Source organism: Microbulbifer sp. ABH2_005 (assembly GCF_056160005.1).
Genome location: NZ_JBSWWI010000001.1, coordinates 519041 through 576711, shown reverse-complemented (window position 1 = coordinate 576711; position 57671 = coordinate 519041). Strand labels below are relative to the sequence as shown.

Sequence of the window (57671 nt, the reverse complement as noted above, 5' to 3'; positions counted from 1 at the left end):
TAAAAGGATTTACACAGGGCAAGCATGCTGAAGGCGTAGCGGCAAAATCCGTAACCGGAATTGGAACCCCGAAACTACAAGACGACCCGAAGCCGCCTACCCCTGTATGCGGTTTTTTTGTGCCCTGAGACCTCACCTATTCTCACCTTTTTTATGGTGGGTTGTTTGGAGGGCCTTTTGCCTGCCGTTCCCTTGTAGCGGTAGTTCCAACCCATCCAGCCCGCCGCCCATTTGAGATTGGAACCTCCCGAGCAGCTGCTCACTTATACAAGGAGCCCAAGCCATGGAAACCCAAGCCCCAGCTGTATCTACCCCTCAAGCCGATAACTTTCTTGGCCGTTCAATCGATATCGCAAACCTCAGCCTGGAATCGCTAAACAAGCTGCGCACCCTCTTCCAGAGCATCAGCCAGATATCCGAGGACAAAACCACCAGCCAAGAGCTGGCAGTTATTGGGGCTCACCTTGCCGATGAATGGGCAAACCTAATCGACTGTGAGCGGGAAGACCTGGAGCGCGTGGAGAGAAAGCAGTAAGTACGGGAGTACATAGGTCCAAAATATTAAGCAATTTTAGATCAAATCGGGAGCCGGTAGAGTGAACAAGAATGTAGAAAAGTTGGTCCACCTCAACGAGGTAACTACATTTATATACAGCTAAGTATGACTTAATAAGAGTGGCAATTAGGGGTTGTTAAAACGATCGTACAAAAAATTTCAATTTGCCGGCACTTTCATGTGACTAATATCTCAATTTAATGATAGATTTTTAATGTATCAAAAATATTCGTCGATTAGAATAATGCTTAGCAAGTACTCAAAGGATTTATTCCAAATGCTAGAGCGTCTGTTTGCTTCCCGCCGACACCCCTATATACCACATCGCAATGAACGGGAGAAGATTTCCATTGATCTCTCAGGAAACCGCGTGGAATTTTTTCTCCCTCCTCACACTTGTCACGATAGCTTTGCAGAATTCAAATTGAACTATCCTGAAAAAATCAATATTTTTGACGATAGTGATTATAATGATGATAGTGATTGCGAAGACATGGAGCGTGAAGGTGTTGCCAGGCAGGGCTTAATGGAACGAAGCTGGGAAATTATTGGACCTATCTGGCGCAGCCGCCCCATTGGAACTATTGATTTTAAACTAATCTTAAATCGTCACGACACCCTACCCTACAGTATGAGCTGCTTAAACCCTAAGCACTTTGAACAGGTTGTTATGCGCTGTCTATATTACTGGGGCCCTGGCAACCCTAACGATCATGTACAAAAAGCTCCTGTTAATTGGAAACTCTATAAATTAGGTGAGACTACAGCAATCTTTCTTGAGAGGCATCGCCTTAACCCTCCAGAAGTTCTAAAAAAAAAACCCCATCATGAAACCTACTTTACCAGTAGTTTCTTTATTCCCCTGGATAGAGCCCACTATCTAACGCTCAATTTTAGGTATCTAGGCTATGCCCCAGTTAAACACTGCTTAGTTGCTATGAATAGTATTCGCGATGCAGTTTGTAATAGCGTTAGCTTACAGCTTGGTATAGACACAAAAAAACAACTTGCTGAAGTACAACGACACCGACCCAACGACAAAGCTAGTACTAAACGTGAACTTGAGCCCTGGGTTTATCCAGAGTGGCACAGAGGTGGTGAGTTTGATGAAGATATAATTATTACCAAGCCCGGTAGCCCACCGCCAGCTTGGTTGGATTAATTTTTACATTAAGCAAGGACAAGCTATGAAAAACAATACACTTCGTTGGATTGCCGTTGTCAACAGCGGTGAAAGTCCTAATATTAACCGCAATGTATTCGTATCTTCACAATTGTACGACACTTGGATGACAATTAAGAATGAGTATATTGGCAACTACTATAAAACCAATTTAATAAGAGCTATCTATAGTTTAGCAACGACCCCCGGAGGTAGAAGTCTAAGTACTAAAAACTTAGAGATAGACGGAGCAAAAATTAATTACCTGATTACTCCGCAAGGTGATGTTCGCATTCACTTCCTTGCTGTCACCAGCGACAATACCTTAGATAACACAGATCAAAGCTCGGGACTTTACCGGGTGAGAATGGATAGAATAACGCAAGAATGGACAACTGACTCTAGGCGATTGCGATTGATGGATTACAATCACCGTTGGAATAATGCCCATTACGCTGCAGTTAGTGGTTCGTTTGATGATAAGGAAGAGGCAGGCCGATTACTTATTAAACATATAGTGCCTGCCTACAAAGCCGCCCTAAACCCCAAAGATCTAAATATAGGGAATAAACACTACTCTCTATTTTGGCAAAACCGTGATCATTCGACCAAATCCAATAGTAGAAAACTTGCTGCACTTATCCAACAGGCACAGGCAAATAATGCCACCATCAACTGGCTAGTACACGGCGAAGGCGCTGGCACATTTGCTCAAGCTCTACAACACCTGATTGAGCAGCCAAACGTTTCTAGATTGGTTGCTATGCAAAATACCCTGGAGAATCAAAGCGTTTTCTTTTCTAATCCCCGGGGGAAAAACACAAAAGAGGAAAAACTCAAAGAGCTATGTGAAACTGCGGGTATACGCTGGTTAGGATCAAAACATAATAGAATGGATTTAAAAAACTCCGATGCAAGACAAGCTGCGATAGATGGAGCTATGGTAGTTGGATCTAAATTTACTGTTGGCGGTGGTATAACAGGTGGCCTTCTTGCAGCTACCGGATTCGATAAAGTGGAGAAAGCGATAGCCTCTGTACACAAAACTGTTGATCTTCTTTCACCAAACTTAGCAGCGAACATAGCAATTATTAGTGGATTTGGTCTTTTGGGCTATATAGTGGGGAAGGACGCCAAAAAGCACACCAGCTCCTATATCCGAAATGTGTTCGGTGTTAAAGAAAACACCTGGGGCAATGGACATAAACACTGGGCTGGATAAATTTTCTTGTCTTCGGATAATAAGTTCAATTGGAAAGGGAGAGCTTAGTCGGCAAATTCGGCATCTCTCCCAACCAAGCGATTGGCCTTATCATGCTACCACCAACTAAGTGAGAAAGAACAAAACCAGATTTACAACCTGAGAAGGCTGATCACTGCTGGAGGCAATTGCGGGGCTGCTAAAGGAACTCCCATCGGCAAAAAATAGAGAACTGTATATTATAATAGATAACAGGGGTTCAGCTTGAGTATGCTCGCAGAACTAAGGTATTGGTAAGCGTAATAAACGCGGAAATTGAGCGATATTCCAAGTTAATGAATATATGTTTCCCCCGGATAGAATTAGGCCAAATTATTAGTTATAGCTGAGTGTGAACGAGATAGAACATATAAAGACAAAAATCAGACATCCACAAGTAATTAGTATCTGCGAGCGCTTCCATAAAACCATTTTACAAGAATTCCACTAACCTTCATTGTATCGCAAGATCTATAGATGAGCCTCAAGGGAATCTGGTCAAATGGCTCACATAGCACAATAATAATCGCCTCAATCAGTGCAAAAAAAATCTGGAAGGAAAAGCTCGTAAACTGAACCTGACCTATCAGAGCACTTTCTGAAAAGCCGGTAACTGTCAAATCAAGTCTGAATTATTACACCTTAGAGACCTAGCCCCTGCTCAGTGAAGCGTGGAGCCATTACAACAAAGAAGTCTAATCGAAATGGCAGTAAAGCCTCTCAACTAAGCCCTAATATAAAATTGAGCTGTGTAAATAGAGGTGCCGGGGAAGCCCTGTCACTTTACTCTCCAATGCTCCAACCTTGTAGCATCAGCTAGGCAACCGCTCCTGTACTCTCTGTTGAGAAATCTGATATTTCGCTTAGCGTGAACCCTCCTATTCTTTTCGCCACCAAACGCTTCGGCAACATAGTATTTAGCAAGTTGATTTATGTTAATCTGACCATCAAGTTTTCCTCGGTATATACTTAAAGTCAATTTCAGAGAATAGTGAATGTTGTTCAGACAGCCCTATCATTTTACTCATTGCATTTTAGCTTAAACTGAAGACTCGACACGATGCTACCTGGCCTGTTACGAAAGATGACGGCTTGCCCTCAAGCATTGCTTTTAATGAGATAAAGTTAAAAGATGTTCCGATATTCAGTACGAAAGAATTTTATATCTGTATCTATTGTACCAATAATTTTAAAAGCGTTGTTGAGTCTGTAAAGCTTTATGGGCTGTTGTTTAGTCCCAGCTAACACCCGACTAGAGCTACCCCTCCTCGCTTTAGCATAGACAGCTTATCTGCTTTGACGCTGGGCCCTGAGAATGCCTGAGGTACATCAGCGGCCGCCCCCAACTCCCATCCCTTTTATGGGCTCAAAAACAACCTCCATGCAATGAGGTTCTTTCCTGACTTACCATTACAACAAAGTTAACTAGTCCACCCTGAAAAGCCGCTAAGATTATTGATAACAAGGATGTGCGGCTTAGCCATTTCGACCATTTTCGCTCTTTTAAGTCAAACTCCCGGTCGAAATGTTCATGGATGATTATGCTCACGGATACCGATCTGCAACAACAAAACAGCTTTTTTTGGCACCGACCTCCTTGATCAACTTTATTTGTCAGATTCACTGTTACTGCTCTCAAAACAAATTCTCTGGGCAGGTTTTAAGTACACTTTTGGACGCTGCTATTCTGGCAGGATCGGTCGCCACAGCTTCCTTCCTCGTCTTTCCTTTGGCCTACCAAGCCTCAAATAACTGGAAAATTTGAGTGATGGAAATGTTGTATTTGAATAGAAACTCTCCCTACCATCAAGACTTCTATGGCTTAAAATATTTCCAGAATAAAGTTTCCTGCCACCCCATAAAATGGGTGTATTTTTGCACCCGTATTGGTGAGCTCGGTATTGAAAACATTTTCTAAGTATCGATATAATTCGATACCAATCCTATTGAAGCTAAAGCCGTAAATATCGACACTACAGTACAAGATAAAATTATTTATTACTTCACCAACAGATGGTAAGCTCGCGATAAAAATTTTTAACTGCTTTAATAGAATCGCCAAACATAACAGCACCCAGTGGCACCAAACCTATACCAAGATAGAAAAGAAATACGACTTAATCTTTGCTTTATCGCCATTTCATTAGCGGCTTAAGGTCAAAAAGCAGAAAAATTTTTGCGTTCAATACACCGGCATTCTTTTGTTGACCTCGTCATGAAAATTAACTGAGGGGCTTTTAGATATCTTTCAAGATGATTTCGCACTGTGTGAGCGTGTACTGAAAAAATAGAAAAATGATAGAAAAAAAATATATAGCTTGCATAAATCACAAGTGTATTGTGTTGCCAGCGATTAGGATCATAAGCCGCATAATTATGGCAGCCAAGTCCCTTTTGTCTTTATAGCGAATGGCGGCATTAATCTAATCACTAGAAAACATTCACGATAGCAAGACCTCAGGTGAAGTGATTGACATGGGTAGCGAAGTTAGAGAGCCCAAGATTGAAGAGGCCATATGTGATCGAGGCAATCAGGAAAAGAGGGTGGCAGAAGGTAAGAAAATAATTTTACCCAAGCCTGCGTAAAAAAGAGATAATCCCTGTTAGCGAGAAAAGAAGAGGAAAAGGAAAAGTGTTTGATTCGCGTGGTAATTAAGCAGTTAGTCGAACATCTAAAATTTGACCTTCTACTGTCAAGAAACTTCTTGAAAGGCACCAAAGAGATGCGATCAACCTTTTCATGCCCGCATACACCTGGAAAGTAAGAAAATGAATATTAAGGTACTGGATGCTTTTTATTTCGCCCTAAAAAGGCACTTTCACCAATTTTTTTAGCCCTCTAAGCCACACATGCTAACAATATGGCTCTTTTGCACACACCTAAAAGCTGAAGTTTGCAAGAATTATCTCATAAGCCCACGCTGCCCGGTAGTGGAGGTGGGTATTTGTTTTTTGTCAGGGTCGACTACTTAAATAGGAGGTTTACTATGCGTGTAAAACCGATTCTGCAGTATCTGACAGCGACCGCCTTGGTTACATTACTGCAACCCGCGGCAGCAGACCCAGGGGAACAAGCTTCAGGGTCTCGTTCTCTGCAGTTGAGCGTGTCCCGCGAAGACGCATCTCAGTCCGAGCGCAACAGGCAAGCCTGGCCGGAGGTGATCAGATATCGTCCGGATGAAGAAGTGCGTATTATTATTGAACTACACGGGCCCTCTGCTGCGGAGCAGGCTGGCTTGCGTGCATCCGGCGCTATCGGTACACGGCGGGATATGCACGCTTTCGTCGCCCGACAGCAGGAGTTGAGCCTGCGCCAACGGCAAATGGTCGCCAAACTTCAACAGCGCAAACTAATCGCGAGCCACAGCCACCGCTTTACTCGTGCAGTCAACGCCATCAGCGCAACCGCCAGAGTGGATCAGCTGCCCGCTATCGCCGCCATGCCGGAGGTGCGCGCGGTAACCCGGGACCGGCAGGTGCGCGCTTTTCAGGCCGGCAGTCCACAGCAGGTACGCGCACCCGAGGTGTGGGCAATGCGCGATGCGCAGGACAGGGCCATCAAAGGACAAGGGACCAGCATCGCCATTATCGATTCCGGTATCGATTACACCCACGAAGACCTGGGCGGCTGCTTGGGCAGCGGCTGCCGCGTGGTCGGTGGCTACGATTTCGTGAACGATGATAGTGACCCCATGGACGACCACTTCCACGGCACCATGGTGGCTGGCGTGGCCGCGGCGGTAGCGCCCGCTGCCAAGCTCTACGCCTACAAGGCGCTGAACAGCTATGGCTTTGGCAGCGAGAGCGACATCATCGCCGCCATCGAGTCCGCGTTGGACCCGGACGGAAATCCGCAAACGGACGATGCGGTGGACGTGATTAATTTGAGCCTGGGCAGTGAGGGTGGAAACAACTCGGTTCTATCGGTCGCCGCCAACAATGCCATGCGCGCCGGTGTCGTAGTGGTCGCCGCCGCCGGCAATGACGGCCCCTCTCTCAATTCCATTGGCAGTCCCGGTTCCGCGGAGGAAATAGTCACCGTGGGCGCGGTGGATGGGGCGGGCCACCTGGCAGACTTCAGTTCCCGGGGCATGTTCGGTACCAGCCTGGACCTGAGCAGCAACAGCGTCAAGCCGGAGATAGTCGCGCCTGGTGTGGCTGTCTCTAGTGCCAACCTGGGCGGCGGCCTCCGCACTGAATCCGGCACTTCTTTTGCCGCGCCCCATGTGGCAGGCGCCGCGGCACTACTGCGCCAGTTACACCCGGAACTGACCAGCACCGAGATCAAGGCGCTGCTGGTCAACCGGGCAGCGCAAGTAGACGGCAAACTCGCTGAGGTAGGCAACGGGCAGCTAGATGCCTTCGCGGCTGCGAGCGCTCGTTTTCTAGTCAGCCCGCCAACTCTCTATGCGGGTCACTTCGGACAGGGCGCTCACAGTCAGAGAACCCTGCAGGTGACGGTTAAAAACCTGAGCGCTCCTGCCGAATTCACAGTTGCGAACGGGGGTAATTTCCCCGCCGGCGCCGACTTGGATCTTTCCGCCGACCAATTCGATTTGGAAGCGGGTGCGAGCAAAGCCGAGCTCGTTGAACTGAATGTCGATCACGGTCAGGTGCCCTACCACGAACCGCTGGAAGTCGCCTACGATTCAACGCTTGAATATTTCTCCGGCGATGAGCGGGTGCGCCTGCCTGTGGCCTTCCACCGCGCGGAGGTGCTGGCCATGCGTGAATCCGAGGCGCCGAGGGAATTCTGGTCCTATTCAGCATTTCTATTCAATGAGAGCTGGTCTGCCTGGGAGCAGCTCTCCAATTTCGAAAGTACTGAGCCTGTCCTACACATGGCAGTGCGTGACGAACCTATCAATATTCTGTTCAGTACGGATGTCTCTGCTGATGGAGAGCATTATGACGTCTGGCACGCGTTCGAGAATCGACGTACGTCCGATGGTGAATTGGTGGTGCCTGCAAGAGTTCGGGGGGCTGGTATTCCCCCTCTGCAAACAGAAAGCGGCGAGGCGCTCCTATTTATGGATCAGGCACTTGAGCTGACCCATCCCGAAATGCCCGGGTCGGGCTTGAGCCTGAATTACAGTGGGGATGTACCGATGAGAACCCTACGCAATCTATCTGACAACTTCCATGTTAACTATATGGGCCTGGCGGAAGAAGGGAGCGCGCACCCGCAGGACCGCAAGCTGTATACGGTTAAGCACGGACAACAGGGCATGTCCGAAGATCTGCACTTCGATCTCAGAAACCCCGGCAGCGTGCAGTTGCTGATCGGCAACCCGCTCTGGAATCAGGAGGGCTATGCCGTAGGTTATGGGCTCCCTAGGTATAAGGTCATTACAAACTGGTGGACTATACCGAGCGAGTTAACCCACAAATCATCACTAGTCACCCTGCACGGAAATGAGGAGAGTATCTCAGCTTGGCCCACATTTTTGAATTTGCATGTACCCCTAGGGGAAGATTGGGCCACGGAGACCCATAGCAACGATATTTCCATTGGCCGTACTGCCTACCGCAAGCTACGGCGTAGCAATGAGGACTTTACTACCCCCGAAGTAATACTTGAACGGTCCAGTGGAATCATGGTCATGGGCCAGGGGCCCAGATATTTTACCGGGGGTCTGCGCAACGACGGCGGTAATCACCGCTTGCTCCCCAGCAATAATGGCAACATTTCTTCGAGCTGGATAATGGACAGCTGGGGCAACGGCTACAGACCGGAGTCCAGATACCGTGCCTTGTGCCTGCCCGATGCTAGTGAGTTGAGCAGCGACGACTTTATTCCAGAGTACTTGTTCTTCGCCGACAGCGAGTGCACCTCGGTGCAGATGGATGTCGAGTACACAACGACTCTCGGTGAAGATGAATATACCTCCAGTGCCCGGGTGCAACTCAACAATCTGGACGGTGCTACCGCGCCGCGCATCGCCATGCTGGAACTCCTGGACGACGGCGTGATTTCGCACTATGCGCGCCGCAACGCCAAACTGTATTTGTCGCTCGAAAGCCAGTTGCCACTCGACTCTGTGACCACCGAGCTGGCGCTGGACGGGGGTGACTGGTTGCCGCTGGAAACCGCACCAGAAGAAGGTCGCTACCTTACCCTGCTGCCCGAAGTGTCGGAATCCGCCGTTGCCGACCTGCGCATTGTCGCCACAGACAGTGCCGGCAACAGTATGCAAAACACGATTCGCGGCGCCTTCGTGCTGGGCTTGAATGCGGCAACGGTAGTGGATACCGATAATGATGGCGCTGTAGACAGCGAAGATGCCCAGCCCTTTAACCCCCGCTTCCAGCAGGCATCGAGTTCAGGTGTGAAGTTCAATTCGGGTACTGCAGATGATCGCGAGGCGAGTCCCGGCGAGAAGGATGTGGTAGTGCAGCTGTTTAGCCTGGAGACAGACGTGGGTTCGGAACTCAACACCCTGACCTTGCAGGCATCCGGCAATGGGGACGACGGACTGGATATCGCCCAGGCAAAACTCTATCTTGACAATAACAGCGATGGAAACCTGGATGAGGGCGACACCATACTTGCCAGCAGTGGGTTTCAAGCAGATGACGGCGAGCTGACTTTCCAACTCGACATGCCGGGACCGCTGGCGCTGGAGCCCGGTGAGAGCCATTTCATCGTCACATACGATTTTGTGCAATGAAGGAGCACAAACTAATGAACGGGAAAAACTTCATACTTAAATCTGCGGTCTCTGCTCTGCTGTTAATAGCTCTCAGTGCTTGTAGCGGCGGGGGCGGCAGTTCGGATAGTTCCAGCAGCACCGGCGGTTCCGGTAGCACCGGTGGTTCTGGCAGCACCGGCGGTTCCGGCAGCACCGGCGGTTCCGTATCCAAAACCTTCTCCAGCTGTGTTACCGCCGTGGATATTCGCCGAAAAGACAGCGGTGATTCCCTGCCGGTATCCGGATTGCCTGCTGAGGGTGGTGAAATTACGATGAGTGAATGAATTGCTTTTGGGTATAGTAAGTCAAAAGCCCTTTTTGCCATCCACAAGCAAACGCCAACTTTAGCGCTCCACTTTGGGTTCTGTCGCAAACTTTGAGACAGAACCCAACAATAATCACCCTAAGAGCCGCCCTTGGGCTTTGCACAAAAATATCTTCAGTTGCTTAGAGTTTCACAATCTTTTCCTCATAGGTGGGGCAACCCTCAGCTATTAAACTCCCTTCCCCCTTTCTAGGTAGCGGTCTTCCGCTGGTATTCCCCCCTCCTCACCGGTAGATAGAACCCCACAACCAAAGGATTATTATTTCGTCAAATTCGAGTAAAAGTCTTATCAAAGAAGGAGCTTGTCCTAGTTTTGATGTGTGGGATCAATCAACCTGGAAGAAGCAGGACCTGAAAAACAGTGGGATAATAAAATTGATAATGCCTAAAATCTGATTACGAGACCACCTTACAATATGCGGCTACTTTTATAGTCGTTGTGGTAGCTACAATAACTGACAAAAAACTGCTCAAATCACCTCCTATAAGCACTGAAGACAAATCCCAAAATCGCCTTTAGTTCGGAATAATTTTATAGGAAAAAATATTGACCCTTAAAATGGCGATGAAAGGAACGCATACGAGCTCACCGCTAAAGGTGTAGCTATTCACTACACTCAAACCCGGCAAATTAACCGACTGAAAATATTGTACTCATCAACAGTGATATTTCTTCCGCTGACAAAGAGATAAAGCTTGAAGTAGATCTTGACAGTTGTATGGAGAAGCTAATAAATATATTCATCGGCTATCCCAAAAAAGCAGGCTTTAATCAACACTGGAATGCAGAATCCAACAGGATAAACGGCGTTTAAAGTTTATTCACCATCGAGATCCAATGCCAACTATTACTGGCATTTCGTCTATCCGTTTATCTAGCGTTACTATTCTCAGCGAGTCAATAAAACTGGCCAACAGTTTCCCACCATCACTGAACTAAAATTATCAATAATTCTTCTATCTATTTTTTCTTCATAGACAGAACAGATAATAAATCTCGGCTTCTTACCAGCTCCCAACTTTGACTCCTCATAAAAACAGAAGGAAAAGTATTGAATAACCTCATCGCCGTCTACATCTTCATAAGACACAGTAAGAGAATCCCAAGAAGGCGAAGATATACCCTTAAGAAATTCTTTTTGGGCACGCACATTATGGTCCTGATAAGCAACTGTCAAACCTACAAGCTGGTTGCTGGACACTTGGAAAGACAATTTCGTATCACCAAATGTTTCTGGTAGAGAATACATAAAATCTGCTTTATCCGCTTTTAACACCTCAGGAATTCCTGCCTGCGCAAGCATAGAAAAAGAGGCTAGCAGCAATATTAAAATTCCACTTTTCATCATCCACCTTTCAGCTCTTCAGATAACACCGCCCCACCACATCAAAGACGCAAGAAATTCTAGCAAGTTAAAAATATAAAACACATCAACCAACTAAAAACCCTACAGACCAATACACCAATCATCTGCAGACACAATCCCAGACAAGCAATAAAATATAGGCGCCCAAATTATCTTATTGAATTTTATTAAGTTTTCTTCAGCGTTAAAGCTGCGTAGAATCGAGTGATATTTATCAAGACTGTGGGTAGATATTAAGCCGGCTTCTGCAAGCCAACAGCCCAAGATAAAACAAGAACACTAAGAGTTTTCTAAAAGACCTATTTCCCAAAGGAGAACGGTAGCGTGACGTAAGACTAAGTAAAAGGCGCTGACCCAAGGTGCGGCAACACCCGGGGTCAGCTAACCAAATTGATAGCATAATTATCAAAATGGCTCCATGCATGGTACGCTAGAAGCCCGCTCGCCTTCAATAAAAGGTTGCACATTCAGCAGCCTGAGGCGATTCCCCAAGCACAGGGAATCTAGCGCCCGCCTTTTCTTCTTTTACGCCTACCGTTCTCGCGCCCCTCCTCGTATTTCCGGCTGTTATTTCCCAATCTTCCCACCGAGGGAAATCCACCCCTGGTTTGAATATCAGAGGGAAAAGCATATGTTGATTTTAAAGCGACGGATTGGCGAGAACCTGAGAACTGGAGCAAATATCACAGTCACCATATTGGAAGTTAAGGGGAATCAGGTGATGGTGGGGATAAATGCCCCCAAGTCTGTGCCTGTTCACCGTGAAGAGATTTATAGACGTATCCAAAAGGAACAGAAGGTGGGTAATGGAAATCGATAAGAAGTGGAGTCTTACAGCAAGTGTGGCCCTCGATCAGTTTAAATAGCTCTGTAAGGCTGCAATCATGACTCTAGCAAAGACCAGAAACCTTCCAAAGTTTTACCCCGACTCGCAAGCACGCCGTTAAACAGCTCTCGGCCGAATGTGCAGTGTAGCCATAAAAAATTCAAATGGAACAAAGCCCGGGCAGATAGCCCTACTGTGGCTTTGGTGATTTTTTCTCTGCTAAAATTGTTTGACTTTCATGAATGCCCAGAAACTCAAAATTTTTGGCCTCAAAATTTTACTCCGACCCCATTTTTTCAGCCGATGGAGGAAGGCCCCACCCGCAACGAGGTGCTATTCATGCGCTTCAAACTGCTGGAGACTTTCGAAGATCAGGACAAAGACACGGTGATCCGGGTGATCGATGTCATTATCACCCAGCGCCAAGTGGAACATGCCATGTGGCCCCTGGAGCGATAATCATCAACGGTATCCCAACGACAAAGCCCCTACATTTGTCGGGGCTTTGGTGTTTTTTCTCGATGCAAAATTAAAGACCTGACCCCAGCACCTTGCTTTATTGGTGGGTGTTCAGAAACGGCCCCACTATTTTTCCTCCAGAAGTTTTCTACGCAAAAGCCTAGATGTGAGAGCAGGCCAATCAATCACTTGATACATCACCTGAGTTTTACACTTATACTATTCGAGGGAAGGACACACTTCAAATACTCTTCGATGCAATTCAAGACCTTCTGGCAAAAGCACATTCGGAGAGTCATAAATAACGTTTGAGACCTTCTCTCCTTTGACTTGCTCAAACTCTAAAACCGCGGCACTATCATCTGTATTGATTTCTGAAAGCTCTTCCACATAACCATTCATCTAATATGACCTATTTGTTTTTACTTCTAATATGCTCCACAAGGGATTTATTATAAATTCTAATATATTGTTTTATTTTTTCAGCAAGGACTCGATGCTCTTTAGACTCATATGCATCTGTTAGCCCAACCATAATTCTAATTCCATACTGGCAAATTTCGTTTTCAAGCAACAGCTCCTCAAATGGGATTTTAATTCCACCGTAAGTACCATATGCCAACAACCTATAATCTCCAAGCTTCGCTCTTTTTATTGCATCGGACTCAGGAGCATCAACAACCAAAGGCAACAATTCTCCTTTCAGTATTCCATATGTACTTGAAACAAAAGTATCACTTTCCGAACAATCAGGCTTAGCGCTTGCCGATAAACTAATCAAATAAATTAATAAAAAAACAAAAATCTTCATCAGTAATATTTCCTGTAATAGGCTTTATCTCCTTGGATATTTCTCATAAGCCTGTCTGTAAACCTAACAATTGGCGTATTCTGAACGCTCACATCACCAATTTCTAGATAAGGCATAAACGGATGTATATCGTGCTTTCCTAATAAAGCATGCCCCATCTCATGCCCAAGTATTCGGGTTGTCGAGGCTGTAAATGGTTTTGCAGATCCGGTACTCCAGTCAAATAATGTTGGTTTCGATTCCAGATCAACAGCCAAAACTCTTCCCTTGAGATATGCAGCGTTAACACCATCATCATTTAATATGATTTTAAGGGGTTTCCCAGGATCAAGACTGCCGAACAATTCTGCACCCTCATTTCCTCCGCTCTCAAATATTAACTTTAAGTCGCTTTTTACTGTATTCAACTGGCCATCACTTACAGTTGCCCCTTCGCCAGCACCATGAACAATAATTTTCCCATCATATAACAACCGTCCTTCACCAACGGGCCCATCCAAAACATATGAATTTCCAGTGTCATCTTTAAGCCCTCCAGTCCTTCGAGCACCTTCACTCATCAAAGCAGCGAATGCCGCAGTCGCCGCCCCATTAGCAAACTTACCCCCCGTTGCTTCGGAAACAGTTCCACTGATTACCATCTTGACCAGAGTTCGGCCAATGATTTGTCCGGAGCTACCACCAACAGCGCCTAGTTCGCTACCACCGACTAGTCCACCAATACCTGAACTCACAAAGCCGTGACCGAACTTCCCACCTTGTAGAGCGGTTGTGATTCCACCTAGGGTCGCAAAACCTAATGTTTCTATATTAAACCCAAAAGCTATATTCCCACCAATATAGGTCATTGCTGCTGCAGAAACTCCTGCTATGAAAGCATCACTAAAATCCGCCCCATTCAGTGATGCTTGAACAAAGGCCGCTACGCCAGCCACAACAGAGAGAACAATAATATCGGTTGTTATAAAGGCTGCAGTAAACCCAACAGCAAGTAACGGAATAAAATGCCCGCTGGGATCGGTGTAGCGCAAGGGATTATTCAGTACATAGCTATACCGATTATAACTCTGCGAGAATGCTGGAAACTGAAGGATCGAGTCCGCCTGTAAAAAACGCCCCAATTTTGCATCGTAGATGCGCCCATTCATATGAATCAGGCCCACCTGATCTAGCATTTCATGCCCGGTATAGCCGCGGGTGGTGATACGGGTATCGAATTCGCTCAGTTCTGCATTGAGCAGGGCTTCCCAGCTCAGAGCATTGCGGCGTTGGCCCCAGGCGTCAAAGCTGTAAATGGCTTGACCATCGTTGGCGATCCGCCCATGGCTATCGGTGACCACATCCAGCGAGCCCAAATGGTCTTTGTGCAGGTACTGGGTGATGCGGAATTGAGTCTCACTATCGTCATTACTAGTCGATAAGGTAATCAAGGCACCGCCAGGCAGGTAGCGCTTGATCTCGGTAGTACCGGCTTTGGTAATCTTCTCAACATTGCCGATAAAACGGGTTTCGGTGACTGCACCATTTTTGTCAGTATCAATACGCAGATAGCGCATACGATCCGGTCCGTATTTGAATTCGGTCTTATGGTCATCCTTTTTAATTTCAATAGGCTTATCAAAGGTGGAGTACTCAAGGGTTCTTCCACTACTGTCTTCGACCATATTGCCATTGTGATCATACTGGTAGCTAACCGTATTACCCTCTTCATCGGTAGTCTCACAGACGGCATGGGGACCATAGCCTGTATCGCACTGGCTGCCGTAGCGATACTCTCCCACATCCGACTTGTAGGTGATATTGCCAAGGTCGTCATAATTTGTGATCTGTGCTTCGCTCCCAGTAACCTGGGCACTAGTCATACGATTTAATTCGTCATAGACGAAATCTTCGTGCAGGTTTTTATCACCACTGTGTTCTTCACGGTTTTTGAGATTTCCAAGATTATCCCATTCATATCTGAGATCCTGGATATCGCCGATACCCAACACACTGGCCATTTTCCCTAACAGGCGGCCAGTCGCGGGGTCGTAGTCTTTTACCGTGGTGACACCATTGCCACTGAGGTGTTCGGTGACATTGCCGCGGGCATCCATCTTAAGCACGGTGTAGAACCGTTCCGCACTAGCAAGGTTGCGCTGTTCCGCATCAACAACCTGATGAAGGTAACCATATTGGTTGTAGTGATGGCGAATAGCACTACTTTCCCAGTTGCCGCTACCACCGGCATCGAAAATCTGAAAAGGTCGCGAGAATTGGTCGTAAGTGGTTTTTTCGTAGTGATCATCACCGCTCTCTACAGAGAAGCTTGTCAGCGTTTCGCTAGGGCGGCCGTATGCATCATAGCTATACAGTTGGCTGTAGCTGTCACTATTGCCGGTTTCAACTTCCTCAACTCGAATGAGAGCAGTCGGGGGAACACCGCCCTCATTTGTGGCGGAGTCATTATTAAAATACCAAACTGTGGTTTTTACCGACGTATTATTACGATCGAAATCAGTGCGCGATTGCAGCCGGCCGAGTTGGTCATAAGTATTTTCAACAACTTGGCCATTGGCATCCGTTTGCCGTATTAATTCACCATAGCCATTGTAATCATATTGCCAAATACCTTTATCTGGGTCGGACATACTTTCTTTGTGGCCGAACAGGTCGTAGGTCATTTTAGTTATCAGGTTGCGGCTGCCGTCCCCTCTATTCGTCACCTGCAGTAACTGGCCTTCTGCGTCGTGGGTAAATTCAAGGATATTATTGGCATTGTCTTGAACGTGTACTTTCTCACCAAGGACGTTATTGGTTTCTACCTGGCGCTGCCCCTTGGGGTTGCTGGAGGTGATAGTAGTTCCTTGATACTCCACCGTGAGGTCCCAACGTGTACCTCCACTGTTACTGATACCCGGAAGGTCGGTGCCAATCACACGACCGAGGCGGTCGTAATTGTAAGTGGTCCAGTAGCTAGTACCGCCTGCACTGTAGGGCTCGGACTGGTGTTTTACCCTGCCCACATTGTCGTACTCTATATCGACATAATTCCAGCTGCCATCAAAGGCACGGCTGGCTTTGCGTATCTCTCTGGCTAGACGATCAAAGCAGATTAATGTTTCGCTGCCACCGCCACTATAGTTATGCTGCTGGATACTGGCCCCATCGGGGCAAAGGACTCCGGCTGGAGCAAGAAGGCTACTGCTCTGTGCACCTGTAGCACTGTAGCTATGCACTTGGCGACCAAAGACATCATAAGTAATTTGGCTAACCACACCGGCACTATCGATGACTTCCGTAGGCTGGCCCACTGCATTGCGCTGGCGTACCTGACTGAGCGTCTGATCGTAGCCATTCACCTCTTCATCAATAAAGCGGCCGCTATCGTCATAAAGCCAGCGTTGAATACGGGGTGGTTCGTTAGCGGTGGATTGCTCGGCAAAAATTTTGTTGCCAAAACTGTCGTATTCATACCGAGTTACAAGTTGTTTTAAGTCACCGGGCTCCAGGGTTTCTTGCTGAAGCAAACCTGCCTCATAACCACTTTCATAGTAAGTGAAGGCACTCTTACGTGTTGCTTGGTAAGATTGCCCAGCCTCGGTGCGACTATGGGTTACTGTCGCGCTGCTTAAACGTCCAAGCTCCGCATAACCATTGAAGTTGTGTTGCGAATTCTGGAAGCTGACGTGGCCACCCCCATAATCATTTATGGTCTCGATGCTAAAGCGATCTCCACCCGGTGCAGTAGTGACTGCGAGAATACGGGTGGGGTTACCATGCTCATCCTGCTCAGTGATGGTGGTAATCGTTTTCAGCAAATCGCCTTGAGTTTGCCCATCGCCAACAAAGTCATATGACTTTTCCACGCTGGTAGAGAGAAAGGGCTTTAGAGGCCCCAACTGAGCTGTGCCGCTAGGTGCTGTATCAGGGAAGTAGGACTGCCACCCCTGCAACGCCCAGGTGCTGTCGGACTCACTTAATAACTTGTCCTCAGCTGTATGGGTTTCTGTACGCCATGGGTAACCCAGGAAGGGAAAGTCCTGACGGTAGTGAGTGGTAGTTTTAATTCCGCTTTGCTCGTCAATTGTACGTAGGCTGGCAAAGCCCAATAGTCCACGGCCCCCAGCCTGTAAACGAGCGCGCCCATAGAAATAGTTGATGGCACTAGTGGCTTCTGAGTCGAGGGCTCCTGCAGTTTCGCTTTCTGTCGCCGGAGCACTACTTTCTACTCTGGTTACTAAAAATTGGGGGCCAACCACCTCCAATAACGGACCAGTTTTTCCGAGAGTATGATTCCCCTGTAAGTCGCCATTAATTTCTCGATAAAAATCACCGGTGGAACCCACTCCGTATTGTGTGCACCAGTTCTTGATCGCTTCGGTATCCCCATTGGCGCAGCGAGTATCAAGCACTGCGCCAACATCCAAGCGTGCATAGTGCTCCGAGGTAACGCTGGAGCCAAAAAAGATATTGGTTTCGGCGCCCAAACCATTGGTGATTTTTTCAATTACATTGGGAATTACCTGGCGATCCGCAGCATGATAAACGCGGAGGTAATCATCTGCGAACTCCATCCAGTCTGTAATGCCGTCACCATTCATATCGAGAAAAAGGTTATAGCTTTCTTTACGAGTAGTCTTAAACCCTTCTTCTGCAGCATAAGCTTGCTGGTCACTTTGCCAGCGGCGCAGTCTTAGCTCATCCGACGCACTTCCCCCCTCTAAGCGCCAAACAAGGTCTACATCCCCATCGCCTTCGTAATCAAACCAGCTGGGCTGGGCATCTTCTGGGAAGCTGCCTAAATCTATAGGGTCACTTAACCCTGCACCGGTATTTAACCAATAGCGATAGTTAATCTCACCGGTTTTATCATGCTGCACCAAATCCACCAGCCCATCGCTATTGATATCGACAGCCTGCAATTTGCGGTGAAGATGTTCGTGGCGCTCCAGAGGGGTTGCGTCTCTGTCGTCGCTATCACTTTTAAACCCATCTTCTTGTATATCATCCATAACTCGCCGGCCGAGGATCAACTGATTGTCACGTACCTTGGCTATGTAGGCTCGGGTCTGCTGGGCCTGTAAACCACCCATTCCCTCCCAGGTTTGTTTGGTGTGCATCAAAATCAAGTCGACCTGGCCATCCCCATCAAAATCGCCGATCACATCCGGGCTCAAGTAAAGCGCAGTGGATTCACTGTTCCCTAGGACAAAGGGTTCCAGTGCGGGCATCTGCCAAGGTTGCTCGGGGCCAAAATGATAGAAACTATCAGAGCCTGTGGACTCACCGGAAGGCTCTAACCGACGGTATCCGGATGAGGTGACGGCATCTACCAAGCCATCGCCGTTAATGTCCATAAAACGTGCGTCTTTCTCACTGAGAATCGCTTTGGGCACTGCAGACAGCTGCCACTCACCAGCGCTTGCACTATAAACAGATTGGTGCAGCATCCACTGGCCACCATATTTACCCTGCCGGTGAAAGATGGCTATATCAGCACGACCGTCGGCGTTGTAGTCCAACACCTCCCATCTATAAGGACTGCGCGAGCTGCCACCGTACCTAAATACCTGTTGCTCGGGACCAAATCCTTGCTCTTCCGCCAGTACATATTTGACATAGTGATCGTGGATCTTGCCATCGTCATCCCAGTCAACCTCCAACCAAGCAATATCCATACGCCCATCGCCATTGATATCCGCAGGTCGCGGTGCAACTGCCGCTCTATCGCTTTGGTGACTCAGCCTAACTGAATCAACTAAATTGGAAGAGGTGAATATTGCCGGCAATCGCCATTCAAATACTGTGTCGGGATGGCACACAGTGCCAGCACACTCCCTCAGCCGTTCAACACGGCTTAAAGTGTCCCCTTCATAATCGGTTTGTAGGTAGTCCAGCTCATAGCGTCGCAGCGGTGTGCTTTGTGTGCCTTTTACCTGGATAGCATGCAAGCGCTGGTTGATAGTTAAAGACGCTCCGGCAACATAACCACTAATCACATCTTCTCGCGCCTCATAATCAAAGAAAACTGAAGCGGCGGAGTTATTGCCATCACCATAGGCATAATGGACTTCTCGAATACGGTGGCCCCCGTCACGGTCATAATAGAAATCAATGGGATTGCCAGCGCTGTCTTCAATACGACTCACCGCCCAACTCAGAATGCCGTATCCATCAAAGGCCTGCGTGGCATTATTGCTCTGGATATCCCGGCCATAGTAACTAATAGAGCCGTCTTTGCGCTCAACGGTAAAGTAAGCCGGCTTACCCGTACTGCCACCATGGGCAGTAACCAGACCAAAGATGTCAATTTCAGTGCGATATTGACTGCCTGGCTCGCCATAATTGCCCCCATTAACTAGCAACAGGCGCTGGCCGTCGAGGCAAAAACGATCTTCGGAACCCCAGGTAATCGGACTATTGTTATCGTCTTGTCCTAGGGTCTGGCGACAACGTGTAATACTAGAAAGACCGCCGAGTTGCCAGCCGTGCCCTAGCAAGCCGTTGCCCCTTTGACTGGAGTAATTGAGTGAGAGTTGCGGAGCGACACCAGCAGTGCCAGCAGGTAGACTCAGCGGAATTGAGTAAGTCGCAGCCCCAGATTCACTGACCCTAAACTCTCCCGGCAGAGTACCGGTCTCAGCAGAAATCGCCACCGCCTCAGGCTCTGGCAATATAGGCGCGGAAGGTTCCGGGGGCATTTCTACGATGCCGTTATAACAACCATTGATACAGGGACTGGTTCGGCTTGCAAACGCCTCGATATTACTCACCCCATCTCTATCGGGGTCATCATCGGCACCATAGGAAGTGTTGCCAAGGAACAAAATCTCCCACCAGTCGGGAAGGCCATCGCCATCACAGTCACGCGTGTATATATCACCTTCATCACAGGTAGTAATCGCCCAACTGTAGTCCTGTTCATACAAGTACTTAAAGCTTTGGCGAAGCACAGCATTAGTAGTGAGAACATATTCCTCCGATTGCGCAAATAGTGCTGCAGTGTGAGCAAGGGATAGCTGCTCTGCTGTCAGAATCAATGCCTCACGGGTGTAACTGCGCCCACCCCAGGTCAATTCTGGCTGGCCTTGACCGGGAAATAAACGCTGGTAAAGAGTGTCGACAAAAGCCTCTGCTCTCACCTCGGGATCGGAGATACTAAAAACATCAGGGAAATTAGCTTGGCCGCTATCTGAGGCCAAAAAGGCTTCGGCAATCCCTTGCTCCGTGGTGCTGCCACCGATCAACTGAAAAGTCCAGAAAGTAAGAATTTTTCGATGGAAGGGCAATTCAGGTTGCAATAAGCTGCGGAAAAGACGTGCTACAGCAAGGAACTCCGGTTCCCTTGATGGGTCAGGCTGCCAGTTGCCGATATCCTCCCAAAGGGATGGATCGCCAACGCTTTCCCAAACTAGTTTGCCGGGACCTTCATTGTCCCGAGTAAGGGCATAAATCTGCTCACTCTCAACTGTAGAAAAATAAAGTGTATTGTTACCAGCTAAAACAGGTTCTTTGGCGATGCCACCACTAACAGGATAGGTCCATTTTATACGCTCTTGTTCACTATCTGCTGTCGCGTTGACGGCATAAAGTATTCCCCCTTGCCCCTCTATATTTTCTTCCGCATCATCTTCAGCTGCACCAATAATGGTACCAAAATAGAGAATTCTCTGTTCATCTTGTACCGCCTGCGAAACCACTTTACCTCTAGTAGGCAGACGCCATTTTTCGATGGCATTGGGGGCTACTGCATAGAAATTTTCATCCAGGGCGCCTACATAAATCGTACCATCCACGCTATCGATACTGGGAGTAGCACGGATAATACCTCCGGCGGTAAAAGGCCATCCCAGCTCTTGCACATTACTGCCATCATTTTCTTTTAATGCATGAAGTTGGTTACCAGCACCCACATAAAGAGTGCCATTTGGACCTATGGCTGGTGAGGAGCTGGTTTCGCCAATAATCTCAGTTGCCCTATCACCATAGGCAGTGATACCGCCAAGAGTACCATTTGGATTGGTAACAGTTGCCCGTACTCCAAGTTCAAACAACTGTTGATACAGCGGGCTATCGAGCGTAATAAAAACCTGTAGGCTGCCGGTTGAAATAAAATCGAGCGCGCTGTCAGCAGTACTAAAAGTCTGGTGTATGTCTTGATCAGCCACACCGGTTAATGTCAAGGACAGGTTCGGATCCATCCCCAACCCAGACAGTGCGATACAGTCCCCATCGCAAGATAAGCTTGCCATGGTGAGCACAGGGGACAAAACAGAAACCGAAATATGATTACTCGGTTCGCTGCAGATTTGTTCATCACCTATAGCGCATGCGAGTACTCGATAGGCATATTCACTCGTGTCTCTATTTTCTACAATAAAATTTATCTCTGTTCCCTGCTGGATTATTTCCCAAGATTCCTGAGACTCCAATCCACCAGGCTTTTCCTGCAACTTATAAAGTACCTCCCCGGTACTGACTGGGCTCCAGCTTAAGGTATAACTGCCGGTAAACTCCGGTGTGGGATCATCAGTATCAGGATATGGGCGAGCGGACAATCCCAGAGGAGCCACTAGGGCTTCTACTGTAATAGCAATCTCATCACTGGGTTCACTACATCCAGCAAGATTGCAGGCGAGGACTTGATATCGGTATTCCCCCGGGCTTTGATTAGATTGATATAAGCCTTCTAATTCGGTTGTTGCCAGAAACTGAAATATTGAGCCGTCAATGCTATATTCAACCTGGTATTTCTCTGTTCCCGCGCTAAGAGCCCAGGTCAGAGTGTAATTACCGGTATGATTGATTTCTGGTTGCGCCTCTCCATCAATTTTTAAACTAGTCGGTTCTGCCGGTACCGTAACCGCGGTTACACTGAGCGAATGAGTATTAGATACATGGCTCAACCCCTTATTATCGGTTACTTCAACGGACAAAATGAAATTGCCTGAATTCTGGGGAGCCCAAGGTAACTCGTAAACGCCGTCATTCTCCGTACCGCTTCCAATCGAACTACCATTTAGCAGGAATTTTACTGAGGTAAGTGTGCCATCCGTGTCTTCCGCTTCTGCACGTAAAATAACAGAACTGTATTGTGCAATCTCGTTCGGTGGGTTCAATAGTCGGCCACTAGGAGGACTATTCGGATCTATGGTTATGGTCGCCTTTTGCCCTGAAAGCGAACTCGACGCCCCTAAATTGTCAATAGCAGTTGCCCAAACCTCTACCTGTGCGACCTCATTTGGTGTCCAATTGATCGGTGTCCAATTAAGACGATAACAGTTCTGACATTGCTGGGAATCTTTCGTAGCTGTGCCCAGTGGCCGTGTCCCATTATCACTATCTTCAAAAAACTCAACTTTCTGAATTGATCCATCAGAATCTTTCGCCTCTACATAGAAAGTTACTTCTGTTTCAACCTCTGGGTTAAATGTACTATCTGGAGGGCCTCCATTCAGCCAGCTGACAGTCGGTGATTGATTGGGATTGACGGTAACGGCTTTCTCCACAGATAGAGAACTACACTCAAGGCTGTTACAGGCTTGAAGCTGATAGTAATAAGCCCCTACGGTTTTAGTGGGTGGCGTATAGGTGCTTACCAGAGATGGACTATTCCACTCTTTTAGAAGAACGCTGGTCGTAGTTGAGGTTCTTTCAAAGAGGCGTATCTTGGTGACATTACCTGGGTTGCTCCAGCGCAGCGTGTAGTCTCCACCTTCGACAACATTATTGGGCGTAATTGTAAAAGAACCCGGAGCATTTATAGGGTTGCCGACGGTGACGGTTTTAGTTTCTACAAGATACCCTCTTGTGCTTGAACACTTAAAAGATCCACAATTTTCACCCTCAGACTTCACCCAGAGAACCCTGTATTCAAATCTCCAAGCACCAATTTCGTCTACATTTAGGGTATAATTTGCATCTCCAGGTTCAGTCGAAATAGAAGTTTCGAAAATTTGTTGAAACTGATCATTGTGATAAACCTCCACCGATGACCATTTATAACCGCAAGTTGATCTTAAATCGCAACTACTAATATCTGTCGCTTGCCCCCTACTTCCCCATGTCGGACATCCCCCATTTGAACATCCATCATACCAAACCGTTTTAACATCTATTCGGCCATCCGTACTATTTGCCGGCGCCACCGTTAGGTAATCTGCCAATGCATTTTGCACACCTAGCCCAAGATTTAACAACAACAAAACATTTAAAATTTTGATGAACCCTTGCAGATATTCTGAAAGTCTAGTCATAATTTTAATTCTTATATTTATTGCATTTATGAGTAAAAATGCAGCTATAGGTCGATGTGCATTGCCAAACTTACAGTTAACAGAATAATTCTAACAATGTAGCCAAGATCTACTTTTGCAATTAGCTCTCTGATTGCAGATCACGTTGCCAGAGTAATGTCGGCAATTCCAGCTCTGGCTCTGGTGGATCTTGAACAGGGATATTTTTCGGCACTATCACCACCGGGCCATCTGGTATTGGGATCACTATTATCGGGATAGCTTTTGGTTCTGGCTCAGTTCTGAGAGCAAAAATTCGATGGTTGGTACTATGAATATAGAGTACGGTTCCATCTTCACTTAGAGTGGGCGAGGCGTTCACTGTTGCGCCATCAGGCAATTGGTAACGCCATAGTTCATTGCCGTCAACATTATTTAAAGCGAGGACAGTGCCGTTATAACTAACAGCATAAAGAATACCGCTGTTCGTATTAATAATGGGACTCGCTATCACACCACTGGTAGTATGTACTTCCCACAGGATGGATTTATCGGGTTTCAATGCAAGAACACGTCCTCCATCAGGGCTATTAGCACCTACAAAAACAATATCTTCCAGAATCGCAGCTTGATTCATTACCACCCCTGCATCCTCCAAGGTCCAGGACATATCCCCCTCGGCAGAAAACTGGTAATAGTTTCCATCAAAACTGCCCTGGTAAATACTGCCATCATCCATTGCGGTTAGTGAGGCACTTATGGACTCTGAACCTTGCTGAATTTTCTGTAAAGCTTGCAGGCCTTGTACTTTTTTATCCTTCAGTAAAGAGTTACTTTTTACATTTGACGATGATACTTTCCATCGATTAACAGGCTGCTCTGAAGCTAGGGTAACTTCAATCTTTGCAGTTTTACTTCCAGAAGGACCATTCGCGAAAAGGGTATAGGTGGTGGTTGTACTAGGAGCTACCCGTACTAGCCCCTCTGCCTGAAGACCCTCAAGTCGCGTGCCATCGCTATTGTCGACCAAAGTTACTTTGATCGCACCTGGTACAGACCAGCTAATTGCTACCGGCTCTCCAGGCTGGAATAATTTGCTGGGCAGTGCAGAGAAAGCTTGTATTTCAAGTTTTGCTCCACCCCGAATGGTGGACAGGGGAGAGTCCATAATCTTTTTCATTTCCGCCGCATAAGCCGCGAAAGAAAGCACCCAAAGCACCAGAATAGACAACAATAAATGCGCATGAAATAATTTTCTAAAGAAAAATAAATGAGAGAAAAGACTCGAGAGCTTAAGAAAAATAAAAAAACGAAATAGGGACATAATGCGCATCTCATCCATGAGCAAAGTGCCGATTTTACACATGTAAGAGTCGGCAATTATTTTTTTAGCACGCCAAAGATATGCTGCCACTTAATCAGACACAGGCCCACCTGCTAGCCCCTTAAGTAAGCAGACAGAAAAAATCATTGCATAAAATTATTTTGATTATTAGCAAGCGCGGATTTTAACCGAACAAAATAGAAAATCAATTTAAAGGTGTATTTGACCGCCAAAACTTCTATACGCTACAAATAAAATTTAACCTCACGATAACAACATCAACACGCTTTCTGGCAGATGAAAGAACGATCAGCAGCTTGAAACATCTAAGGATACATAATGATACGCCCCTTCCAAGCACATTCTATTCTCACACTGAATATAAATAGATGAGTTTGTTTCACCACCTCAGTATATCTCAGAGCTTCTACATCCTCTTTGCCCTGATTTTTATGGCATTATTTTTCTAAACGGCACTTTACTACTATTAAATTTCATCCATAAACTCTATTTGACAGCTTTTTACATGGCAACCCAAATCACCAACGGTTCAAACCAACACCTTCTAACCTGTCTCTTGCTTAATTGGCTTTACCGGTGCTTAGGCCCTTCATAGCGTATAATCTAGCTTTATCTTTTCAGATGCCTTCTCTACCAATTAGCACTACCCCTTTTTCCTCATCGTTCACTCATCAATAATACATCCCGCCATCCAATTTATGCCGTCTAGAACCTTCATTCCAAATTCTCCTGATCAATAAATTTATTTTCTTGTCATGTGTACCACACTATATCCACAACCTCTTGAAATAGTGAGACTTTTTACAAGATTACATTTTTAGATTTTATCTTTACCTCTAAAAATTGAGATATAATTTTTAATAGTGGATCCCACTTACAGGGTAAATATCACGCCACATACTTCTATCTGATTAGATAAATAAAAATAGCCATCAAACGCAACTTTTCTATCACCATGAAAAAAGCGATACAAAAGGGTTTAAAAACAACTATCTCTAATGGTAACGTTACCTCTTCATCCCTAACCAGACTAGATAAGTCAGCCAGACCAAGCTGGCAGTGTTAGGCTTTTAAACTACCAATGTCCAAATAAGCAAAAACTCACCCATCTTAGGAGCAAAACATGAAGCTCATTTATTTTTCGTTATTATTGGTTGTAAGCTCTAACTTGTATGCCGCATGCTCAGGGAATCACTGCAGGGATGTAACAATCGATAGAATTTACATGTACCCCAATAGCAACATACTCCGTATTGGGACATCCGGCGAAGAAATGGATCTAGATTGTACAGCGCATAGTGACAAATATATCACTTTAGATATGAGCCAAGAGTATGCAAAAGAGGCATACTCCACAATTCTATCAGCTCATCACACGCGGAGTAATTTTTGGTTGAGAACAACAGAAGCTGGTACGGATTGTAGTATTGTGTATATAGTCTCAGATACTTGAATCTAACTAATTGTGACAGCAAGGGCATGATGTGCTGATACAGCTCCCTCCATCTCCTAGCTGTCATTTCACTGCTAATTTATAAAAAGCTTAGATTCCTGAGCCACTTAACAATCCATCCAACCTAATAAATACGCAAGCAGTAAAGAGAACAACGCCTAAGAAGACAAATAATAACCCCCTTTCAGGATTAAATAGGGTAATTTACCAACCGCGCTAAAATGCATCGAACCTTCCAATACTTTGCATAGCTTCTGAAACTTCCAAACCCTTTCAGATTATTTTGACGAGGATCAGAGCTCGCGAACTTAGCATACAATAAGTGTGTGAATCTTTGTTTTTTATACACGACATCAAATAATTGGTATAATAACTTTGCCCTTGCCAGTGAGATCTAGACAATGGTGTATTCTGCTATAATAACCTTCATTTCTACACCACGAAATGACTTCAAAATATACTCAATTAAAAATAAATTTTAGGCCTCTTGGTTTGAAGCAATAACTGCAATACTTTCATGCTATAAGATAATTATCTTGCAGCCCCATAAATACCTCTCTCGGCGAACTTTCATCCAGACTCTCTCTTAATCTACTGTCTAGGCGATCATTTACGAATTGAACCCGCCCTTCTCTTACTTCATTGAAGCCTATACCCGCTGGGAAATACTGGCGAATGAGGCCATTAGTATCTTCATTAATTCACCTCTCCCAGGATGAATATAGGTGAGTAAAATAAATATCAGACTCCAAACCTTCCGCAATTTTTATGGCCAGAAAATTAAATACCATTGTCGAATGGCAATTGTTTTGATTTTATCTTTGATAATTCAGCATATGGCTAACTGCTACTTCAGCCAGCAAGGCCGATCGCTTGCCTGTCAATCTAACAATAACAGTAAATAACACTTTGCTCTCAACCATAGTCAGAAAGCCCCACCACGTCCCTTGCCTATAACGGTATCACCTTCCCAGTCGCCAATCCGATTCATTCGTTCTATAACAGCTGTTCGATCCACTATGCACACTTTTTTGATCTTTCCGCATCGATCAATCTTACTTTATTCCTTGCGATTGGGTTTTGATGCAATCCTAAGGTGCTTGTATAAATCTCCACCATTTGCCTGATCTAAATAAATTAGTTGGTAGATCGCCTCATGATGTAAAGATACATCTGCATGTCTCTTTAAATAGCTTACAGTTTGCTGTGGACTTAGTTCTTTCCGGGTCAGGTGTCTATTTGTTGCCAAACACAATTAGTTACTTTCTGTGCCTTGTAAGCTTACTTGCGTCTTAGTTCTGCAGGCTTATGTGCTTGCCCTGGACGATATCCTCGCAAGCCTATTTTGCGTCGTAGCTCTCGGCTGATCGTCGAGGGATGTCTCTCTAACAATTTTGCTATTGCCTTCTGAGAGTGCCCTGCTTTCCTAAGGCTGTAGATCTGGTATCGTTCGTTCTCGGTCAGCTGGTAGTATCTCATCAGTGCCTTTCTCTTGGTCGGGAGAGGTGCCGACTCTACCAGCTGAGCCCTCCTTTACCAATTGTACTTATTATCCGAAACCAAGTAGTTTTTTAAAACTCTACCTTTTATCAATAATGAAAAAAGATAATTAGTTGATGGCTAATTTTCCTTATTTTAATGCGTTATACAATTGCTAATTTCACTTCTAATTGAGCTACTTCTTCCAGCCAAAGCGCTAAAGCTATAATTTTTTGGCTATTCTCCCAGCTCCCCACTTGATTACTCTGTATATCTCTTTAAGATTCCGCGCAAAGAATATTGCGAACTCACCTTGTGCATACATTCATAGTTGTTATTTCAAAAGGACTCAGGTTGTAAAATGAACAAGTTTCTCGCCCTTATCACCATTGCCCTTGCAACCACTTCCTGCATGAAACTCGAAGTCAAACCGGGCCGGGTTATTGGCGATACCGTGGATGCAGGTAAAGATGCCTACCAAAGCATTCAACGCAGTCGCCGTGGCGAGGAGGAGAGAGGCTTCTCCCACAAGACCAGTTACGATTCTGCCATTTCTAATGCAGCTAATATTGCTGTCTGTAAGGAAGAGCTGTTGGAGGTCGTTAGTATTTCAGACCTGGTTGTATCCCAGGTGATTTCTGAGTCTTCAGAAGTATTGGTTAAAGACGGCGATAAAACCATCCACTGCTCAATGCAGGTGGTGGTGCGCCCTAAGGCTTAAGCACGGCTGCAGACTAAAGAACCCCCTGTGATTTCTTGAGGGTGAGCCCTATGAAAAATGCGGTGCTCGACTGGTTCGGATCGGATTTCGGCAAGCTGAATCCGCTTTTGCAAGAGCTGCATAGAAAGGGGGCTAGGCTATATGGTGAGGTGGATATCCGCTTTGGTTCTGGTGTTGCTGGCTGGATTGGCCGGCGAGTGGCTCGCAAATTGGGGGCTCCCACAAAGGCTGGCAAGGTGCCTTTCTCTGTGGAAATCCACCATTCCGCCAAAGCACTGATCTGGTCTCGCACATTTGCCAACAGCCATACCGTTACCTCAGAATTTCACCCAGTAAAAACTTATCAACAAGGTGGTTACTGGGTTGAGTCCACTGGCCCAATCAAAATACAGCTTGGGGTTTCCACTGAGGGTGGCAACTGGCAATGGTTGCAACGTTCTGTGTCAATTTTTCGGCTCCCAATTCCAACAATATTCCGGCCAAAGGTTTCTGCTGGAAAAGCAATTGTGAATGAGCTCTACCAGTTTGAGGTGAAAATCTCCTTACCGGTGCTGGGTTTTCTCTTCGGTTACTCAGGCACGCTAAAGGAAGATGTTGAAGAAACGATCGGGTAGATCCGTGCGGTTAACTATGCACTTGCCGTAGGAAAAGGCACAGGATAGTCTCGATCAAAACGATAAGAGCAAGTTATGGAAAGTGAACTGCTATCACTCCGAGCAGAGCTAGCCCTGCTAGAGAGGGACAATCGCCGCCGACTAGAGACCTTCGAACGGCGGCTCTCTGCCCTTGAAGCACAACTCAGGCGGGGCAATACTGAAAACAAAGAAGTCTTAGCAGGAAGTACCGCTGAGTTAGAGGATGATTTAGCCCTGCTTATGGGCACACCTACCGAGCCCCGCAGGGTCATTGAGCAAGCTAAGCCAGCAATCTTAACCCCCACTAAGGCACCTGCTGAACCCAAATCACCGTCTCAAAAAGACAGAAAAGCATCAACGACCACACCATGGTTACAGGAAGGGTTCGCCAGCCTAGTAGAGCCAGCCCTGGAACCACTCAACCGCGTGTGGGAGCCCCTTATGGGCTTTTATCGCCACTACCAGAGTCAGGGTAAGGCTCCGGTATTCTTTATGACCGCAGCCGGCATATTGGCGCTGGTGTTTGGCTTCGCTTATTTACTGCAGTTCTCTTTCAACAACTATTTGGGCCCAATTGGTAAGGTTACTCTGGGCTTTCTGGTCGCAGCAGCAACAACCTTTGGCGGTGTCACTTTCAGCCGGCGAATGCCTCATATGGCCGACTACGGCTCCGGGCTAATAGCACTCGGGGTGATTCTTCTCTATCTATGTGGGTACTTTGCCGGACCCTACTACCAGTTGGTTCCTATTCCCATAGGAGTCGCCCTGTTGGTAGTGACAACAGGCCTCTCCTACTTACTCGCCCTATTATTTGAGACACGGGTAGTGTCCATGGTGACCCTGCTGGGCGGTGCCACCATGCCTTTGGTGGCGAATCATTTTGAACCATCGGCACTGGTTTATCTCAGCTACTTATTGGCACTAGCCCTCGCCATGCTGCATTTATCCAGGCAAATACGCTGGCCACAGCTTGCAATGGTAACTATGGCACTGAGCGCCGGCATGTTTGAGTTTTCGATCTCAAACCTGGATGAAACCGCCTCAACCTGGGGGCCACTGCTGTTATTGCACGGCTTCTTTTATGGCTTTGCCCATTACGCCTTACGAGGACTGCGTACCGAACTGATAGAAACCAAAGGGCTGGAGCGAAAGCGCCTGATTATTATTGCCGCAAACCTGCTGTTATTTATTCACATCAGCTGGTCATTGGCCCCCAACAGCTATGCGCTGGGCATAGTGTGGTTGCTTAACCTTCTACCTTGGATGGCGCTGGCCATTTATTCACGCTGGCTGTTTGGCTATAGCGCCGCCAGTGTTTCCGCCCGTGTTGTACAGAATATGGCTTTACTACACGGTGGATTGTTGGCGGGTTTGGCAATCCTGGCGCTATGCAGCCCCGTTTTACTGGGAATAGTCTGGTGCCTTGAAGGGTTGTTGCTGATTTTTCTCGGTGCCCGTTTTGGCTTTATCAGCGTAAGAAGCGAGGGTTATATCGCCCTTACTGCCGCAGGCCTTACCATGCTATGGCAAGCTCTGGCTTGGGTAGCAGGAAGTGTTGTTCCCGCACCGATGTTGCTTTCATTAAGCGCAGACGCTGGCTGGGGTAACTGGCTGGCACTCTGTGCTGCTGCCTTCGCATTAACCCGGCTATTACGGCACTGTGCAGACCGGATCACTCCTGCAGAACACCGTTTAGCCACTATTGCAGATAATGCTTTTGCTGTGTTTTTATCCACAAGTTTCCTGCTATCAGTCGGAATCCTCTGGCCCCAAGGCATGTGGCTACTTGCCCTGTTACCAATGGGCTTTTTGATCTGGCGTGGCCAGCGCACTGGCTCAGCATTTTGTGAATGGTTGGGACTCAGCCATTACTTACTCCTGTTTGTCCCACTACTGGCTAGTGCATCGATTGTGGGTAATTTACATTTCTACGATCAAATCCCTTACGGAAAGATCGCCAGTGTGGAGGCCTTCCTCAGCCTGTGGATGATTGCAGCTCTGTATAAGTATCTGGATATGCAATCTACAGGCTTCTCCCTGGCACTCAATTTGCGCAAGCTGTTTTACGCTCTGTTGCCGATATTTTTCCTGCCGACGGTGATTTATAAAGCCAGCGACTACTTCCCCATTGCCGTTTGGTTATCTTGCGCGATCGCCATAGGGCTTTATATATGCCTAAAGCTGGAAGTATTAAAGCAGGAACTACGGATCTTAATTGTAGGCGCAAGCTTTGTAGCAGTGAGCGGCTGTGCCCTGCGGGAATTTGCCGACTGGCAAGGCCTTGCTATGAGTGGGCTGCTGTTGGGATTAGTATCACTAGCCATGTTGTTGTGGATCGGTCAAGGATTACAGAGAAAGCCCGTTGGCAAGGATTGGCGGTTGGCCCTGCACGGTGCACTCAAGCCACTCTTTCCTTTGGCTTTTTACTATCTCGCGGCAACGCTGTTTATTATTAGCTATGCGCTAAGCCGGGACTTTGCACTGGCCCTCTTACTTTGCCAACTGTACTTCGCCAGTCTGTATGTTTTTAAACCAAAATTAGCCCCACTGCGCAATCAGTTGACTCCACTTTATATGTTGAGTCTACGCTTATTTGAGTTTATTACCCTCTTACAAGTTGCAGCAGTAATCCTCAATTCCAATAAAGCACCAATGATAGGGATTTATAATCTGGTGGCCTTGGGAGTTGCTTCGCTGCTGATTTATCAACGCTTCTTCGCCAATAGAGCTGTTTGGCCCCGTCGTAGGCTATTTAACCTGTGGGTATTGCACCTTACAGCGATTCCACTTTATATCGCTCTACTGGCACAATTACTGGAAACCATGTGGTTGCCAGCAATATCTTTTGCCCTGGTGGTGCATGCAACACTACTACTATTCCAGACCCTGAAACCAGATACCCAACGGTTACTGAAACTTTCACTTATTTTGTACGGCATTGCCGCACTTAAAATTGTGCTTTGGGATATGCAGGACTTTTCTCTGATACAGAAGATAGTGGTCTGTATGCTGGTAGGACTATGTATGCTGGGTGCGGCATTCCAGTATCAGAGATTTTTATCGACTAAAGAAGAAAGCACTTATTGACATAACTTTTTACAAAATTATAAGTGGGCCTCCTAGGCCCATTTAACTTTTTTCATTTCAATAATTAAATAAATAAAAAAAACACCTAGCAAATTTATGCATCCATTTAAAAAATCTAGAGAAAACAGGACCAATTTATCCAATCAGTTAACCTGTTCAACATTTACCCCATAAATTGATAATATCTATCACTAATTACACCACAAAAATAGATAACGAAATTTTTCCTAAAAAATGACAAGTTATAATGAAAAAATTCTGCACCACGGAACCACAGAACCACAGATTGAGACGTATAGAAAATCCGTACTAGCAAGACAACAACACTATCAATCTAGCATTCAAATAATGAGTCTTTGCTTATATTGAATTGTCTGCTTAAAACCCTATTTTTCCATCGAATCTCTGGAAGCCGGGGTAAGAAAAAATCAAGCTAATAATATTATTTGCTTCGAACTTTTAGTGACTAACCTGACAATATCAGATTGCCAAAAGGAGAATTTATCGTTCGCACCAGCGCGCACGGTCGTCCCCAATGACGACTCCGATACTCTGTATTTAAATGGCAGTGCATTACACTCATTTTTTCAGCGAGCATATCAACCATACGGCGCAGAACTAGTTTGGGATAGTACTCGGGGCCAAGTCACGGGCCAGATGGAGGCTAGATAATTCCTGGGGGCTGGCTGGGGAAGTTGGTACTGGTGTTGCCTTTGGCAGGGACAGCCGCTGGCTGTTCAATACGACTATTTGGTACCTTGATATTGATGTTGAAGCAGAGATTCACTTTCGATCCGGCCTTAATGTTAGATCCCGCATCCATCTGGATATAGACGTGGATTGTATATTGATCCCTTTGTTTCTCCTTGGGGGCTGGATACCACTTCTGAGACCCTAGCCACCCAGTTTCACCCCTTTCATTCTGCTAAACAGAATGAACAAGCCTAAATAGACTAATTTTCATTCTGTTAAATATAAATAAACTGCCCCCTAACGACAGCGATAACCCACTTAGAGCACGGCTCTATCGGCCTTTTCACAGTTTAAGGAGCATTAATATGACCACTTCTACTTTATCCACAGCCCAGCCCAGCGTTAACCACAAGCTATTTGCGGGCATCGCAGATCTAAGTGGGCGTATTGGCCTGGCGGCGATATTCTTACTGGCTGGTGTGAACAAGATTCAGAATTATGAGGGCAGCGCCCAGTACTTAGCCATGGGCGGCCTACCAGAGTTTCTGCTGCCACTGGTGATTTTGTTTGAGATTGGCGGCGCCCTAGCGTTGATTGTGGGTTTTCAGGTACGCCTTACCGCACTTGCCTTTGCCGGCTTCAGCCTGCTGACCGCGGTTATGTTTCACAACAACCTGGCCGACCAGATGCAGTTTTTGATGTTCTTTAAGAACCTGGCTATGACCGGCGGCTTCCTGGTACTGGCTGCTCATGGTGCCGGACGCTTTAGCCTAGACAGACGCAGAAGTACCGTTTAGTAATGTGCCGAACATACGATTACCTACTATTGCCTTCTACTACCTTACCCTGGCTGCCTAGAGCCGGTTACCAGCGATACTGATTCAGGAGAAAAACATGGGACTTTTAGTAAACGGCCAATGGCAAGACCAGTGGTACGACACCAAAGATTCTGGTGGTGCCTTCAAGAGAGAGGCGGCCCAACTGCGCAACTGGATTACCAGTGATGGCAGCGCCGGACCTAGTGGTAGAGGGGGCTTTAAGGCTGAATCCGGGCGCTACCATTTATATGTTTCCCTGGCCTGCCCCTGGGCCCATCGCACGCTGATTTTCCGCAAACTGAAAAAGCTGGAGGAGCATATCGGTATTTCTGTGGTAAGCCCGGATATGCTCGAACAGGGCTGGAGTTTTAATACCGATGAAGGCAGCAGCGGCGATGCGCTATTTGGCTATCAATTCTTACTCCAGCTATATACCCGCAATAAGGCCGATTACAGCGGGCGCGTGACTGTACCGATGCTCTGGGATAAACATCAGAACTGTATTGTCAGCAATGAGTCCTCTGAAATCATTCGTATGTTTAACAGCGCATTTAATGAAATTAGTGGGGATACTCAGGACTTTTTCCCAGAGGACAAACAAGAGGAAATTGAGAACATTAATCAACTGGTATACGAGAATATCAACAACGGCGTATACCGTAGTGGTTTTGCCACCACCCAGGAAGCCTATGAACAAGCCTACACTAATTTGTTTAATGCCCTGGACCAAGTAGAAAACCTTTTAGCCAAGCAGCGCTACCTCGTTGGTGAAGAAATTACCGAAGCAGATTGGCGACTATTCACCACCCTAATTCGCTTTGATTCGGTCTATCACGGCCACTTTAAGTGCAATCGCCAGCGCCTGGAAGACTTCCCCAATCTGCGCAACTATGTACGAGAGTTATACCAGTGGCCTGGTGTTGCCGATACTGTCGACTTTCACCATATCAAACGGCATTACTATTTTAGCCATACCATGATCAACCCAACCCAGGTGGTCCCGGTAGGACCAGATATCGACTATAGCGGCCCTTTTAACCGCACCACTGGCTAACCCGCTCTTTTGCAATGGCCACAAACGCCGACTCTCTTTTTGTTGATTGATGACAGCCTGGTAATTCACTGGCATTGATCAACAGCTGCTTGCACATTGCCTGCACAATTGCCCAGTAAACTGGTTTTGAGAATAAGCAGTCACAAATAAAGAGAACAACATGCCAAAAGACTCTGGAGCCTCTCAATTCGGTGGCCAGCAGACATGGAAATTTAGTCAAGGTGATTACGGCAAAATCACAAAGAAGCATCCTCACACCAAGGGCGGAATCTGTGAGGCATTAGCAGTAAGTTGGATTAGCAAAGCACTACAGTCCGGCCTTCAAGATGCGCTTTCCACCGGGGGTAGTATCGATAGCACAAAGATGGCCGTTGTGGCACAGCGCTTTGCTTCCATGTATCGATTCAAGTTTATGAATGGTACCGAGGGTCGCCCCAGTAATGCTCATGAAATGATGCGGGAAACAACGCAATATTTAGTATCGCAGGGTTTTGAACATTTACGTCAAGTGGGCAATGGAATCGCGACAAAGAAAGTCAGCCCCTCTTTGGATGAGCAATTTACCACGGCATTTGGCGGCTTTGAGTCCAAAGATTACTTTACCCAACAATCTCAGACTCTTTTTTGTATGCTGAGAACGGCAGGTACCGGGTGGGGCCACGCCATGGCATTCCGTGTTACTGCAACTACCGATAAAATCACTTACTTTTTCGACCCCAATAAAGGCGAGTTCAAGTTTTTGCGTTATACCCAATTTCGGAAGTGGTATGAGCAATATCATCGCCAATCCAGTATTTATCGCACATCGCGTGCGATTGGATTTGACGTATTCAAGCATAAGGACCGGTAAATAAAGAACCAACCACCAGTATCTATTAGCCTTCAATTGGGCTAGTTCACAGTTTGGTACGGCACAGGGACGTGCTGTCATCTTGCAGTTTCCTACACCTTCCCTCCTAAAAGAAAAATTTCTCTTTATCACTGGCTCCCTTTCCTGAAACATAGATTTCTTTAAGGTATTCGAGCGTTATCATCTGATATTTTCACTATTATTCGGTTTGGTCGAATAATAAGATATCCTTCAAGAGCGCATCTATCAGCGAGAGAAAGACCCATGCAAAAAACCACCTTGGAACAATGGAGAATGTTTAAGGCCGTTGTAGATGCCGGCGGCTTTAACCAGGCAGCCTCCGTGGTTCATAAGAGCCAATCCAGTATTCACCATGCGGTCACAAACCTGGAAAGTGCACTGGGTATCAAGCTGTTTGAAGTGGCGGGACGTAAGGTAGTACTCACTGAGGCAGGCCGCCTGATGCTGCGCCGTGGCAAGTTCCTGCTGGAAGAGGTCTCCCGTATTGAGGCCATTGCAGACTCCCTCAGTGATGGAGTGGAATCGGAGCTACACATCGCCGTAGATGGAGCCTTTCCGCAGAAAGTGGTCTTCCAGGCTTTGGAAAAAGTGTCGGGAATCTATCCTCAAGTCAATATTGATATTATCGACACAGTTTTATCCGGCACTAACGAGTTAATTCAGGAGGGCCTTGTCGATCTGGGCCTTTCCGCCTTTACCATGGACGATAGCCTCAATGATGAAATCTGTCGCATTGAATTTGTCGCCGTCGCTCACAAGGCGCACCCATTACTCAGGTTTGAGCGTGAGCTGACATTTGAAGATCTTAAGTCCTACCGGCAAATTATTGTGCGGGATTCAGCGCTGCAAACAAACCGGGATTCCGGCTGGTTAGGGGCAGAACAACGCTGGAAAGTGGGCAGTTTACGTGCCTCTCTGGATTTAATCACACAGGGTATGGGGTATGCCTGGCTGCCTATGCCGCTGGTGGCGGACTTACTGAATGACGGCACCCTGAAGCTACTCCCCCTGAAAGAAGGCGGGGCACGCTCGACCAGCTTTTATTTAAACTTCAAAGATCAGGATAAGTTGGGACCTGTGGCTCGGGAATTTATTGGAGAGCTCCGCCTGCTCACCCTGGAAATGCCGACTTCTGAGTAAAAATGTCCGTGCACTTTTCCTCAACCCATTCTGCCTCTCTCCATTATTCCTTAATACGCTCTCTCCTTTTAGTGGGTAGTGGGAGAAAATGGTAAGTAGCGGGAAAAGCACAGAAGATAAGCTTTTCACTAAACCCCATTCATTCTAAAAGAGCTAATTTACAGTCCATTTTTAACTGATATTTATTCTATCTTCCGCCAGCTATCATGGCCCTAACACTATTTATTACCTCACAGATGAGGATTAGGCTATGTACTACTTCAGACCTTCACAGGAACGTGGGCAAGCCCGTTTTGTCTGGCTAAACAGCAAACATACCTTTTCTTTTGGACACTATTACGATCCCAAACATATGGGATTTTCCGCGCTACGCGTAATCAATGATGATACGGTGATGCCTGGAGCCGGATTTGATACTCACGGACATCGGGATATGGAAATTATTTCCTATATCCTTCAAGGTGCGATCGAGCATAAGGACAGCGTGGGTAACCGCTATGTAGTACCAGCTGGTGAGATCCAGAGGCTGAGCGCTGGTACTGGTATTACCCACTCGGAATACAATCACTCAAAGTCAGATCAGCTGAAGTTCCTGCAAATCTGGATTGAGCCAAACCGCCGGGGTGTGCAACCCAGCTACGAACAGAAGTCGATCACACAGCACGGTAAGCTGACCGCTCTGATGACCCCCGATGGAAGAGATAACACCCTTTCCATACATCAGGATACCAGTTTATACCGCCTACAATTAAATACCGGGGAAACCATTACATTAGACGCTCTTGAGCGTCCCGGCTACTTACATGTCATTGATGGCGAAGCCAGTGTAAATGATAAATCGACACTGGCATCGGGAGATGGTATGGGTCTATTCAAAGAGCAGATACAACTTCAAGCTGCAAAGGATGGTATTACCGCGCTGTGGTTTGATCTGCCCGCCAACTGAGTTTGGCTCTAGATTCCAACAGTAAGCGCACTACAGATCGTTATTGATACCTCTTTTTTTAACTCTCAATAGACGAGGTATCTCTTTTTTAATCGCCCTTTGTGTTTACCAGCCCCATGTATTTCTTACTCCGCTGAGTTCCTAAAAAAGTTATTTAATGGCATGAGCGATAAAACGCTTGACCTCATCAATAGGCTGCGGCTCCTTTATTGCCGGGCTAATAAATTGCGGTGCGCGCAGATAACCTTTATCGATCAATCGAGAAATAAGAGACAGACATTCTATCGAGACCTTACCGGCCATAAGGTTATTGAAGTCTTCGCGGGTTTCCATGGCATTTAACATCTGATGAAAACCTTGCAGGTAAAGATAATCCTTGGTAAAGCCACCGCCTCGATAAACTCGGGTAGTAATCGTAAAGGCCAGGTTTTCTTCCACCTGATATTGCTCTTTAAGCAGGATAAAAGTGCGCTTAAAGTCTCTATCCTGCAACATGGATTGTACCGCGACCACCCGCAGTGCCAACACTTTTAATCTTGGTAAAGTGAGATAACCGGCCAGGTATTCACACAGGATCGCCAACCCTTCCTGGGAGGTTGTATTGACCGGACAGCCAAGTTCAAGCACTCTCAGCGGTTGGCTACGGGCGTTTAGGGTCGTCACCAGGTGAACCCCTAATTCGTGGTGCGCTAGGGCGGATACCTCTGTTTCTGAGACACTGGCATGGGAATTGATTTTTACCGTACTGCCAGCGACCAAGGCATTGGCGATCATGCGATCATCGGTGCGGATATCGTAGGTGTAGCCCTGTCGATTGGCAAAGTCACTGAGAAAGCGCATCATCTCATCGGCATTGAAAAAACGATCAGCACTGGGTTCAAGATCATCGGGCAAATGCAAGATAAAATCCGCGTTGTTAATATCCTTATCCGTTGGCTCACCAAAGTAACGCAGGGAATCATAGACGAAGTCAGCTGTGCCTACGGAGCGAAACTGGTCCAGTTTGTCGACATATGACTCGACGATATCGCTGTAAAGCTGGGTTAAATCCTCATCTGGCAGAGTCTCGACTGGAAGGGCATAGAGTGCTCGCTTACGTTGGAATATTTCTACTTCGTGTTCCGCATAAACAAATTGTGGGTTAGTGGAAAAATTTGTAGAGAAAAAATCCTGTTTTTGTTCCCGAAAATTTTTTGGTTCAATAGCAGAGAGGATTTCTACCCCGCGCACCAATTCAAATAATTTTTGATCAAGGGCTTTTAATTCAGGATGTTCACTGGGAGATTGATGCACGTTTTCAGCCTTTATCGTTAAGTTTTATGGTCGAAAATGGGGCCTTTACCAATTGTTACTATCAGGATTTCAGACACCCAACCCTCTCATGCTTATATAGCCATTGTCCACCCGGCATAGCCAGGCGCCATACCGACTTAAGCTTGTCCTCACTCGTCTTACAGACTCAGACTTCCTCAGTAACTACCAACACACATACCATGCGTAAAGCATCGCATCCGTTCTCATAGTAACCTGGAAGCTGGGCTTTGATTTCAAATCCGCTCTCCTTGTAAAGCTTTTGCGCAGAGTGATTATTGATAGCCACTTCGAGTTGCCAGTATTTATAGTTATTACAGTTTAAGTAATGTTTAAATGCTTCGATCAATGCCCTGGCGAACCCCTTACCGCGGTACTCCAGCCGTACCGCAAGGGAATAAAGACGCGCCGGGCGAGGTAACTTGGGCGTTAAACAAATTCCGTAACCAACGATAACACCCTGAACTTCTAGTAACAGACAGCAGGCTTTTGCCTTTATCAGCAGGTAGCGCATTTGCCTTCTATTCAATAGATCTGTAGTAAAACTGTCATGCTCAATAGAGAGCAGATGATTTAGATCACCGATTTGTGCTGGGCGAATAGAGCATTGTTCCGCAGGCACCTAGTGCGCCCCACGCAATTCCAAGCGACGAAGAAACTCCGACATAATTTGCATGTAAAGCTCTTCCCCCAAATATTTATCTTCAATACCTTGATCAATATTGGGGTTGTCATTTACTTCGATCACGTAGGCGTGATTATCCTTCAACTTAATATCTATACCATACAGCCCTTTTCCTACTACAGCTGCGGCTTTCAGTGCAGCGTTCAATACACTACGAGGGGTTTCAAAGGCGGGCAAGGTGTCAAAGTTTCCACTCGTGTGCCGCTTGACCCCATGGTTGTAAATCTGCCAGTGATTACGTGCCATATAATATCGGCAGGCATAAAGCGCGCGGCCATTTAATACCCCGATACGCCAATCATAATCGGTATAAAGATATTCCTGCGCCAAAACAAGCGCCGAGTTTTTAAAGAGATCCCTCAGTTTGTCGATAAGTGCCTCACGATTATCGACCTTAAAAACCCCTCTGGAAAAAGATCCTTCGGGCAATTTTAAAACGACCGGATAACCCAGCTCTCGCTCCAGTTGATCCAAAGTAGCGGGATCTGCTCGATTGACTACCAGAGTCTTCAGAGAAGGCACTTTTTGATAATGGAAGGCATCGTGTAAAAAAACCTTATTACAGCAGCGCAGAATGGAGTCGGGATCATCGAGCACTACAAGACCGTTCTGCTCCGCTTCACAAGCCAGACGATAGGTATGGTGATCGATTGCCGTGGTTTCCCGTATAAACAACCCGTCATACTGGTTAATTTGGGAAATTTCATCCGCCGTAACCACATCCACCTGCATTCCCAGCCTTCTACCGGCCCGAATAAAACGCGAAACAGCGGCTTGGTTGCTCGGCCGGGAAGCCTCCTGCGGATTCACCAGCATCGCCAATTCCCAGCGGTATTTCTTCCGGCTGCTCTGCTTTCTCCAGCGGATACGTGCGTATTCCCCCAGCACTTGCCAACAAAAATGGCGCTCCTCTGCGTTTAGCTGAGCCAAGCCAATACGCTGAACCAGGATCAGGACATTCCCTTGGTCGGCACTTAAGGTAACTTCCAGCAAGGGCACAGGATATTGTTGAAATACTGTGGCGGCTAAGGTCTTCAGGCGGAAGTCTTGCACCTCTCCCATACAGATCAATGCGCGAACGGGTTTCTCATCGCGAAAAATCTCTTGGTCAACGCGCTCAGCCTTGATCCAGATGCCCTGTTCATCGCCATTGCGCAGGCTATTGATGACCCGCACAGAGGGGAGAACATCATGTTGGCGCGCCTCCGCCAAGAGGGAGCAGTAGTAGCCCTGACTCAAGTAACGGCGGGTATCGCACAAGTTGATAATACGTATCCGATTCTCATACAGTTTGGGGTAATCGCGGAGGTAATCTTCAAACGACAGGGTATTGGCTGGCAGGTCGGCGACATCCAGATCGTCATCGACCACAAGCAGAGTAGTATACATAGTCAGAACTTATCAAAGCGATGCTTGAGCACATCAGGAACTGACGGGGTGGGCACCAGCGTAAACACTAGTAAAGGCCTTCGACCCTTTGAATCCTGGGTCGATTTGGGCGAAGAATACCTGCAGCAATAGCTGAGAACCAAGCTTTTTTTAAGGCCCTCTTCCATGGGCATTACTAGCCCTATTTATTGTTGAACAGCCGATTGGTTTAGGGCAAAGATGAGAACATATTTAAGGGCGTAATAGTGTTTACAGTACTAAAAAAAGCATGCCAGAAGACCAGCTATCAGAAAGCTGGAATAGGTGTTCATAGCCAGTAGCAGCAAGTCCAGTGGCTTTACCCTGGAGCAATTTTTTAGTGAACCTCTCCATTAGTAAAGCTCCCTGACTCCCAGTATTTGCTGCCAAGTTCATAATCCCCTGGTTCTGTGGCCTTGTGGCATTGGGTACCCCTAAGAACACCAAGCAATAGAAACCCCATTTAAAGGTTCAAGTTCATTAGGCACGCACTGAATAGAGTTCTAATAATCCCAGCACTAGATTTCTACGCCTGCCCTACTGCCAATTCCCACCTAAAATAGGTCGAGGCAATTCAGGATGGAAAAATGGGTGCAGTGAGCGACAGGGAAGGTCGCGGGAGTGAACAGGCCACACCGGGGAGATGGATTTCGCTACTCTCACCCGTAGCTCCGGCTATTGTCACCATTTTTTTGATGGCGCATATGCCAGACATCTCCGCTGGGAAGGAATTTTCCTTTGGTGTTACCTGGGTTGAGGCACTGGGTGTTTCCCTGCGATTTTATGTCGATGGCCTGAGCTTCCTTTTTGCTCTGTTGATTAGTGGCATTGGTGTTTTTGTTGCTATCTATGCCGCCGCCTATATGCGCGGTGATCCCGATTTGCGCCGTTTTTACAGTTACCTATACCTTTTTATGGTTGGGATGCTGGGTTTGGTGCTGGCGGGCGATTTGATTACCCTATTTGTCTTCTGGGAAATCACCACCATTTCCAGCTACCTGCTGATTAGCTATAACAATACCAGCGCCATTGCCCGCCGCTCCGCTCTACAGGCTTTACTGGTCACCACACTGGGGGGACTTTGCTTGCTTGTGGGGTTGCTATTACTTGCGTACGTGGCGGGTAGCTTCGATCTACTGCAGGTATTAGCTGCCGGTAAGACGGTGCGGGCTAGCCCACTTTATTTACCGATCCTGATTCTGATATTAATCGGCGCCTTCTGTAAGTCTGCACAGTTGCCCTTTCATTTCTGGCTGCCCAATGCCATGGCCGCACCCACACCGGTGAGCGCCTATCTGCACTCCGCCACCATGGTAAAAGCCGGAATTTACTTACTTGCGCGTATGCACCCGGTATTGGCACACACCGAGTATTGGGAGTGGATTTTAACCTGTACCGGCGCCGCCACGGCGGCAGTGGCAGCCTTGGCGGCACTGCGCCAAACCGATCTAAAGCTGGCCCTGGCTTACACTACCCTGATTGCACTGGGTACCCTGACCATGTTCCTGGGCTCAGATGCCTCGGCCGCTGTGGCCGCCGCCATCACATTTCTTATCGTGCACTCCTTTTACAAAGCTGCCCTGTTTATGGTGGTGGGCATCATCGATAAACAAACTGGCACGCGCAGCCTTAATAAATTAGGCGGACTCGGCCACTCCATGCATATCACGGTGATTGCGGCTTCAGCGGCTGCACTTTCCATGGCCGGCTTTCCGCCTTTTCTAGGCTTTATTGGCAAAGAGCTTAAATACGAAGGCGCTTTAGCGGTGGCCTCAGAACCGGCCCTGGTTGCCACAGTGGCGGTTTTTGTCAATGCCGTCACGGTAACCGTGGCGGGAATGGTGGCAATCAAACCCTTTTGGAAGAAGAAGCCACAACATATAACCCATGTTCAAGAGGCGCCACCGGGCATGTGGATTAGCCCGTTAATTTTGAGTGGCCTGGGGCTCACTTTCGGTATGGCACCAGATCTCGTTGGTGGCGGCTTGGTGGAACCGGCGCTAAGTGCCATTTTGGGTATTCCTGAGACGATCAAACTAAAGTTGTGGCACGGTATTAATATCCCCCTGCTGATGAGTATTCTCACTTTCGTTTTGGGAGTCATCATGTATCTGGGGCTGCGTCGTATGCGCGCCTGGTTGGCCTGGGATTTCAAACATGCACCCACCAGCGCCGACGAAATGTGGGATAAGTCCCTGGATTTACTCAAGGCCTTTGCTGCGTGGCAGACCCGTATTCTGCAAAACGGCATCATGCGACGCTACCTGACGGTGATTTTCACTACCATCTCCCTAGTTCTTGCCTATGCCCTGATTCGCGGCGGACAATTTCCCCTGGAGTACGCTTGGCCACGCCTCAATTTGAAGGAATGGGCGGCTTTGCTGTTGACGGTGGGGGGAGCCTATATGGCGGGTTCCGCGCGCAAACCGCTGATCGCTATCTGCGCCCTTGGCGCCCTCGGTGTGGGCATCGCCCTGATTTATTTGTTTCTTGGTGCACCGGATGTGGCCATTACCCAACTTCTTGTGGAAACCCTGTACCTGGTGCTGGTGGCGGCAATCCTGCCGCGGCTGCCGGTGTTCAATCCTGGCCGCAAGGTACTGTTCCGCCCACGGGATGCCACACTCGGGGCTATATTGGGCTTGCTGGTAACCTTTAGCCTGTTGGCGGTACTACAAACGCCGCTCGATAGCCCAACGACTGAATTTTTTGAAAAAGCGTCTGTGCCCGAGGCCCATGGCCGCAATATCGTCAATGTAATCTTGGTCGACTTTCGCGCGCTGGATACCTTCGGCGAAATTATCGTTGTTTTTACTGCAGCCGTAGCGGCTGTCACTCTACTCGGTCACCAATTGCGACGGGGTAAACAGTGAACTCGCTGATACTACAAACCGCAACCCGAGTGCTGGTGGCACTGATACTGGTGTTCTCCATTTATATGTTACTGCGCGGGCATAACTATCCCGGCGGGGGGTTTATTGCCGGCTTAATTGCCGCCTCGGCATTTGTTCTCTTTGCCATGGCCTGGGGCGTGGAGGCCGCACAAAGCGCCCTAAAAATTCCGCCGAGCAACCTCGCCGCAACTGGCGTATTGATCGCACTGCTCTCAGGTATGCTGTCTCTATTTTCCGGCGAGGCGCCATTTTCAGGACAATGGCTACAAGTTACCGGCAATAAAAATTCCGGTGGTCTCTCTCTTAGCAATGTGCTGATTTTCGATATTGGTGTTTATTTGGCGGTACTCGGTGCAGTACTGACTCTGATTTTTGCCCTGGAGGATTCCAGATAATATGGAAGGCCCACTCGCTCTCGTTGTCGGCATATTAATCGCCACCGGTGTCTATCTGATGCTGGCCAGGAATTTACTGCACTACCTATTTGGGCTGATATTAATCAGTAATGCTGCCAACTTGGCTATTTTTGTCGCAGGGAGAGTCACTCGTGCCGCGCCACCATTGATTCCGCAGGGTATGGAGGTTGCCCCGGGACCAATCGCCAACCCCCTGCCCCAGGCATTGATCCTCACCGCGATTGTGATTGGCTTTGGTTTGCTGGCATTTGCCCTGGCCCTGATCGCCCAGGCCTATAAGGTTCTCGGTACCCTGGATGTAGATACCATGCGTATCGCCGAGCCGATACCTCCCAAGGGAGAAAAATCTCCTTGAGTTGGTTACTGGCCCTGCCTTTTTTGATACCGATTCTCACCGCCCTCGCCACTTTCCCGGCACGGGGCAGAAAACTTCTTTGTGGCTTTATTTCAGTTGGCGGTTGTGCCCTGTTACTGGCCGCGACCATCGCCATATTGATCCTGGTAGAAACCGGCGGTACCCGTGCCGCGCAAATGGGTGATTGGGCTGCGCCGTTTGGTATCACACTAGTGGCCGATCGGCTGAGTGCCATTATGCTGCTGATCACTGGCGTCGTTGGCTTCTGTGTTTCCCTGTTTTCCTTATCCGATATCAGGAAATACCGAGTTAAACTGGGTTTTCACAGTTTCTTTCAGCTTTTACTGGCCGGGGTTTGTGGGAGTTTTATTACAGGGGATTTATTCAATCTCTATGTCTGGTTTGAGGTGATGTTAATCGCCTCCTTCGCACTACTGGTGATTGGCGGCGACCGTATCCAATTGGATGGTGGCATTAAATATGTCGCATTAAATCTGGTATCCACATTGCTGATGTTGACCTCTATCGGAATGACTTATGGGTTGACCGGCACATTAAATATGGCCCAGCTGCATATCTCTCTGGCCGCTGTGGATAACCCCTCGGCAGTTTCTGCCCTGGCGGTTTTATTTATTTGCGCATTTGGTATTAAGGCCGCGATTTTTCCGTTATTTTTTTGGTTACCCGCTTCTTATCACGCCCCGCCCGTAACGGTAACCGCGGTCTTTGCCGGCCTGCTGACGAAGGTAGGAGTTTATGCTCTGATACGCACCTTCACCCTGATTTTTCCCAGTGAACTGCAATTCCCCCATACCATTTTGCTGGGTACGGCATTACTGACCATGCTTACCGGGGTATTAGGTGCGGCGGCCCACTATGAATTTCGCAAGATTCTCGCCTTTCATATCATTAGCCAAATCGGCTTTCTGGTGCTGGGCCTTGCACTTAATTCCCCTCTGGCCCTGGCCGGGGCAGTCTTTTATATGATTCACAACATCGTTGCCAAGACTAACTTATTTCTTATTAGTGGCACTGCCAAGCGGCTTACCGGTAGTTTCGAATTAAGTGAAATCGGTGGTCTTTACCGGGCGAGCCCACTGCTTTCCTTCTTTTTCTTTATCGCCGCCTTCAGCCTGGCAGGATTTCCACCACTTTCGGGTTTCTGGGCCAAATTGTTGTTAGTCAAGGCGAGCCTGGACCAGGCCGCTTATTTTGTAGTTGCTGTGGCCCTGATCACCGGCATCCTTACGTTGTTCTCTATGAGCAAAATCTGGGCGGAGGCCTTTTTAAAGGACCATCCGAAAGATTATTGCCAGCGCCTGCAAGATATCCCCCGGTATGAACGCTATGAGCGCCTGCTACCTGTAGCGTTTTTGGCTTTGATCACCCTGGTACTCGGTTTAATACCTGGCCCCTTGATTGATTACTCCCTGGCGGCCGCTAGGGAGCTATTAAAGCCGGGGGAATATATTGAGGCGGTACTGGGACTAAAAATCCAATATGTCGGAAACCGCTGATCATGCGCGTATTTTTACTTAACCTAATCTTAGCCATCAGCTGGTCAGCCTTAACCGGCAATGCAACGCTGGTAAATTTCTGTTTTGGTTTTTTCCTTGGTTACCTCGCATTGCGGGTTTCCCCCAAAATTCCTGAGGGCACCAAATACTTTCAGCGCCTGCCACGTTTAATCCGCCTAGCCAGTTTTTTTCTACAGGAGTTGGTGGTCTCAAGCTTGCGCGCTGCCTACGAGGTCCTTTCACCAAAACTACAAAGCCGCCCACTTGTGGTGCGAATTCCCTTAGAAATTACTGATCAGACGCAGATTTTTATACTGGCAAATCTGATATCACTCACACCGGGGACCGTAGTGCTGGAAATTACCCAAGATAACTCTGAACTGTTGGTACACACCATGTTCGTGGATGATCCAGATATTTTCCGCGAGGAAATCCACCAAGGTTTTGAAAAGCGGGTGCGGGAGGCTTTTTCCTGATGCACAGTACTATCGTTGATATCAACGCGCCATTAATTGTGGCTGCCATTAATATCTCATCACTCATTTTACTGCTGGCATTGGCCATGTGTTTTATGCGCATCTTTCTCGGGCCGACCCTGGCGGATCGGGTTGTGGCCCTCGACGTACTCAATATTCTTGCGGTGGCCTACTGCGCATTATTAGCCATTGCCTCTGGAGAGCCGGCCTATCTGAGTGCGGCTATTGCCCTGGCACTGGTGGCTTTTCTGGTGAGTGTGGCTTTCGCCCGCTTTATTGAAAAAAGTGGAAAAAAAACTGTTCTACATGAGGGAGGCGGCAGTGGTTTTCGATGAGATTTTTATCGCCACCCTATTGCTGGTGGGCAGCCTGTTCGGTTTTAGTGCGGCCTTGGGCCTGTTGCGGATGCCGGACTTCTACACTCGCATGAGCACTTCAGGCAAGGCCGCCACTCTTTGCTGTGGGCTTTTACTGGGAGGTGTGGCCGCAATGTTCCACGATACCCAGGTAACCGCACGTGCAGTGGCGGCGCTGCTATTTTTGCTCTTCACCGTGCCCATCGGGGTGCATATGATTGCGCGGGCTGCCTATCGGGTTGGCACCCCTATGTGGCGTGGCAGAACCGCCAGCCCCCGCTTCAAAAACCCGAAGAGGGACTTAAAGTAGATCCTGCCCAAGTGAGTCAGTTACTGCTGATAGAGATCGGCAATCATCGCCTCACAGCGCTGAGCCAGCTCTTCTGAACTGTCATCCACCAGGATCACATGGCCCATCTTACGCCCAGGACGGAGCGTCTTGCCGTAGAGCCAAACACCTTCATTCTTGCCTGTTGGCGCTCGATCCACACCAAGCATATTGACCATGGCAGCGGGGCGTGGGCACTCGGTGTCACCCAGTGGCATATCCAATATCGCACGCAGGTGATTGGCAAATTGGCTGGTGTCCGCACCCACTAAAGTCCAGTGACCGCTGTTGTGGACCCGTGGCGCAATTTCATTCACCAACAAGCCTTCACTGGTGACAAAGCACTCCACTGAGAGTACGCCTACATAGTCCCAGTCATCCATCAGCTTTTGCAGATAGGCACGGGCACTGGCTAATAATTGTTCATCCTGATAGGGCGCCTTGGAGAGTAACAGCGTTCCTTGGCGGTGTAGGTTCTCAGTCAGAGGGTAGGTCTTTACTTCTCCGGAAACAGAGCGGGCACCGATCAGGGAAACCTCACAGGAGAAATCTACTGAGGCTTCTACCACACAGGGCAGATCTTGAGCTTCTTTGATAGCTTCCTGCAGCTCTGCCGCATCTTTCACCCGCCACTGGTTCTTACCGTCATAGCCATTTTCACAGCTCTTGATAAATGCCGGATAACCGAGCTTATCCAGGGCATTCAGTAATTCACCGCGCCCCCTTGCCGGCATAAAAGGCGCAACCGGAAGACCGCTCTCAGTGAGAGCCCGCTTCTCCCTCAAGCGATGTTGGGCTTTCTCAAAAACATGGGGATCTGGGTAAACTGGACAAAAGCGCTGCAACTCTCGCAGCAGTGCTACATCCACCTGTTCACGCTCGGCGGTAATCACCTCAGGGCAGCCGAGTGCCTGAAATAAATCCTCACCACTGCCCGCCTCATCCAACCTGACGACGGTGCCGAGCCCTTCGACACAACCCGCGTCCTCGCCCTTCTCCGCCAGGAAACTAAATGTAATACCGAGGGGCTTACCCTCTTGTGCCATCATCTGTGCCAGCTGCCCACAGCCGACAATAGCGATATGTCTGGTTACTTCACTCACTAACTTCACTCCACCGTTAGCGGAACCTGGTCAGTTTGACGCTCGCGCCAGGCGATCAATCGCTCCTGCAATTCAGTATCGCCCAGGGAGAGCATTTGTGCCGCCATCAGGCCCGCGTTATAAGCCCCAGAGGCACCTACTGCCTGGGTAGCCACGGCGATACCTTTCGGCATCTGTACGATAGAAAGAAGGCTGTCCATTCCGGTCATAAAACGGCTTTCAACAGGCACGGCAATCACTGGCAGCGGGCTCATAGCGGCAATCATTCCCGGCAGGTGGGCAGAGCCACCAGCTCCGGCGATGATCACCTGGGTGCCGTTTTTGTGGGCTTCACTGGCGAATTCCACCAGGCGCTGGGGGGTTCTGTGGGCGGACACAACCGCAGTGGCAAAAGGAACCTCCAGCTCGTTCAGGGGTTTGGTGGCATTGGCCATGGTGGGCCAATCCGATCGCGACCCCATAACGATGGTGACTTTTTCAAAGGGCAGTGATTTCACTTGCGGCTAACTCCAATGTTGAACAAACGCCAGGTAGACGGGAATCGCCACCAGGACATTGAAAGGGAACGTTATCGCCAGGGACAGTGTGATGGACACGCTGGCATTGGCCTGCGGCAGAGCCACAGACATAGCTGCAGGCACCGCGATATAGGAGGCGCTGCTACCGAGTACCGCCAACAGGAAAATTCCTCCCGCCGACAACCCCAGTAATGCTCCCAGGGCACCCCCGGCTGCACCGCCTAGCAGGGGCATAAATATACCAAAACTCAGCAAGAACGCACCCTGCCCGCGCACATCTGCCAGTCGCGCCGCCGCGACTCTCCCCATTTCCAGCAGAAAAAGAGCCAGCACACCGTGAAATAACTGACCAAAAAAAGGCATAACTGCTTCTGTACGCTCACCGGCCCAAGCGCCGATGGCGATCCCGCCAAGCAGGAGAAGAACCCCCTGATTGCAGGTCAACTCATGGGCCAGGCGCCCCTTATTGTTGTTCTGCATCGACTTCCGCGCCAGGAGAATTCCCACCACAATAGCCGGAACTTCCAGTAGGGCCACAAATAAGGGGAAATAGGCTTCGTAATCGATGCCCTTCGTCTCCAACAGGGCCACCGCCACAGCATAGGTGGCGACACTGACCGACCCGTAGTGGGCAGCAGTAGCTGCTGCATCCAGCCGACTCCATTTGCCTATCCAATAGAGAAGTGGGAAGGCCAACAAAGGGAGTAGTGTGCCAAAGGCCAAAACCGCAAGAGATTGAGGAATCAGGGTTGAAGCGGAATAGGTACTGAGCGCCGCCCCACCCTTGAGGCCTATAGCCAACAGGAGAAAGATCACACAGCTTTGGTAGAGACCTGTGGGCAGGCGCAAGTCACTACGTACCAGCTGCGCCAGGGCCCCAAGGATAAAGAAACCAACTACAACATCCAGCTGCATGATCAGTGCTTCCCGCGCTTAGAGCTTTCGCGGCGTTCAGAGAGCGGGAGGCGAATTCTCTTGGGAACCCGCTTCATTAGCCCGTACCCCACATTGGCAAGCAGCACCACCAGCCCGACCAGTATTAGTGCGGCGGCATCGATACCAACCAGTGCCAATACCCATCCAATGGACATGACTAACAGACCTACCAAGGTACCAAAGTAAAGTTGTGACTTGTGCATACAGGGTCCCCCTCCCATTCCCATAGATTGAAGTGGGTGCATTATCACTAGGTAGATTGATAGATAAAAATAGATAATTATTATGTTATATATCATCTTTTATCTATGATTGAGAAAAGTCATGCTAGCCAGCAGAGCCCACTCCCGCATCGGCACCGTCAGGCAGTTGGAGATTTTACTTACGGTATATGAACAACGCAGCATCAGTGGCGCCGCCAAAACCCTACACCTGACCCAGCCCAGCGTATCCATGCAGCTGGCCAAGCTATCTAGTGCCGTAGGCTTACCCCTTTACTACGCCGTGGGTAAGCAGCTGCAATTCACCGAGGCCGGACAGACCCTGGTGGACAGTGCCCGAGAAATCCTCAAAAGCTATGAGTATCTGGAGCTAAAGCTAGCCAGACTGCGCGGTCTAGAAACGGGGCGCTTACAACTCGCGGTCGTCACTACTGCCAAGTACTTTATTCCCCACTTGATTGGCGAGTTTTATGAACAGCATCCAAAGCTGGATATTCTCTTTCGCGTGGGTAACCGTCAGCAGATCATCGACTACACCGGTGAGGATGAGGATGATTTTTATGTGTTCAGCCACCCTCCCAAGAACCCCGATCTGGAATTGGTGGAATTCCTGCCCAATCGACTGTTGGCTATAGCGCCGGAGAAGCACCCGCTAGCAGGCAGAAAAAAGATTCCCCTAGAGGAGTTTGCCAGCGGCCCCTTCCTGCGACGCGAGGAGGGGTCCGGAACCCGTCACGCCATAGAGCGTTTTCTGCAGGAGAGACATATCGATCTCAATATCCGCATGACCATCGAAAGCAATGAAGCGATAAAGCACGCCGTAATGTCAGGGCTTGGGGTATCTATTCTCTCCGAGCACACTCTCGCATTTGGCGGACATTCAGGGCTCGCCATTTTAGAAGTAGAGTCTCTGCCGATTATTACGCACTGGTATCTAGCCAGGCGTAAATCCAGACCACTATCTCCAGCAGCCGCAGAATTCCTTGAGTATGCCCGCAATCTGGAGACAGTACCGGAAGAGAGCGGTATTGCCTGGCCTTTGCCTCCGAATCGATAGCCTTAGAAAAAACACACCAAAACTTATTTTGGTCCGGCTACCACTTGCTCAAATTACACTCTCAATTTAAACACCAAAATTAAATGTCAGGCGACAGTAGCCTAGATCCCCCTGAAAAAAATCCCGACTGAATACTCGTCAAATTTTCGGCGTACCTGCCGAATCCTGCTACTTTTTGGATACCTATGGATGAGTCCAAAAATCATCCATAGGGCTATAGCCAAAAGGGACTGTAGGTAACAGTCAAAGACACCATCCGTCATCGATTTTCACAGAAGGGTATAATGATGAAAATCCAGGGAATAGTTTTCAGATTTTTAATATTTCTTTTTGCGACCAGTGCAATTAACGCCAAAGCCCAGGAGGATTGGCGCAACATTGACTGGGGCGAATTTATGGTGCGCTTCGGTCTCAGCTATATTACGCCCAATGATGCTGGAACCTCCCTAAAATACCGGGTTCTACAACATTGGGATTTATACAATTCAACCTGGGAAATAGACACCGCCCAAACCTGGCAAATTTCCGGGGTATGGCGCCCTTCGGATCGCTGGGGAATCGAGTTGATGCATATTAACGGTGCCTCATACGATGTAGTCCTAGATAACTTTACCGGCAACCCTGGCAACAGCCAGATTAAATTGGGTGATTTTAAGACTACAAGCACTCTTGCCTTTGCAAACTGGTATTTTCTTGACCCATCCTATATTGCCCGCCCCTATCTCGGCGCAGGAATTAATTATACGGATTATCATACAGTATCCATAAGCCGCCAATTTGATGAGTATCTGATGGACTCTAATATGTCAGTGGCTCCAGGTTCATTCAATATGGGGCACTCCTGGGACTGGGCCCTTCAGGGTGGCGTCGACTTCAATTTTGACTTCCGCCAATTTCGTTATCCTTTATTAATTAATCTGGCGGCTCTTTACTACCTGTCAGATACCGATACCACGATAAATTTCCCTACAGAGCTGGGGTCAGACCGCCTCTATGCGCACTTCGATTACGACCCCTGGATTATCAATATTGGGATTGGCACTAAGTTTTGAAACACAGGATTTCGTATATGAAACTATGCGCCGGAGTCACTGTGAAAAAAATAAATTCAAAAACCCGATCTACAGACATCTTTAATAGCCAACTGCTGATATCAATGGCTGCATTGGGAATCATCGCGCTTTCTCCAGTAAAGGCAACGGCGCAGTGTACACCAGACAATCTGGGCTCCGAAGGACCGGATCAAATTATCTGCGACGAAGACAATGACGCAGAAGAGGCCGATGTCGATGGATTAGGTGGCAATGACACCTTGGAGTTAAACGGTGGCACTATCAATAGCGCATTTGGCGGTAGTGGTGACGATGCCATTTATATTAAGGGAGCAGTAATCCACGACTCTGTATATGGAGGGGATGGTAACGATCTTATTGTGTTGGATGAGCGCAGTAGTGATGTAGGCGATTACATTAATGGAGGCGGTATTCATGGGGGGGGCGGTGATGATGACATCCAAGTTCTAGACGGCCTCACATTTCATGTTTGGGGTGGCGCGGGTAATGATCAAATCACCCTGGATGGCGGTTTTATTTTCAACTATTTAGATGCCGGTGAAGGAGATGATTATATCCACTGGGATGAAGGCATCAGTAATGAAATACGCGGTGGTCCCGGCTCAGATAAACTAGTCATCGACTCTTATTCCTTTGAAGGAGATGTAGTATTAGATGGCGGCGATGATCTCAGCGCAGAAGACGGAGACATCGATACACTGATATTCAAACTCGATTATCGAGTGGATGGTAACCAGCTTATTAACTGGGAACGAGTCGTTATTTGGGGTAGTTCAAAAATTATTTTGTCTGGGAATTTGAATGTGGGTGGCGGCCTGGATAATGACAATAATCCACTGGGCTTACACATTAAATGGGGTGGCCAGGCATTTATTGATACCGAGGAATATAGAATTACTGGCAACGTGGCTAATGATGGCACTATCGACTTAGTCAATAAGAAATTTAATACTTTAATCATTCAAAAAGATAGTGACAATAATTACGGTCACTATATTGGCGATAACGGACGCTTGTGGATGGATGTGGTACTTAGTGATAGCACTGCTAACAGTGATCAACTAAAGATCCGGGGAGATACAAGTGGCACTACTCACGTAACGGTTTACAACCTCAATGGTACTGGCGCACGCACTCAGGATAACGGTATCAAATTGATATCTATTGAGGGGGACTCCACTGACAATGCCTTTATTTTAAGCGGTGACTATATAACCAAAGATGAGCAACCCGCGACAATTGGTGGAGCATACGCCTATACACTGCACCAGAATGATTTATCGGGAAACAATGATGGAGAATGGTATCTGCGCTCTACGATAAGTAATTCAAGCCATTTCCCCGAAGGCGGCATGGCTCGCTGGCAACCCGCTGCAGTAATGTATGAAACCCTTCCACAAATACTGCGATCCTTGAATATTCCCACCACATTGCGTAGTCGTGTGGGTAACCGCTACTGGGTTGGTAGTAGTTATCTCGACGTCAATAGCACCGATTATACTAGCTCACTGGAAACAGCCATTGATCGCAAGGGGATATGGATACGCAGTGGCGCACGCTATATAAGCACGACACCCAGTGAGTCCACCACCTGGGCGAGCTGGGATCAAACATACTATCAGCTCCAAATTGGTGCTGATCTCCCCGTCGACTTGTTGGTTCTCGGCACTACTCCTATTGCCAGTTTGGCACTGCATTATGGCAACTCGAAAAATTCCGTAGAGTCTTTTTTTGGGGACGGCTCCATTAATGCCAAAACATACGGCGTCAGTAGCTACCTAACATGGTATGGCTATCAGGGTCTCTATGTTGACGCTCAATTCAAGCTAAGTTGGTTCGACTTTGACTTTGACGCAAAAGACTTACGCACACTCCGCAACAGCAGTGAAGGCTACGGTTACGGTCTGTCTCTGGAGGGGGGGTGGAGTTTCAAGCTCTATGATTACTATTCGATTACTCCCCAGGCGCAACTGATTTACACGTCTGAGGAGGCTGAAAACTTTGAAGATACCTATGATGTTAAAGTAGGCGATATTAATAATAATGGCCTTTTATTGCGCCTAGGGGCCACTTTTGAAAAACGCAAAAGCCAACGTAAATCCAGCAGAAAAATGTACGGCTCCCTACCTCTGGAGCGCTTTGGATACTATGTCACTCCAGGGCTGATCTTGAATCTTGACCAGGAAACCGACCTGGTTGTTTCTGGAACAAGACTCTATCAGAAACCGGATACCTGGTATGCGGATTTACGTATGGGGGCCAGTTATGAAGAGTGTGGTGACCACTGCTCTATCTACACCGAAGTCTTTTTCAGCAGCGGCCTGGAGAATCTTGGGGATAGTTTTGCTGGAGGACTGGAGCTTGGGTTTCGATATAAATGGTAAACCCAAACTCCAAAGTGCAGCCAAGAAAATTCTTTTAAGACTCTAACATGCTATATAAATCATACTCAGAGAAAACTCTCTTAAGCTTAAAATCGTTTCCTTGACGATTCTTATGATTCTCCTTCATTAAGGCGTGATCCTGGGAACCCTGGATCATCAAGAACCTGTTTCTCCAACAGCGGGGATCGGATATACGCGCGGCTAAAGTTCCTTTCTTAATACTCATTGCCTTTAACCAGATATCGTCTGCATTTGGGCATAAGGTCATGAACTTTTCTGGATCAAAGGCATCTTTGTGCAAAGAATTAGGCGGGTACAGTACCCCACCCATTCCAGTTGGAAATACGCAGTGAGAAGCCTCTGAATCTCTTATGCTACTCTGCCAACTTCCGTAAGGAAGCAATGCTCCTTTTTTATCTAGGCACATTCTATGCGCTCTGTGGCAGTAGATTTTGGATGGATCTTTTTCATAAGCCTGATAAAGTAAATCAACCATATCCGGTGGATAAAGAACATCGTCATCAACAGTGACAATCAGGCTGTCAGGAAACATATCAAAAGTATACGCATACTTTTTGTAAGGACCCAAATCTTCATCAACAAAAAAGACTTGCAGGCCCCTTTGTTGCTGTCTTTTTAAAGTTTCAGGCAAACTTCTATCAGGAAAATTCTTGGTAGATAACCACAGAACAATTGAGTCAGCCTTTACTGACTGCTGAAATAAGCTTTCGATACATAAATATAAATCGTGGATACGTTTATCGAATGAGGTGAGAGAGATTACAATATTTTGTTTCTTAGAATTGCCTACCCCAGGCTCAACACTATTTGAAGCGTGAAGACCAAGTAACTGGCAGCGAACAAGTGCTTCCAGCTTCAAATTATTATTCAGGTCGTGCTTCTTTAGACGCTTCTTTAAAAAGTATTGGAACATTCAGGGCCATCCAGTAGACTCAACCTATTGTACCGAATAGCCGAACAGCGATCCGTCCAGCCTAAGAGCACCATCAATATAAAGGGGTCACATGTGGGTACAAACTTGGCGGATTATGCCAGACGCTCTCTATATTAGCCACTTAAACACCTCACTTCGAACAATAACCTCTTTTTTAGTTACTAGTTAGATCAAAAACACCAAAAAGGTCAAAAAATAACCAGAAAAAACCCCTACTATACAATTAGCTACCCATGCCATGAACAACCCCTAACTTACAACCAAGGTAGGCTTCTTATCACCTTGTAAGTAGTCAAGCAGCTGGTACTCAGAGAATACCCGTCTAATCTTGCAATCATTTCCACCGGTGCGTTTTAAGTTAACCATTTTTAATTGCTGAACCTGAGACCCTTGGATAGTGAGAAAGCGCCCTCTCCAATAACGGTAGTCGGGAACCCTCGCAACAAACTTCCCCCGCAACAAACTCATAGCCTTCAGCCAAATATCATCGGCAGAGGGGCATAACTCCATAAATTTTTTGCTATCAAAAGCATCCTCATGCAGTGAGCCAGGCGGATATAGAACTCCAGCCATACCCGTGGCAAAAAGAAAAGGGGATGGTTCGCTATTTAATTCATGTGAAATCCAAGTCTCATAAGGTTTAATCTCTCCCCTTCGACCTAATTGAATCTTATGTGCCCGATGGCAATGAATATGGGAAGGCGCCCTCAAATAAGACTGGTACAATAAATCGAGAGTATCTGAAGGGTAAAGCACATCATCATCCACCGTAACAATGAGGCTGTTTGGAAATTGATCAAAGGCATACATATATTTCATGTAAGGCCCGAAATCATTCTCTACAAATAGAATCTGCAAGCCCCGATCTTGCTGTTTCCGCAGTATCTCAGGTAGCCTTCTATCGGGAAAATCACGCAAAGATAACCATAGAACTATCGCATCTGCTCTCAAAGATTGCTGAAAGAGGCTCTCTACACATAAGTAGACATCGTGAATGCGCTTATTATAAGAGGTCAGAGATACGACTATCTTATGCGGCTTATCATTACCAACTCCAAGAGACTCACTATTTAGAGCCTTCAACCCCAGAAGGTGGCCCAACATCAGAGACTCCACCTTTAAATTATTATTAGAGTCATGTTTTTTTAATCTTTTTTTCAATAAGTATTGGAGCATATTAGATTACCGTTAATTAACCTAGGAGTGCTTAAAAAGAAAATAAGCCCACTATGCTCCATTTTGTTGAAAAAAAAACCCATACGCCAGACCTAAAGTGTTATGCTCTCAACACTGTCATCTAAATCCTCTTTATGTTACTTTATTTATTCACTTTATGATCAAAGCCCAAAAAAGAAGTTTACTGCAAGAACTCTATTCAGGGCGTTTTTAGGCAACAACTATTCAGCATACCCAGGGTTATCTCTATCCAGCCTCCTCAACAATCCAGGCCAAACCAAAAGCCCTCCCTGATTACCGGTAACCATATCCCCCTCGCTAACGATCTTATCCACAATATTTTGAGGAACCGGGGTGAGGGGCGGATTGCCAGTAAGAGCTGCAACCTGAATTTCACAGGCGCGTTGCAATATAAACATTGCCAGAAAGGTATCAGCAACGGTGGAAGCACAGGTCAGTAACCCATGATTACGAAGGATCATATAGTTGGCTGAGCCTAGGTCAGCCACCAAGCGTTCTTTTTCATCCTCACGCACAGCAATCCCCTCATAGTCGTGATAAGCAATACTCGACAGGGGAAATAATGATTGCTGAGAAATTGGCAGC

At 47.4% G+C, this 57671-nt stretch carries 40 protein-coding genes and 1 pseudogene (1 of these 41 cut by a window edge); 25 read left to right on the top strand and 16 right to left on the bottom strand.

All coding sequences use genetic code 11. The features are described from left to right. The first annotated feature begins 283 nt into the window (after nucleotides 1–283). The 5 genes from ACXAFI_RS02435 (at nucleotide 284) to ACXAFI_RS02415 (ending at nucleotide 9934) form a co-directional block, all read left to right on the top strand. The gene (locus ACXAFI_RS02435; RefSeq protein WP_475107544.1) at nucleotides 284–535 is read left to right on the top strand and encodes a hypothetical protein; all 252 of its coding nucleotides are present in this window, start codon (nucleotides 284–286) and stop codon (nucleotides 533–535) included. A gap of 298 nt (nucleotides 536–833) precedes the next feature. After that, a complete protein-coding gene (locus ACXAFI_RS02430; RefSeq protein WP_475107543.1) occupies nucleotides 834–1718 on the top strand; it encodes a hypothetical protein in 885 nt (294 codons plus the stop codon). A 25-nt stretch (nucleotides 1719–1743) separates the two neighbouring features. Beyond that, nucleotides 1744–2940: a hypothetical protein gene (locus ACXAFI_RS02425; protein ID WP_475107542.1), complete on the top strand. Its 1197-nt coding sequence runs from the start codon at nucleotides 1744–1746 to the stop codon at nucleotides 2938–2940. Between the two features lie 3005 nt (nucleotides 2941–5945). Beyond that, the gene (locus tag ACXAFI_RS02420; RefSeq protein ID WP_475107541.1) at nucleotides 5946–9629 is read left to right on the top strand and encodes a S8 family peptidase; all 3684 of its coding nucleotides are present in this window, start codon (nucleotides 5946–5948) and stop codon (nucleotides 9627–9629) included. Nucleotides 9630–9643: 14 nt separating this feature from the next. After that, nucleotides 9644–9934, top strand: coding sequence for a hypothetical protein (locus ACXAFI_RS02415; protein WP_475107540.1), 291 nt, complete (start codon nucleotides 9644–9646; stop codon nucleotides 9932–9934). Nucleotides 9935–10865: 931 nt separating this feature from the next. On the opposite strand, the gene ACXAFI_RS02410 is transcribed toward ACXAFI_RS02415, so the two are convergent. Continuing rightward, nucleotides 10866–11324: a hypothetical protein gene (locus ACXAFI_RS02410; protein WP_475107539.1), complete on the bottom strand. Its 459-nt coding sequence runs from the start codon at nucleotides 11322–11324 to the stop codon at nucleotides 10866–10868. 649 nt (nucleotides 11325–11973) lie between these two features. Between ACXAFI_RS02410 and csrA the strand changes: the two genes are divergently transcribed. After that, entirely contained in the window at nucleotides 11974–12162 is a 189-nt protein-coding gene (gene csrA, locus ACXAFI_RS02405; protein ID WP_475107538.1) for a carbon storage regulator CsrA, read from the top strand. Between the two features lie 684 nt (nucleotides 12163–12846). On the opposite strand, the gene ACXAFI_RS02400 is transcribed toward csrA, so the two are convergent. The 5 genes and pseudogenes from ACXAFI_RS02400 to ACXAFI_RS02380 all read right to left on the bottom strand — a co-directional run bounded on the left by ACXAFI_RS02400 (nucleotide 12847) and on the right by ACXAFI_RS02380 (nucleotide 27932). Beyond that, nucleotides 12847–13029: a hypothetical protein gene (locus ACXAFI_RS02400; protein WP_475107537.1), complete on the bottom strand. Its 183-nt coding sequence runs from the start codon at nucleotides 13027–13029 to the stop codon at nucleotides 12847–12849. Nucleotides 13030–13039: 10 nt separating this feature from the next. Continuing rightward, the gene (locus ACXAFI_RS02395; protein ID WP_475107536.1) at nucleotides 13040–13438 is read right to left on the bottom strand and encodes a hypothetical protein; all 399 of its coding nucleotides are present in this window, start codon (nucleotides 13436–13438) and stop codon (nucleotides 13040–13042) included. Next, nucleotides 13438–23277, bottom strand: coding sequence for an RHS repeat-associated core domain-containing protein (locus ACXAFI_RS02390; RefSeq protein WP_475107535.1), 9840 nt, complete (start codon nucleotides 23275–23277; stop codon nucleotides 13438–13440). Before ACXAFI_RS02390 ends, ACXAFI_RS02395 begins: the two co-directional genes overlap by 1 nt. 520 nt (nucleotides 23278–23797) lie before the next feature. After that, nucleotides 23798–24997 carry an outer membrane protein assembly factor BamB family protein gene (locus ACXAFI_RS02385; RefSeq protein ID WP_475107534.1) on the bottom strand — a complete coding sequence of 400 codons (1200 nt, stop codon included), beginning with the start codon at nucleotides 24995–24997 and terminating at the stop codon, nucleotides 23798–23800. Between the two features lie 1971 nt (nucleotides 24998–26968). Further along, nucleotides 26969–27932: pseudogene (locus ACXAFI_RS02380) on the bottom strand (IS30 family transposase). 361 nt (nucleotides 27933–28293) lie between these two features. Here ACXAFI_RS02380 and ACXAFI_RS02375 point away from each other — a divergent pair. From ACXAFI_RS02375 to ACXAFI_RS02335, 9 genes are all read left to right on the top strand, one after another. Beyond that, nucleotides 28294–28653: a hypothetical protein gene (locus ACXAFI_RS02375; RefSeq protein WP_475107533.1), complete on the top strand. Its 360-nt coding sequence runs from the start codon at nucleotides 28294–28296 to the stop codon at nucleotides 28651–28653. A 50-nt stretch (nucleotides 28654–28703) separates the two neighbouring features. Further along, nucleotides 28704–29267, top strand: coding sequence for a DUF4166 domain-containing protein (locus ACXAFI_RS02370; RefSeq protein ID WP_475107532.1), 564 nt, complete (start codon nucleotides 28704–28706; stop codon nucleotides 29265–29267). Nucleotides 29268–29342: 75 nt separating this feature from the next. Next, on the top strand, nucleotides 29343–32375 hold the full coding sequence (locus ACXAFI_RS02365; protein WP_475107531.1) for a DUF2339 domain-containing protein: 3033 nt from the start codon (nucleotides 29343–29345) through the stop codon (nucleotides 32373–32375). A gap of 628 nt (nucleotides 32376–33003) precedes the next feature. Beyond that, the gene (locus ACXAFI_RS02360) at nucleotides 33004–33273 is read left to right on the top strand and encodes an OmpW family outer membrane protein (RefSeq protein WP_475109790.1); all 270 of its coding nucleotides are present in this window, start codon (nucleotides 33004–33006) and stop codon (nucleotides 33271–33273) included. A 160-nt stretch (nucleotides 33274–33433) separates the two neighbouring features. After that, nucleotides 33434–33865: a DoxX family protein gene (locus ACXAFI_RS02355; RefSeq protein WP_475107530.1), complete on the top strand. Its 432-nt coding sequence runs from the start codon at nucleotides 33434–33436 to the stop codon at nucleotides 33863–33865. Between the two features lie 97 nt (nucleotides 33866–33962). Continuing rightward, entirely contained in the window at nucleotides 33963–34940 is a 978-nt protein-coding gene (locus ACXAFI_RS02350; RefSeq protein WP_475107529.1) for a glutathione S-transferase family protein, read from the top strand. Between the two features lie 160 nt (nucleotides 34941–35100). Beyond that, nucleotides 35101–35790: a YopT-type cysteine protease domain-containing protein gene (locus ACXAFI_RS02345; RefSeq protein WP_475107528.1), complete on the top strand. Its 690-nt coding sequence runs from the start codon at nucleotides 35101–35103 to the stop codon at nucleotides 35788–35790. Between the two features lie 264 nt (nucleotides 35791–36054). Next, nucleotides 36055–36951, top strand: coding sequence for a LysR family transcriptional regulator (locus ACXAFI_RS02340; RefSeq protein WP_475107527.1), 897 nt, complete (start codon nucleotides 36055–36057; stop codon nucleotides 36949–36951). A 250-nt stretch (nucleotides 36952–37201) separates the two neighbouring features. Then, on the top strand, nucleotides 37202–37897 hold the full coding sequence (locus ACXAFI_RS02335) for a pirin family protein (protein ID WP_475107526.1): 696 nt from the start codon (nucleotides 37202–37204) through the stop codon (nucleotides 37895–37897). A gap of 150 nt (nucleotides 37898–38047) precedes the next feature. Here the strand turns inward: ACXAFI_RS02335 and ACXAFI_RS02330 are convergent, their stop codons facing one another. The 3 genes from ACXAFI_RS02330 to ACXAFI_RS02320 all read right to left on the bottom strand — a co-directional run bounded on the left by ACXAFI_RS02330 (nucleotide 38048) and on the right by ACXAFI_RS02320 (nucleotide 41282). Next, nucleotides 38048–39190 carry a flavohemoglobin expression-modulating QEGLA motif protein gene (locus ACXAFI_RS02330; RefSeq protein ID WP_475107525.1) on the bottom strand — a complete coding sequence of 381 codons (1143 nt, stop codon included), beginning with the start codon at nucleotides 39188–39190 and terminating at the stop codon, nucleotides 38048–38050. A gap of 166 nt (nucleotides 39191–39356) precedes the next feature. Next, nucleotides 39357–39830 carry a GNAT family N-acetyltransferase gene (locus ACXAFI_RS02325; protein WP_475107524.1) on the bottom strand — a complete coding sequence of 158 codons (474 nt, stop codon included), beginning with the start codon at nucleotides 39828–39830 and terminating at the stop codon, nucleotides 39357–39359. After that, nucleotides 39831–41282: a RimK family protein gene (locus ACXAFI_RS02320; protein WP_475107523.1), complete on the bottom strand. Its 1452-nt coding sequence runs from the start codon at nucleotides 41280–41282 to the stop codon at nucleotides 39831–39833. A gap of 605 nt (nucleotides 41283–41887) precedes the next feature. Here ACXAFI_RS02320 and mbhE point away from each other — a divergent pair. Genes mbhE through mnhG form a run of 7 tightly spaced genes read left to right on the top strand, consistent with a single transcriptional unit; the run spans nucleotide 41888 to nucleotide 47624 of the window. Continuing rightward, the gene (mbhE, locus tag ACXAFI_RS02315; protein ID WP_444920018.1) at nucleotides 41888–44173 is read left to right on the top strand and encodes a hydrogen gas-evolving membrane-bound hydrogenase subunit E; all 2286 of its coding nucleotides are present in this window, start codon (nucleotides 41888–41890) and stop codon (nucleotides 44171–44173) included. Next, nucleotides 44170–44589, top strand: coding sequence for a Na+/H+ antiporter subunit B (locus tag ACXAFI_RS02310; protein ID WP_152454846.1), 420 nt, complete (start codon nucleotides 44170–44172; stop codon nucleotides 44587–44589). Before mbhE ends, ACXAFI_RS02310 begins: the two co-directional genes overlap by 4 nt. Nucleotide 44590: 1 nt before the next feature. Further along, nucleotides 44591–44965: a Na+/H+ antiporter subunit C gene (locus tag ACXAFI_RS02305; protein ID WP_152454847.1), complete on the top strand. Its 375-nt coding sequence runs from the start codon at nucleotides 44591–44593 to the stop codon at nucleotides 44963–44965. After that, the gene (locus tag ACXAFI_RS02300; protein ID WP_475107522.1) at nucleotides 44962–46482 is read left to right on the top strand and encodes a Na+/H+ antiporter subunit D; all 1521 of its coding nucleotides are present in this window, start codon (nucleotides 44962–44964) and stop codon (nucleotides 46480–46482) included. The genes ACXAFI_RS02305 and ACXAFI_RS02300 overlap by 4 nt, the downstream gene beginning before the upstream one ends. A 2-nt stretch (nucleotides 46483–46484) precedes the next feature. Continuing rightward, entirely contained in the window at nucleotides 46485–46958 is a 474-nt protein-coding gene (locus ACXAFI_RS02295; protein WP_475107521.1) for a Na+/H+ antiporter subunit E, read from the top strand. Beyond that, on the top strand, nucleotides 46958–47293 hold the full coding sequence (locus tag ACXAFI_RS02290; RefSeq protein WP_152454850.1) for a cation:proton antiporter: 336 nt from the start codon (nucleotides 46958–46960) through the stop codon (nucleotides 47291–47293). The genes ACXAFI_RS02295 and ACXAFI_RS02290 overlap by 1 nt, the downstream gene beginning before the upstream one ends. Continuing rightward, nucleotides 47280–47624, top strand: coding sequence for a monovalent cation/H(+) antiporter subunit G (gene mnhG, locus ACXAFI_RS02285; RefSeq protein WP_152454851.1), 345 nt, complete (start codon nucleotides 47280–47282; stop codon nucleotides 47622–47624). Before ACXAFI_RS02290 ends, mnhG begins: the two co-directional genes overlap by 14 nt. 20 nt (nucleotides 47625–47644) lie before the next feature. Here mnhG and ACXAFI_RS02280 read toward each other — a convergent pair whose 3' ends face one another. From ACXAFI_RS02280 to ACXAFI_RS02265, 4 genes are read right to left on the bottom strand one after another with little or no spacing between them, the layout of a single operon-like run. Further along, the gene (locus ACXAFI_RS02280; protein ID WP_475107520.1) at nucleotides 47645–48745 is read right to left on the bottom strand and encodes a 5-(carboxyamino)imidazole ribonucleotide synthase; all 1101 of its coding nucleotides are present in this window, start codon (nucleotides 48743–48745) and stop codon (nucleotides 47645–47647) included. Nucleotides 48746–48750: 5 nt separating this feature from the next. Next, nucleotides 48751–49242 carry a 5-(carboxyamino)imidazole ribonucleotide mutase gene (purE, locus tag ACXAFI_RS02275; protein WP_152454853.1) on the bottom strand — a complete coding sequence of 164 codons (492 nt, stop codon included), beginning with the start codon at nucleotides 49240–49242 and terminating at the stop codon, nucleotides 48751–48753. A gap of 6 nt (nucleotides 49243–49248) precedes the next feature. Continuing rightward, on the bottom strand, nucleotides 49249–50178 hold the full coding sequence (locus tag ACXAFI_RS02270; RefSeq protein ID WP_475107519.1) for a sodium-dependent bicarbonate transport family permease: 930 nt from the start codon (nucleotides 50176–50178) through the stop codon (nucleotides 49249–49251). A gap of 2 nt (nucleotides 50179–50180) precedes the next feature. Beyond that, nucleotides 50181–50402: a hypothetical protein gene (locus tag ACXAFI_RS02265; protein ID WP_152454855.1), complete on the bottom strand. Its 222-nt coding sequence runs from the start codon at nucleotides 50400–50402 to the stop codon at nucleotides 50181–50183. A gap of 121 nt (nucleotides 50403–50523) precedes the next feature. Here ACXAFI_RS02265 and ACXAFI_RS02260 point away from each other — a divergent pair, with 121 nt between their 5' ends. From ACXAFI_RS02260 to ACXAFI_RS02250, 3 genes are all read left to right on the top strand, one after another. Further along, nucleotides 50524–51477, top strand: coding sequence for a LysR family transcriptional regulator (locus tag ACXAFI_RS02260; protein ID WP_475107518.1), 954 nt, complete (start codon nucleotides 50524–50526; stop codon nucleotides 51475–51477). A 284-nt stretch (nucleotides 51478–51761) separates the two neighbouring features. Then, nucleotides 51762–52529, top strand: a complete 768-nt coding sequence (locus ACXAFI_RS02255) for an OmpW/AlkL family protein (protein ID WP_475107517.1) — start codon at nucleotides 51762–51764, stop codon at nucleotides 52527–52529. A 41-nt stretch (nucleotides 52530–52570) separates the two neighbouring features. After that, nucleotides 52571–54934 (top strand): autotransporter family protein, encoded by a 2364-nt coding sequence (locus tag ACXAFI_RS02250; RefSeq protein WP_475107516.1) that lies wholly within the window; start codon nucleotides 52571–52573, stop codon nucleotides 54932–54934. A gap of 34 nt (nucleotides 54935–54968) precedes the next feature. Here the strand turns inward: ACXAFI_RS02250 and ACXAFI_RS02245 are convergent, their stop codons facing one another. The 3 genes from ACXAFI_RS02245 to ACXAFI_RS02235 all read right to left on the bottom strand — a co-directional run. Beyond that, on the bottom strand, nucleotides 54969–55868 hold the full coding sequence (locus ACXAFI_RS02245) for a glycosyltransferase family 2 protein (RefSeq protein ID WP_475107515.1): 900 nt from the start codon (nucleotides 55866–55868) through the stop codon (nucleotides 54969–54971). A gap of 270 nt (nucleotides 55869–56138) precedes the next feature. Further along, a complete protein-coding gene (locus ACXAFI_RS02240) occupies nucleotides 56139–57065 on the bottom strand; it encodes a hypothetical protein (protein WP_475107514.1) in 927 nt (308 codons plus the stop codon). Between the two features lie 221 nt (nucleotides 57066–57286). Then, nucleotides 57287–57671, bottom strand: partial view of a class II aldolase/adducin family protein gene (locus tag ACXAFI_RS02235; protein ID WP_475107513.1) — the 3' portion only. The gene runs 383 nt beyond the window's last position; only the last 385 of its 768 coding nucleotides appear in the window; the start codon falls outside the window, past its right edge; the stop codon is at nucleotides 57287–57289.

Bases quoted from the DNA above. Each gene is read 5' to 3' on its own strand.
- ACXAFI_RS02435 (WP_475107544.1), top strand. From the start codon at position 284: ATGGAAACCCAAGCCCCAGCTGTATCTACCCCTCAAGCCGATAACTTT.
- ACXAFI_RS02430 (WP_475107543.1), top strand. From the start codon at position 834: ATGCTAGAGCGTCTGTTTGCTTCCCGCCGACACCCCTATATACCACAT.
- ACXAFI_RS02425 (WP_475107542.1), top strand. From the start codon at position 1,744: ATGAAAAACAATACACTTCGTTGGATTGCCGTTGTCAACAGCGGTGAA.
- ACXAFI_RS02420 (WP_475107541.1), top strand. From the start codon at position 5,946: ATGCGTGTAAAACCGATTCTGCAGTATCTGACAGCGACCGCCTTGGTT.
- ACXAFI_RS02415 (WP_475107540.1), top strand. From the start codon at position 9,644: ATGAACGGGAAAAACTTCATACTTAAATCTGCGGTCTCTGCTCTGCTG.
- ACXAFI_RS02410 (WP_475107539.1), bottom strand. From the start codon at position 11,324: ATGATGAAAAGTGGAATTTTAATATTGCTGCTAGCCTCTTTTTCTATG.
- csrA (WP_475107538.1), top strand. From the start codon at position 11,974: ATGTTGATTTTAAAGCGACGGATTGGCGAGAACCTGAGAACTGGAGCA.
- ACXAFI_RS02400 (WP_475107537.1), bottom strand. From the start codon at position 13,029: ATGAATGGTTATGTGGAAGAGCTTTCAGAAATCAATACAGATGATAGT.
- ACXAFI_RS02395 (WP_475107536.1), bottom strand. From the start codon at position 13,438: ATGAAGATTTTTGTTTTTTTATTAATTTATTTGATTAGTTTATCGGCA.
- ACXAFI_RS02385 (WP_475107534.1), bottom strand. From the start codon at position 24,997: ATGGATGAGATGCGCATTATGTCCCTATTTCGTTTTTTTATTTTTCTT.
- ACXAFI_RS02375 (WP_475107533.1), top strand. From the start codon at position 28,294: ATGAACAAGTTTCTCGCCCTTATCACCATTGCCCTTGCAACCACTTCC.
- ACXAFI_RS02370 (WP_475107532.1), top strand. From the start codon at position 28,704: ATGAAAAATGCGGTGCTCGACTGGTTCGGATCGGATTTCGGCAAGCTG.
- ACXAFI_RS02365 (WP_475107531.1), top strand. From the start codon at position 29,343: ATGGAAAGTGAACTGCTATCACTCCGAGCAGAGCTAGCCCTGCTAGAG.
- ACXAFI_RS02355 (WP_475107530.1), top strand. From the start codon at position 33,434: ATGACCACTTCTACTTTATCCACAGCCCAGCCCAGCGTTAACCACAAG.
- ACXAFI_RS02350 (WP_475107529.1), top strand. From the start codon at position 33,963: ATGGGACTTTTAGTAAACGGCCAATGGCAAGACCAGTGGTACGACACC.
- ACXAFI_RS02345 (WP_475107528.1), top strand. From the start codon at position 35,101: ATGCCAAAAGACTCTGGAGCCTCTCAATTCGGTGGCCAGCAGACATGG.
- ACXAFI_RS02340 (WP_475107527.1), top strand. From the start codon at position 36,055: ATGCAAAAAACCACCTTGGAACAATGGAGAATGTTTAAGGCCGTTGTA.
- ACXAFI_RS02335 (WP_475107526.1), top strand. From the start codon at position 37,202: ATGTACTACTTCAGACCTTCACAGGAACGTGGGCAAGCCCGTTTTGTC.
- ACXAFI_RS02320 (WP_475107523.1), bottom strand. From the start codon at position 41,282: ATGTATACTACTCTGCTTGTGGTCGATGACGATCTGGATGTCGCCGAC.
- mbhE (WP_444920018.1), top strand. From the start codon at position 41,888: ATGGGTGCAGTGAGCGACAGGGAAGGTCGCGGGAGTGAACAGGCCACA.
- ACXAFI_RS02305 (WP_152454847.1), top strand. From the start codon at position 44,591: ATGGAAGGCCCACTCGCTCTCGTTGTCGGCATATTAATCGCCACCGGT.
- ACXAFI_RS02295 (WP_475107521.1), top strand. From the start codon at position 46,485: ATGCGCGTATTTTTACTTAACCTAATCTTAGCCATCAGCTGGTCAGCC.
- ACXAFI_RS02290 (WP_152454850.1), top strand. From the start codon at position 46,958: ATGCACAGTACTATCGTTGATATCAACGCGCCATTAATTGTGGCTGCC.
- ACXAFI_RS02270 (WP_475107519.1), bottom strand. From the start codon at position 50,178: ATGCAGCTGGATGTTGTAGTTGGTTTCTTTATCCTTGGGGCCCTGGCG.
- ACXAFI_RS02265 (WP_152454855.1), bottom strand. From the start codon at position 50,402: ATGCACAAGTCACAACTTTACTTTGGTACCTTGGTAGGTCTGTTAGTC.
- ACXAFI_RS02260 (WP_475107518.1), top strand. From the start codon at position 50,524: ATGCTAGCCAGCAGAGCCCACTCCCGCATCGGCACCGTCAGGCAGTTG.
- ACXAFI_RS02255 (WP_475107517.1), top strand. From the start codon at position 51,762: ATGATGAAAATCCAGGGAATAGTTTTCAGATTTTTAATATTTCTTTTT.
- ACXAFI_RS02245 (WP_475107515.1), bottom strand. From the start codon at position 55,868: ATGTTCCAATACTTTTTAAAGAAGCGTCTAAAGAAGCACGACCTGAAT.
- ACXAFI_RS02240 (WP_475107514.1), bottom strand. From the start codon at position 57,065: ATGCTCCAATACTTATTGAAAAAAAGATTAAAAAAACATGACTCTAAT.